We start from the raw sequence: 55,736 nt of genomic DNA, 5'->3' as shown, positions 1-55,736 counted from the left end.
GCCGCGTGTCCTCCTCCGGGATCCCGTACCCGCTCAGGATGGCCAGGTGGGATTCCACGACCCGCAGCCACGCGAGGTGGAGCGGGTCCTCGGGACCGGTCGCCGTGTTGTACAGGGTGGCCGCGAAGCGACCGGGGAATCCCCGGGCGTACCGCCGTGTCGCGTGGGCGGCGGCTTCGAGCGCCTGGCGCTCCGCCTTGCCCTGCATCGCGTCTCGCAGGGCGTCGCCGATCTCGGTGACCGCCAGCACGGCGATGCGGCGGCTGAGGTCCGCCTGCCCGGCGACGTGCTTGTAGAGGGACGGCGCCCGCACCCCGAGCCTGTCCGCGACCAGTCCCATCGTGAGGCCGGCGTAGCCGACCTCGTCGACGACCTCGGCTGCCGCGCGGGTGACGGTGGCGGCGTCGAGGCCCGCCCTAGGCACGGTGGGCCCGCGCTCGGCACCCTCGCGCGGCGGGGTACGTGCGGTTCAGGGGACTCATCATCGGAACCCGTCGCATCGGTGGGGCGGTCGCACCCGACGGCGGGTACGGGGATTAGCCGCAAACTAGCACGATTAGTCGCGCCGGTGCGGGGTGGGGCGAGCGCGGAGGGGACCCGGACGGTCCACGGCCGACCGGCCGGGCGTGCGGACGACCGTGCCCCCGGGCGACCGGGGTGGGCCCGGGTCCGTGCGACCGCTGCTACTTCACCTCGATCTCGGCCAGGGGCTGCTCGGCGGCGGCCAGGGCGTCGACGGCGTCCTGCCAGGCGGGGTCGTCGGCGAACAGGCGGCTGCGCAGGTACGCCCACACGAGGGCCCGGAGCGTGGCGACGCGCTCGGGGTCCTCGTCCGAGGTCTCGGCCGCGTCGTAGCCGGAGACGCCGCCGTAGATGTGCTCCGCCCCGAAGAGGGTCAGCAGCGTCTTGCCCGGGCCCGGGCTGAGGGTGAAGGCGTCGGAGCGGTAGCTGACCCGTCCGGAGAAGAACGGGTTGAGGTCGGCGTCGCCGGCGACGACGAGAGCCGCGCCCGTCATGGTGCTGAAGTCGACGTGCTGCAGGACGGGGTAGTTCTCGCGGGCCCAGTCCGCCAGGTCGTGACCGGCCCCGGGAGCGCCGATCAGCACGCCGGCCTTGATCCGGGGGTCGGAGAGGTCCCGGGGGCGCTGGTCGGCGGGGTCCAGGACCTGCATGCCCAGCAGGGAGGCGACGGTCATGCCCCCCAGGGAGTGGCCGACGGCGGCGACCCGGTCGGCGTCGAGCCCGCGGGCGGCGAGGCCGGGGACCTGCTCCTGGAGGTCGTCGAGGTGGTCGAGGACGTGGCGCACGTCGTTCGCCCGGTCGTACCAGAAGAGCGGCGCGTCGGGCAGGTCGGCCTCGCGCAGGCCGAGCTCGCCGGCGTCCAGGTGCGTGGGCTGGATGACGGCGAAGCCGTGGGCGGCCCAGAACTCGGCCAGCGGGGCGTAGCCCTTCATGGAGGCCAGGAAGTTGGACGCGCCGTGACCGTGGGAGAGGACGATGACCGGCAGGTCGCCGCCCGTGGCGGGCACGGAGACCTTGACCTGCAGGGGGCTGGGACGGCCCGGGGCGTCGACGGTGACGGGGTGGTAGGTGATGACGGGCTGCGACCCGTTGACGGGGACGACGCCGGCGTCGGTGTACGGCTTGCTCACGGGGAGTCCTTCGGTTCGGCGGGTGGGCACCGTCGCGCGGGTCTGGGCCGGCGGTGGCGGCTAGAGCTAGTAGCCGTACCTGGAGGCTATTTAGCGTAGCTAGAAGGTGTCAACCCTTCGCCGCGAACCGTTCCCCGTGCCCACCGCTCCGCCGCGCGCTCGGGCGGTCGAGCGGCGGCGCCGCCTCCACGGACGGCGACGACCGCGCCCGCGACTGGCTACGGTCGGACGGTGACCCCCGGAGCCGTCCTCGCCTTCTGCGCGCTGTGCCTGCTGCTGGAGCTGACCCCCGGCCCGAACACGTTCCTGGTGCTGCGCAACAGCCTGCACGGCGCCCGCTCGGGGGTGCTGACGGCGCTGGGCTCGGCGGTCGGGGCGCTGGTGTGGGCGAGCGCGGTGGCCGTCGGGCTGGCGGCGCTGCTGGAGCGGTCGGCGCAGGCGTACCAGGTGCTCAAGGTCGCCGGCGGCGCCTACCTGGTGTACCTGGGACTGCGCACGTTCCTCGCCCACCGCCGCACCGACGGCGCGACGCCCGTCGCGGCGGGCGCGGTGCCGGGACCGGTGGCGTTCCGGTCCGGGCTGGTCTCGTGCGTCCTGAACCCGAAGGTCGGGTTGTTCTTCCTGGCCGTCGTCCCGCAGTTCGTCCCGGCCGGGGCGGGGGTGGGCGCGACGCTGCTGCTGGGCGTGGTCGAGGCGGCGGTGGCGCTGACCTACCTGACGGTGCTCGCGCACGGCGCGGCCCGCGCGGTGGGGTGGTTGCGGCGCCCGCGGGTGACCCGGGCGCTGGACCGCGTGAGCGCGGCCGTGCTGACGGCCTTCGGGGTGGGGACGATCGCGTCGGCGCGCTAGCCGGCGGCGAGGACACCGCTCCCCTCGTCGCCGCGGACGACGTCCTCGCGGCGGTCGGCGCCGCGGTCCTGGACCCGCCCGGGCCCGGAGCGGCTCAGTTCGGCCGCCCCAGCGGGTTCGCGGTGAACGGACCCCCGACGAGGTCGGTGACCTCGTCGGGGTCGGCGGCGGCCAGCACCTGCGCCGCGAACCGCTCGGAGTCGTCCTGCGGGTGGTACCCGATGGCCTCGCCCTCGGCCAGCGACCACCAGCGGCGGGTGTTGCGGGAGATCCCCCACACCGAGTGCCACCCCGTCACGGCGGGGTCGACCGCCGCGCTGACCAGCCGGCGGCAGTCGTCGTACGACATCCACGTCGCCAGCCCCCGCACGTCGCCGGGACGCTCGAAGCACGACCCGATCCGCACCGACACGACGTCGAGCCCGGCGCGCTCGGCGAACAACCGGCACAACGACTCCCCGGCCGTCTTGCTCCAGCCGTAGTAGCTGTCCGGCCGGGGTTCGGCGTCGGCGGGCACGTGGGCACCGTCGGCCAGCCGGGGCGTCAGGCCGACCGCGTGGTTGCTGGAGGCGAACACGACCTTGCCCACCCCGAGCCGGGCGCACGCGTCCAGCAGCACCCACGTCCCGTGGACGTTCGTCTCCAGCACGTCCGCCCACGCCGCCTCCCGGCTGATCCCGCCCAGGTGGACGACGGCGTCGACGCCCTCCAGCGCGGTCTCCACGGCCCGCGGGTCCGTCACCGACCCCGCCACCGCGTCCGCCCCGGCGCCCCCGGGGTGCTGGAGGTCCAGGCAGCGGACGCGGTGGCCCGCCGCGCGCAACCGGGGCACGAGTTCACGGCCCAGGCCGCCGGCGGAACCCGTGACGAGCAGGGAGGGGAGACCGGTCATGATCAGGTCATAGCATGGGCCGGTGCCTGAGGGAACGGAGCAGCGCCGCTCGTACCGCAAGGGGGTCGAGCGCCGGCAGCAGATCCTCGACCACGCCATCGAGCTGTTCGCCGCCCGCGGCGTCGACGGTGCGTCGCTGCGGTCGGTCGGGGACGCGATCGGTGTTTCGCACGCCGCCCTACGGCACTACTTCCCCTCCCGCGACGAACTGCTCGTCGAGGCCTACCGCGAGCACGAGCGCCGGCTGCCGCCCGATCCCGGCGCCGACCACGGCGCCGTGGAGGGCATCGCGCGGTCGGCCGACCGCAACCGCGTCGTCCCCGGCCTGGTGCAGCTGTACTCGACGCTGATGGCCGACGCCCTGCAGGAGCAGCACCCGCTGACCCGGGAGTTCATCCGGGAGCGCTTCGCCCGCGTCCGCGCCGACCTCGCCGAGCGGATCGCCGAGGGGCAGCGCGCCGGCCGCATCGCCGCCGACCTCGACCCGGTCGACGCGGCCGCCCTGGTCGTCGCGGCCTCCGACGGCCTGCAGGTGCAGTGGTTGCTGGACCCGCAGGCCGTGGACGTCCGCCGGTCCCTGGAACTGCTCGAACGCCTCCTGCCCGGCCCGTCCGGGGCGTGACCGGCCGGGCCGGGCGGAGGTGCCCGGTCAGGCCGGGCGGGTCCAGTCCTGCCCGGGCACCCAGTCGGGGAACGCGTAGTCCTGGCGCGTGACCGCCGCACCCGCCCCGGCGGCCGTCGCGATGGCCGCGTCGAGGTCGGCGTCGAACCGCGCGTTGAGGTCCCGCAGCGCGGCGCGCAGGTCGCTGACGTCCCCGCCCAGGTACCCCTGGACGATGTCCCCCAGGTGCGGGCTGACGGGTTTCTGCGCGGCCTGCACCTGGGCGACGGCGGGGTTGCGGACGATCGGTTCCGGCGCCCGCCTGACCGACTCGGCGAACCAGACGGCCAGCTGCTTGTAGGGCTCGATGACGTCGGCCGACTCGACCACCGACAGGTCCGAGGGCGGCTGGTCCATGCCGCTGGCCAGGCCCTTCTGGTACTCCGTGGTCGTCATGGACTCGATGACGGCCGTCGCCTCCTCGGGGTGGGCCGTCGTCCCGGCGATGAAGAACTGCGCGGCGGGCGTCCCCCGGTAGGTGACCACGGGCCGGCCGTCGGGGGTCAGGATCGGGCCGACGCCCATCTTCTCGACGAACTCCGGCACGACGTTCTTCGCGCCACCGGCGCACCAGGGCCCGTCGGGGAAGTACGCGGCGACCCCCGAGGCCCACCGGGTCCGGGCGTCGGCGACGGTGAGGCTGCCCGAGCCGGGCAGGATCAGCCCGGAGTCGTTGAGCTCCTTCCAGAACTCGATCGCGTCGACGTAGGTGTCGTCGTCGTACGCGTACTCCCCCGTGGCGTACTTCATCCCCTGGAACCCGGGGAACCCGGCGGCCTGGGCCAGGTCGTCGATCTGCTCGCGCATGCGGGCCACCCCGCCCAGGGCCAGCACCATCGGCGCGGCATCCCCGCCGGACGCCTTCACCTTCTGCAGGTTCGCCCGGAAGTCGTCGTAGGACGCGGGCGGGTCGTCGGGGTCGAGACCGGCGGCGGTGACGAGGTCGACGTTGAACCAGTGCGCCGCGGCGTACTGCTGGTAGCTGAACAGCGGCAGGCCGTACAGCTTGCCGTCGATCGTCGTGATGCCCTCGGTGTAGGCACCCTCGGGCAGCGACGCCTTCGCCTCCTCGGACAGCACGATCTCGTGCAGCCACCCCTCGGCGACGAGCGCGGGCAGCGGCAGCCCGACGACGTTGCTGTAGACGTCGGGCAGCTGCTTGCTCTGGTTGGCCAGCTGCAGCGCCTCGGTGGACTTGCTGACGTCGTTGTACGTGTACTCGATCGAGACGCCGAGGTCGGCGGACTCGGTCGCGGCCCAGTCCCGGTGGAACTTCTGCAGGGCGCTGAAGTGGTCCCACCAGCGCAGGCTGACGGGCGCACCGGGGCCGGAGCCGGTGCCCCCGCTGTCGCCGCCGCAGGCGGTCAGCAGGGAGGTTCCGGCCAGGGCGCCGCCGCCGGCGAGGAGCGTGCGGCGGGAGATCTGGGGCATGACGGTTCTCCTCATCGAGAGTGGTCGTGCAGGACGGGTGCTTCAGGACTTGACGGCGCCGGCGATGCCTTCGACGAAGTACCGCTGGAGGAACAGGAAGAGCGCCACGATGGGCAGGATCGAGATGACCCCGGCCGCCGCCATGCCGGACCAGTCGGTGGCGTTCTCACCCACGAAGGCCTGCATGCCGACCGACAGCGTGCGCAGGTCGGGGTCGCTGAAGGAGAACACCAGGGGCAGGAAGAACGCGTTCCAGGTGGCCAGGAACGTCAGCAGCGCGACGGTCGCGGTGACGGGCATCGACAGCGGCAGCATGATCTGGAAGAACACCCGCAGGAAACCCGCGCCGTCGACGGTCGCGGCCTCCTCCAGCTCCTTCGGCAGCTGCCGGAAGTACCCGGCGTAGATGAGGATCGCGGACACGTTCGCCGCCCCCGACAGCGCCAGAACCATCCCGGTGAGGGAGTTCAGCAGCCCCAGCTCCATCGACAGCTTGACGATGGGGATGATCGTGTACCCGGTCGGCACGAAGAGGGTCGCGACCAGGACGCCGACGACGACCCGCTGCCCCCGGAACCGGAACCGGCCCAGGACGTACCCGGCCAGGGCGCACCGGACCACGACGATCACCACGGTCGACACCGTGAGGATCACGGTGTTGACCATGTAGCGACCGAAGTTGGCGTCCGTCCAGGCGCGGGAGTAGTTCTCCCAGGCGAACTCCTCCGGGACGATCCCCAGCCCGGCGGTGAACACCTCCAGGGAGCTCTTCAGCGACGCCGAGACCATCCACACGAACGGGTAGACCCACACCACCGCGAGGACGGCCAGCAGCAGGACGACACCCCACCACGGGGCCCGCTGCGCCAGGCGCCGGCCGCGGGGGACGGACGGGACGAGGGTGCTCACGACAGCTCCTTCCGGCTGCGCCGGGCCACGACGAGCGCCCACGCCTGCAGCGCCCCGACGACCATGACGAACAACCCGAACAGGACGGCGGCCGCGGAGGCGAAGCCGAGCTGCGGGATGGAGGCGCTGAACGCCCAGCGGTAGATGTAGATCTCGATGATCTCGGTGGAGAAGAACGGTCCCCCGCCGGTCATGGTCTGCATGAGGTCGAAGGCGTGGAAGGTGTCCTCGACCGTGAGCACCGTGATGATGAGCAGGAACGGCATCAGCAGCGGCAGCGTCACGTACCGGAAGAGCTGGAACGACCCGGCCCCGTCGATGCGCCCGGCCTCGTACAGCTCGGTCGGGACGGTCTGCAGCGCCGCGAGCCAGTAGACCATCGTGATGCCGAAGAACTTCCAGACGTACACGGCGGCCGCGGTGACCAGTGCCGTGCTGGAGCTGCCGAGGAAGTCGATCCCCACCTCGGCCCCGAACGCCTTGAGGAAGGCCGTGAACGGCCCGCTGGCCGGGTCGAAGACGAACTGCATGACGACCCCGACGATGGCGGTGGTCGTGACGACGGGCAGGAAGTACACGGTGCGGAACAGGTTGCGCAGCGGCAGCCGCGGGGAGTTCAGGACCATCGCCAGGAGCAGGCTCAGCAGGATCCGGGCCGGGGCGACGAGCAGCATGAACACCAGGGTGATCTTCACCGAGGCCCAGAACGCCGGGTCGGCCAGGACCGCCCGGTAGTTGTCGATCCCCACGAACCGCTGGCCCGAGGAGAACCCGTTCCACTCGACGAGGGAGTACCAGTAGCTGGCGACGATCGGGTACAGCGTGTACAGGCCGTACAGGACGACGGTCGGGGCGAGGAACGCCCAGATCCAGATCGTCTGACGTCTCGTGTCGATCCCGCGCCGGGTCGTCCGGGGCGCCCGGGCGAGGGCCGTGGGTGCCGCGGGGGGCGTGGGGGTGATCGTTCTCGCCATCGAGGGTGACCTCCCTACCGGATCTGGCTGAGCGAGAAGGTGGCGGGGTCACCGCCGGTGCGGTGCCCCCGTTCGAGCGCGGTGATCGAGGCGACCTCGTCGTCGGTGAGGCGGATCGAGGTGGCGGACAGGTTCTCCCGCAGGCGTTCGCGGCGCGCGGACTTCGGGATGACGACGTGACCGAGGTGCAGGTGCCAGGCCAGCACGACCTGCGCGCAGGTGGCGTCGTGCGCCCGGGCGACCTCCCGGACCGCGGGGTCGTCCAGGTCGGCGCCCTGCCCGAGCGGGGAGTACGCCTCGACGACGATCCCCCGCTCGCGGCAGGTGCGGACGAGGTCGCGCTGCTGGAACGTCGGGTGCAGCTCGACCTGGTTCACGGCCGGCACCCCCTCGAGCGCGTCGAGGTGCTCGGGCAGGAAGTTGGACACCCCGACCGCGCGGACCCGGCCCTCGTCGTGCAGCCGCCGCAGCGCCCGCCAGCTGTCGGCGAAGCGGCCGGCGGCCGGGTTGGGCCAGTGCACGAGGTACAGGTCGAGCGCCTCGACGCCCAGCCGGGCGCAGGAGTCGTCGTAGGCGCGCAGCGCCTGGTCGTACCCCTGGTCGCCGTTGCGCAGCTTGGAGGTCACGAACACGTCCGCGCGCGGCAGGCCGCACGCCCGCAGCGCCGCCCCTACGCCGGCCTCGTTGACGTACGCCGCGGCGGTGTCGACGTGCCGGTACCCCAGCTCCAGGGCGTCCTCGACGACCCGCTGGGCCTCCTGCGGCGGGACCTGGAAGACCCCGACACCGACCTGCGGCATCACCACGCCGCCCGCCCCGCCGTCCGCCCCGCCGTCCGCCCCGCCGTCCGCCAGGCGGACGGCGGGCGACAGCTCCGGGGCGCTCACCGGGGTTCCAGCACGAGCATCGAGACCGACGGCAGCGGCAGCTCCACCACCGCGCTGAACGTCCCGTCGACCTCGACCGCCCGGGCGGGTTCGAGCTCCTCCAGCCCCTGCCGCTGCTTCACGGCTGCGATCTGCTCGGGGGTCGGGTCCTGCGGACGGCCCTGCCCGGCCCAGACGGTGTGGGCGTTGCTGTGGGTGGCGTCGATGCGGTGGTGGGTCAGGGAGTAGGCCGTGCCGGTGAGACCCTCCACCCGCAGGTCGACGGCCAGGGGGGTGTCGGCGGTGCGGTACTGGTCGTCGGTGTGCCGCCACACCAGGACGGTCACCCGGCCCGCGGCGTCGGTGGAGGCCAGGACGTCGACCTCCTCGCGCATGCTGCGGCCGTCCCCGGCGTCGAGGTCCTCGACGGGGCTCATCGCGGTCGACGTGGCGTCCAGACGGCGCCCGCCGAGGCGGGACAGCATCCGGTAGGCGTTGAGCAGGGGCTTCTCGACGCCGCCGGCCGTGAGGAACGCGCGGGTGCCCTCGAAGTACCGCTCCCCCTCGAAGTAGAAGCTCCACGACGTGGCCTGCTCGACGGCGACGGTCTCCGACTCGTTGAGGTCGAGGATCTTCTTGAACAGCTTGACCTGGAACACCGGGTAGTACTCGGTGTTCTGGAACCCGAAGTTGGCGTTGTCGTAGACGCTGAAGTGGGCCGGCACCCCGGCGTCGCACTCGTCGACGATCGCGGGCAGCGAGTGGTACTGCGGGAACTCGGCGACGACCCGCTGCATGCGGCGGATCTCGTAGAGCATCTTGTGCGTCGAGGGGTTCTGCCGCTCCGGCGCGGCCGCCCCCGTCGGGCCGTACACGCGCCACGGGGTGAACGCGGAGCCCTTGGTGTGGAAGGAGACGAAGTCGAGGGGGACGTCGTTCGCGGAGGTGTGCTGGAGGAACCCGCGCAGGAACTCGACCCCGCCGCCGGTGACGGCCGGGCCGCCGACCTTCGCGTCGGGCAGGACGCTGCGGACGGCCTCGGCGGTGACGGTGTACAGGTCGTAGAACTGCTGCGGGGTCCCCTTCCAGTAGAAGATGTCCGGTTCGTTCCACAGCTCCCACAGCCACTCGCGCACCTCGTCGGCGCCGTAACGCTCCAGGCAGTGCCGGGCGTGCGCGGCGACCAGGCCGCCCCACTTCCCGTAGTCCTTCGGCGGGTAGGCCCAGGCCCCGGCCTCGTAGCTGCTGTAGACGGTGGGGCTGGGCACCACCGTCAGCTCGTCGGCCTCCGGCGGCAGCAGGTCGCGCGGGGTGAAGGCCAGTTCGACCAGGACGTGGTGCCCGGCGCCGACGATGGCGTCGTAGGTCTGGTCGGCGATGGTGAAGTCGTAGAACGGGTTCCCGTCGGCGTCCTCGTGGTAGACGTTCCCGTTGCCCCAGTGCGGGATCCCGAACCCGGTGCCCGAGCAGAACACGTAGTGCGGGCGGACGAGGAAGGGCCGGGGCGAGAACTCCCCGAAGGTGTTCAGCAACTGCCGGCCGGTCGGGGTGTAGGTCCAGTTGATCTCGTCGTAGCCGATGCTCTCCCACAGCCGGGTCAGCGGCCCGCGGTCGCTCGCGGCGTCGACGACGACGGACGCGCTCTCGACGTGCGGGGCGGTGGGGTCGCTGGGGGCCGAGCGGGGGAAGTGGTTGGTGTCCGAGGACAGACCCGGGTTGTGGGTGGGGGTGTGAGCAGTGCTGGTGCTCATGGTTCGCCTTCCGGGCGTGGAGGGACCGCAGCGGTGCGGTCGCGGGGGTCGGTGCGGTGTCCGGGTGGTGCGGTGTTCGGGTGGTGGGACGGTCAGGCGTGGGCGGCGTCGGGCGTGTCGTACGCCTCGAGCGCGCGGTCGCGCGCCTCGGTGATGTGCGCGGCCATGGCCTCGCGGGCCGTGACCGGGTCCCCGGTCCGCAGGCCGTGCAGGACGCGGGTGTGCTCGGCGACGCAGTGGTCGGAGTCGGTGACCCCGCCGCCGCCGAAGAGGCGGAACCGCTGGATCTGGCCGCCGAGGGCCTGGTAGGCGGAGATCAGGAACTCGTTCCCGGTCGCCTCGGCGATGATGCGGTGGAAGCGCTCGTCGGCTTCCCAGTACTGCCGGAACTCGTGGAAGGACGGTCCCAGCGGGGCCGTGGCGAGGTCGTGGACGGCCTGTTCGAGGTCGGCCAGGACGGTCGGGGTCAGGTGCTGCGCGGCCAGCTCGGCCAGCGCGGGTTCGAGCAGGAGCCGGGCCTGCATGAGGCGGACCAGCTCCTCGGGGGTGGCCACGGGGGCGACCCGGTAGCCCTTGAGGGCGGTGCGGCGGACGAGCCCGGTGGACTCCAGCCGGGCCAGCGCCTCGCGGACGGGGGTCTGGGATACCCCGAACTCCCGGGCGAGGGCGTCGATGCCCAGTGCCGCACCGGCTTTGAGCTCGCCGTCGATGAGCAGGTCGAGGACGGCGTCGTAGACGTGGTCGGCGAGCATCTGGCGGCTGGGCGCCAGGGAACGTCGCGTCGTCGTCCGGTCCACGAGCGTCATCGTAGACAGCCCTCCGGGTGCGGGTGGGGACGGTGAGTCGTCGGGCGGGGGACGTGGCACGGGGGGTTCACCTCCTCGGGCTCTGCGGTGAGCTCCTGTCGTCGACCGTAGATCGTGCACGATCGATGGTCAAGGGTTTCCCACCAGCAGAACGTCGACGACCCCGGACGACGAAGGGCACCGCACCGCGATCGCGGTGCGGTGCCCCGGCCGGACGGGTCACACCCGGAAGCGGCCCACCGCCTCGCTGAGCTCCCCCGACAGCGCCGCCAGCACCGAGGACGCCTCGCGGGTCTGCCCCGCGGCCCGCGTCGTCCCCGCGGCGCTGTCGGCGATGGCGGAGATGTTGCGGGCGATGTCCTCCGAGGACCCGGCCGCCTCGCTGACGTTGCCGTTCATCTCCGACGTCGTCGCGGTCTGCTCCTCCACCGCCGAGGCGATCGTCGTCTGGTAGTCGCTGATGCGGGCGATGACCTCGCGGATCTGCGCGATGGAGCTCACCGCCTGCCCGGTGTCGGTCTGGATGGTGTCGACGCGGCGGGTGATGTCCTCCGTCGCCCGCGCGGTCTGCTGCGCGAGCTCCTTCACCTCACCGGCCACCACGGCGAAGCCCTTGCCCATCTCCCCCGCCCGCGCGGCCTCGATCGTCGCGTTCAGCGCCAGCAGGTTCGTCTGCTCGGCGATGGCGGTGATCGCCTTGACGACGTCACCGATCTCGCGGGAGCTGTCCCCGAGCTTGCTGACCGTCTCGTCGGCCGCCGAGGCGGTCTGCACGGCCTGCTCGGCGACCCGCGCCGCGTCGGCGGCGCTGACGCTGATCTCGCGGATGCTGGCCCCCATCTGCTCGCTGCCGGCGGCCAGCGTGGCGACCGTGCGCGAGACCTCCTCGGCCGCCCCGGAGACCAGACCGGCCTGGGCGGCGGCCGAGTCGGCGCCGGCGGCCAGCTCGGCGCTGGTCGAGGACAGCTGCGCGCTGGCCCCGGCCAGCGCCGAGGAGGTCGTGGTGATGGACTGCACGACGGCGCGGACGCCGGTCGTCGCGCGGTGCAGGCTCTGCGCCATCCGGCCGATCTCGTCGCGGGAGTCGATGCCCGCGTCCTGGGTGAGGTCACCGGCCGCGACGGCATCCAGGACGGTGGAGACGCGCCCCAGGGGCCGGGTGATGCCGCGCACCACGACGACCGCGACCGCGAGCGCGAGCAGCAGCCCGGTGAGCAGGACGACGGGGACGGCGACCAGGGCGGAGCGCGCCGACCCGGTGGCGGCGTCCGTGCGCGCCTTGGCCCGCGCCTCCTCCGCCTGGCCGGCCGCCTCGATGGCGTCGGCGCCGGCGGAGACCACCGGCAGGACCTGCTCGCGGTAGGCCGTCGCGGCGCCGGCGACGTCACCGGCGTCCGCCAGGGGCACCAGGGTGTCGTGGAAGAGGGCGTCGATCTGCGCCTGGGCGTCGCGCACCGCCTGCACCTGGGCCGGGTCCGCGGCGTGGGGGGCGTAGGCGTCGAGCCCGGCGGCCAGGTCGGCGGACTTCTCGTCGAACTGGGTCAGCAGGTCGGCGCGGACCTCGGGGCTGGCCGCGGGGTACTCCACGACCCGGGCGCGGGCGGCCTGGAACCCGCGCTGGGCGGCGGACAGGTCCACCAGCGGCTGCACGCTCTGGGAGTAGGTGGCGGCGGTGGCGTCCCGCAGCTCCACCAGGCGGGCCGTGGCGACGCCGCCGACGGCGAGGGCGACGAGGGCGCCCACCGCGACGGCGGCACCGATGCGCGTCGCGACCGGGCGGTCGGAGATCCAGGACCGCTGGCGGCCGCTCTCGGGTGCTGCAGGCATCGTCGCTCCTCCTCGAGACGTGCCCGGGGGGCACGGGGACGCGCGTGCACCCCGCCCCCCATCGACGGTGCCGGGGAGCACCTGAGCCGCGACGATCACGCACCCCGGCGCAGGCCGGGCGGGTGTCCCCTCAGCAGCCGCAGGAGGCCCGCAGGACGAGCTCGGCGGGCAGCACCTGCCGGTCGTGCGTCTCGGCCGGCGCCAGGGCGCGGGCCACGGCGGCCGCGGCCATCGCGGCCACCGGCTGCCGCACCGTCGTCAGCTGCGGGGTGGTGAACTCCGTCTCGACCGTCCCGTCGAAGCTGATGACGGCGACGTCGTGCGGGACGCGCAACCCGAGCTCGAACAGCGCGCGCAGGACCCCGACGGCCTGCAGGTCCGAGGCGACGAACACGGCCCGCGGGTGGTCGGGCCGGCTGAACATGCGGGTCCCGGCGGCGTACCCGCCGGCCCGGGAGAACTCCCCGCGCTCGATCGGTCCCTCACCGGTCCCGGCGTCGCGCGCGGCGGCCCGCCAGCCCTGCTCGCGCAGTTCCCCCGCCTCGCCGCCGATGACGAGGCCGACCGGGCCGTACCCGTGGCCGAGCAGGTGCGCGGTGCCCTCGCGGGCCCCGCCGAGGGCGTCGACCCCCAGGCTGGGGAAACCCGGCACCTCGAAGAACGTGTTGAGCAGGACCAGCGGGACCCGCGGCCCGGAGCGGGCCACCAGGTCGGGGCGGGCCAGGACGCTGGTGACGATGAGCGCCTCGACGCCGCGGGCGGCGAGGGTGTCGATGCGCCGGTGCTCGGCCTCGGCCCCGCCCTCGGTGCTGGCCAGCAGGACGTCGTAGCCGCGGCCGGCGGCGACGTCCTCGACGGCGAGGGCGAACTGCGCCCACAGCGGGTTGCCGAGGTCGGGCACGACGTGCCCGAGGAGCCGGGACGACCCGCGCCGCAACGCCTGCGCGCTGGGGTTGGGCCGGTACCCCAGCAGCTCGACGGCTTCGCGGACCCGCGCCGCGGTCGCCTCGGCGACCGGGCGCGGACCGCCGTTGACGACGTAGCTGACGACCGCGGAACTCACGCCCGCGTACCGGGCGACGTCGGCTCGGGTGACGCGCGGGTTCACGCCGGCGGGTCACCGAGGTCGGGGACGGGCAGCCGCTGCCCGCCCTGCTGGGCCGAGCGGTGGGCGATGATCCCGGGCATCGTGTAGCGGGCCGCGACCCACGCGTTGACCGGGGCCAGGGTGCCGTCGACGACGGAGCGGACGAAGTCGTCGACGAGGAAGTGGTGGCTGCCCTCGTGACCGGTGGGGACGCCGGCGAACTCCTTCGGCAGCCGCGCGGTGTCGTGCACCTCGGCGTACCCGGAGACGAACGCGTCGCGCAGCTCGGGGGCGACGTGCGCGAGCCGCGGGTCGTCGTGGGCCATCGAGGGCCGGGTGTGGATGCGGTCGCTGACGTCGGTGACGCCCTGCTTGTCCTGCCACAGGCTGATCGTCGCGAGCTGCTCGAAGCTGCCCTCGGTCCCGAAGTACCGGAACCGGGACTCCCGCAGGTGCGAGGGGTACCCGACGCGGCGCATCTCGTTGATGCGCATCACGGCCCCGGTGTTCAGCTCGAACAGGGCGGTGGCGTTGGAGAAGTCGTTGCCGAACTGGCTGACGGCCTTGTCGAAGACGCCGTCGCCGCGGTCGTCGGTGACGCCGATGCAGCTGACGCTGACGGCGTGCCCGGGGATCGCGCCGAGGACCCCGCCGATGGAGTGCGTCGGGTAGAGCATGGGCGGGTAGCTGGCGGTCTTCTTCCAGTCCTCGCCGCCGGAGTACTGGTAGGCGGCGTAGAACCCGAGGTCCATGTCGTGGACGTAGTCGCCCTCGGCGTAGAACACGCGGCCGAAGGCGTCGCGGGCGACCTGCTGCCGCGCGAACACCGTGGCGGGGTTGTAGTGGCTCGTCTCGCCCATCATGTACGACAGGCCGGTGCGGCGGACCTCGGCGACGATCTCGGTGATCTCCTCCTCGGTGATCGCCATGGGCACCGCGGAGTAGGTGTGCTTGCCGGCACGCAGGGCCTGCACGACGAGCGGGCCGTGGGTCCAGCGCTGGGTGAAGATCGCGACGGCGTCGACCTCGGGCGAGTCGAGCATCGCCTCGAAGCTGTCGAAGGTGCCGGCGAGGTGCTCGCGCTCGGCGAGCTCCTTCGCGCGGTCGGGCAGGACGTCGGTGACGAAGACGCGGTCGACGTCGGGGTGGACGTTGAAGAGCTTGGCGAACTGACCGGCGAACTGGCCGGCGCCCACCATGCCGAGGGTGACCATGGAGAACTGCTCCGTTCTACGGGGACGCCCCGAGCCTCGCAGACGGATCTACACGTGACAACCCCCTCGCCGCACGAGTTGCGACGAGGGGGCGAGTGCCAGGTGACACGGGTAGATCAGAGGGTGGCGGCGGCGGGGTCCCAGTCCTCCGGCAGCGGCGCGACGGGCCCCACCGTCGAGGTGACCTCGACGGCCGAACCCGACGCGGCGGCGTCGCGGATCGCCAGCAGCACGTCCAGGACGTGGGCCGCGACGGCCCCCGAGGCGCGCTCGGTGCCGCCGGTGCGGATCGCGCGGGCCAGGTCCAGGACCCCCGAGCCGCGCCCGTAGGTCGAGCCCACGGCGGGGACGGTCGTCGGCTCGTCCTGCCCGTACCGCCACAGGGCCGAGTCGCCCTCGAAGGTGTTCGGGTCCGGCAGCACGATCGTGCCCTCGGTCCCGTTGATCTCCACGAAACCGTTGCGCGGCAGCGCGTGCTGGAACGAGAACGTCGACTGCGCGGACTGGCCGCCGTCGAACTCCAGCAGCGCGGCGTGGTGCGTGGGGACCTCGACCGGGAACGTCTCCCCCGCCCGCGGGCCGGAGGCGATGGTCCGGCGCTCCACCGACGTCGACGACACGGCCTGGACCCGGCGGGCGGAGCCGAAGGCGTGCACGAGGGTCGTCACGTAGTACGGCCCCATGTCGAACAGCGGCCCGGCCCCGTGGGCGAAGAGGAAGTCCGGGTTCGGGTGCCACGCCTCGGGCCCGGGCACGTGGAACATCGTGGTCGCCGACAGCGGCTGCCCGATGTCGCCGCGGGCGATGGCGCGCAGCGCGGTCTGGATCCCCGCGCCGAGCACCGTGTCCGGGGCGCAGGCCACGCGCAGGCCGAGCCGTTCGGCGTCGGCCAGCAGCGCCAGGCCGGACTCGGCGTCCAGGGCGAGGGGTTTCTCGCTCCAGACGTGCTTGCCGGCGGCCAGCACCTGCCGGCCGACCTCGGCGTGCGCGGCGGGGATGGTCAGGTTGACGACGATCTCCACGTCGTCGCGGGCGAGCAGTTCCTCGACCGTCCCGGACGCGGCGACGCCGAACGCCTCGGCCTGCGCCGCAGCGCGGTCCAGGGCGATGTCGGCGACGAACCGGACCTCCAGGTCGGGGAACCTCGTCAGGTTCTCCAGGTACTGGGTCGAGATGTTCCCGGCGCCGATGACGCCGATCCCCACGCGGCTCACGCGTCGCCCTCCCCGCCGTCGGCCGGGTCGTTCTGCTGGAGCCACTCCAGCGACGCGGCGATGCCGTCGAAGACGTCCCCGGCGTAGGCGTCGAACTCGATGACGCGCAGCGCCTGCGGGGCGGCGGCGAGGATCGCGCGGACGTCGATCTCGCCGCGGCCGGCGGGCTGCTGCGTGGAGGTGTCGGTGCTCTTCGCCCCGTCCTTGACGTGGATGAGCTTCACCCGGTCGCCCAGCGACCGCAGCAGCGCCGGGGTGTCGGCACCGCCGACGGTGGCCCAGAACGTGTCGACCTCCAGGACGACCCCGGGGGCGAGCCGGTCGGCGAACACCTCCAGGGCGGAGCGGCCCTCGATGGTGGTCTCCAGCTCCCAGTGGTGGTTGTGGTACCCGAACTCCAGGACGTACTCGTGCGCCAGCGCGCTGAGCTCGTTGACCCGGTCGGCGATGCGCGCGACGTCGTCGGCGGTCCGCCAGCGCTCGGCGGGGATGAACGGGTCGATGACGGTGGTGATCCCGAGGAGGTTCGCGGCCTCGAAGACCTCGCGCGGGTCCTGCGCGTCGATGACGGGGGCGTGCCCGGACGGGGCGGTGACCCCGGCCGCGGCGAGCGCGTCCTTGAGCTCGGCGGCGCGGGTGTGGAACGCGTACGGCTCCACCTGGGTCAGACCGGCAGCGGCCAGGCGGGCGACCGCGCCGGCCAGGTCCTGCTCGGCGGCGTCGCGCACCGAGTACAGCTGCACGGAGGGTTTCCGGGGCACCTCGAGACTCCTTCGTTCCGTGGACGGGGAGCGCCGGCGGCTCCGGCCACCACTGGTGGCGTCGACCGCGACGCGGCACCAGCCTACACGCGAACCTTCCACTGGAAGGTATTCGCGGGCGCCCGCTCCCCCGCCCGGCGGGTCAGTCCAGGCCGCGCGCGGCGAGGGCCTCGCCCAGCTGCTCGGCGTGCACGACGGTCCGCACGACCGTCGGCACCAGCAGGGCGCGCGGGTCGCCGGACAGCCCCCGCGCCGCGGCGGCCTCGCGCGACTCGGCGAGCAACCGCCCCACGACGGGGATGCTCGTCAGCGTGAGGGTGAACGCGAACCCCACCCGCTCGGGCTCGACCCCGACGCGCCGCAACGGGCCCAGCGCCCGGACGACGGCCTCCAGCAGGTCCGGGACGGGCGTCGTGGCCGTCACCAGCGTCGCGGCCCACAGGCAGCCCAGCAGACCCGTGACGACGGTCGCGGCGAGCGCCGGGCCGGCCAGCCACCACTGCAGCGCGGCGAGGGCGAGCAGCAGCCACCACGTCCGGCGGACCTGGGCGCGCAGCAGACCGCGCCGCAGCCGGGCCCCGCGCGCGGCGAGGGCGAGCAGCACGAGCAGGGCGGTGCAGCCGGCGGCGGCGGGCCAGCCGGGGGCGAACCCGCGGACGGCCCCGACGACCGCGCCGACGAGGACCAGGCCCAGCAGCTTCGCGCCCGGGCGGGCTCGGTGCAGGGCCGAGGTGCCGGGTTCGGCCAGGCCCAGCAGCGGGGGCGGCCCGGCCAGCCCCCTCCTCGCGCCCGCCCCGCGACGCTTCACGCCGAGGCCCGGTAGGCGCTCACGACCTCGGCGGGCGGCCCGTCGGCGCGGACCCGGCCCTCCTCGATCCACAGGGCGCGGTCGGCGCGCGCGGCGAGGTCGAGGTCGTGGGTGGCGACGACGACCTGGGCGACGTGCGGCGGCGGGTTCCGCAGGGCCTCGGCGACCCGCCGGCCGGTGCGCAGGTCCAGCAGGGTGGTGGGCTCGTCGGCCAGCAGGACCCGGGGCCCGGTGGCCAGGACCGTCGTCAGCGCCAGCAGCTGCCGCTGCCCCGAGGAGACGTCCCGCACGGAGCGGTCGGCCAGCTCCCCCAGCCCCGCCGCGGCGAGCAGCTCACGGGCCCGGCCGGTGCGGTCGCGGACCCGCGTGCGCCGCAGCGACAGCGCGACGTCCTCGACGGCCGTCGGCATGACGAGCTGGGCGTCGGGGTCGGTGAACACGAACCCGACGTGCCGGCGCAGCGCGCGCAGGGAGGTCTCCGGGTCGAGCCCGTCGACGAGGACCCGTCCCGCCGAGGGCAGCACGAGGCCGTCGAGGAGCCGCAGCAGGGTGGACTTGCCGGACCCGTTGGGGCCCACCAGCACCGTGAAGGGGTCGGTGAGCTCCAGGTCCAGCGGGTGCAGGACGACGCGGTCCTCGGCGTCGACCCGGACCCCCTCGCACCGGATCACCCGTTCAGCGGTTCAGGCGGGGGAACGCGCGGTGGACCGGGGAGGCGACGAGGACGGTCAGCACGACCTTGACGAGGTCGCCGGGCAGGTAGGCGGCGCAGACCACGGCGGCGCGGGCCAGGGTGAGGTTCCCGGCGATCGCCATGCCCGGGACGCCACCGAGGTAGACGACGCCGATCCCGCCGGCGACGGCGCCCAGGGCGGTGCCCAGCGCGGGCCGGCCGCGGCGGGTCCCGGCGCGGGTGAGCCAGCCGACGACGAACGCCGCGAAGGGGTAGGACAGCAGGAACCCGGCCCCGGGGCCGGCGAACGAGGCCAGGCCGGAGGCGCCGTTGGCGAAGACGGGGATGCCCAGGGCGCCGACGAGCAGGTACAGGGCGGCGGCGGCCCCGCCGCGCCAGGGGCCCAGGACGGCGCCGCAGAGCATGACGCCGAGCGTCTGCAGGGTGATGGGGATGGCCAGGACCCCGACCGGGATGCCCGGGGTGAGCGCCAGCGCGCAGACCAGGGCCGCGAACACCGCGACCAGCGCGAGGTCCCGGGACCGCTCGACCGGCCGGCGGATCCCGGACGGGGTGGACGCCGCGCGCGTGGAGGTCACCGGGGGAATGTAGCGGAACCGCACCCGGGCCCCGGTGCCGTCCACGGGGCCCGGGCGGGTGGTCCGGGCGGGCGGTTCAGGCGGGCGGTTCGGCGGGGTGCTCCTCGGGGTGCGGCGCCCCGGGGTGGCGCAGGTCCCCGAGCCGGCCGGGGTCGCGGCCCTGCAGCGGCCCGAGGCGGGGGTCGACCTCCTCGGGGTAGCCGTCGGGCTCGTGCCGGGCGCCGGGTTCACCGGCGCTGCGCGCCCGGCGCAGCTCCGCCACCTCGGCCTCGGCGTTGGGCGCGTCGTGCCCGGCCCTCTCGTAGTGGCCCTCGTCGTGCGTGCTCATCGGCCCATGATCGCCGCGGCGCGGGGGCGGCGCACGTCCACACCGCCATGCGTACGTACGTTCTGATAGCTTCCGCGCGTGACCCGCCGCTCCGACCCCGACCGCCGGGACCGCATCGTCGAGGCCGTCCTCGACGTCGTCGCCGAGCACGGCACCCAGGGCGCGACGTACCGCGCGGTCGCCGCGGCGGCCGACGTGCCGCTCGGCTCGATGACGTACCACTTCCCCAGCCGCGACGCCCTGCTGCTGGCCGCGTTCACCCGCCTCGCCGACACCGTGCACGCGCGCTTCGACCGCGTCCTGGCCGACCTCCCCCCGGGGTCGGACCCCCGCGAGGGCGTCGTGCGGATCATCGCCGGCGAGGGCGTCGAGCACCGGCGGGACATGGTGCTGCAGACGGAGCTGTGGGCCCTGGCCGTCCGGGACGAGCGGTACCGCGAGCTCGTCCAGCAGTGGATGCAGCGCTCGCGCGCCTCGCTGGCCCGCCACTTCCCGCCCGACCTGGCCCCCATGATCGACGCCCTCCTCGAAGGCCTGGTCCTGCACAGCTGGATCTCCCTGGAGGGTTTCGACCTCGACCGCGTCCGCGCCGCCGTCCGGCGCCTCACCACCACCCCCGGAGGACCCTCGTGACCGCCACCCCGCCGCGGGTCCGGGCCGCGCTGACCACGGCGTTCGCCTGCACCGGCCTGACGATGGCGACGTGGGTCTCGCGCACCCCCGCGATCCGCGACCTCACCGGCTCCAGCACGGCCGGGATGGGGCTGGTCATCGCCGGGCTGTCGGCCGGGTCGATGGTCGGCATCGCCGTCGGCGGGACGTACGTGGCCCGCTCCGGGGCGCGCGCGGTGATCCGGACCGGGATGGCCTGCATCGCCGCCGGGACGGTCGTCGTCGCCGTCGGCGCGCAGCTCGGGCTCGCCCCGGTCGTCGCGCTCGGCCTGGCCCTGCTGGGCCTGGGGATGGGGTCGGGCGAGATCGCGCTGAACGTCGACGGCGTCGCGCTGGAGCGGGCCGTGGGGCGGACCGTCGTGCCGAGCCTGCACGGCGCCTACAGCGCCGGGTTGTGCGGCGGCGCGCTGCTGGGGCTGGCGGCCAACGCCGCGGCCCTGCCCGTGGCGGTGCACCTGCTCGCCGTCGCCGCGGCCACCGCGGCCGCCACGGCGTGGCTGGTGCGGGACCTGCCCGCCGCCACCGGGCGCGAACCCCGCAGCACCGCGCGCACCCCCCTGGGGCGGACGGTCCGGGAGTTCCTGTCGGTGTGGCGCGAGACCCGCACGCTGGCCATCGGGGTCGTCGTCCTCGGCATGGCCCTGGCCGAGGGGTCGGCGGGCGACTGGCTGCCGCTCATCGTCGTCGACGGCTTCGGGCTCACCGCCACGACCGGTGCGCTGGTGTACGCGTTCTTCGGCGCGGCGATGGCCGCCGGACGCTTCGCGGGCGGCCCCGTGCTGGACCGCTGCGGCCGGGCCCCGGTGGTGGCGGTCTCCGCCGTGGCCGCCGTCGCCGGGATCGCCCTGGTCTCCTTCGCCCCCGGGATCACCCTGGCCGCCGTCGGGGTGCTGCTGTGGGGCCTGGGCGCGGCCCTGGGTTTCCCCGTCGCCCTGTCGGCGGCCGGTGACGACCCGGTCGGCGCCGCGCGCCGGGTCAGCGCCGTCGCGACCGCCGGGTACCTGGCGTTCCTCGTGGGGCCGCCGGTCCTGGGCCTGGTCGGTGAGCACGTCGGCCTGCGCGGTGCCATCCTGCTCGTGCTCGCCGTGGTCGTCGTCTCGGGCTGCTCGGCCCGGGCCGTGGCCCACCCCCGCCCGAACCCGACCCGAGAGGTGGTCTGAACCCCGTGAGCACCGGTGTCACCCTGCCGCGCGACCTGCCCGCCGCCGACGTCCTGCCCTTCGCCCGCCGGGCGGAGGAACTGGGTTTCGACAGCCTGTGGGTCATCGAGGACCTGGGTTTCCGCGGGGGTTTCGCCCAGGCCGCGGCCGTCCTCGCGGTGACCGGGCGGATCCACGTCGGGCTGGGCATCGCCCCCGCCGCGGCCCGGAACCCGGCGTTCACCGCGATGGAGGCCGCGACGCTGGCCGAGCAGTTCCCCGGCCGCTTCACCCTCGGCCTGGGCCACGGCGTCCCGCTGTGGATGCGGCAGGTCGGCTCCTGGGGGGCCAGCCCGCTGACGTCGCTGTCCGAGCACGTCGACGCCGTCCGCCGGCTGCTGCACGGGGAGACGGTGACCGTCGAGGGGCGCTACGTCCGGCTCGACGGGGTGCGCCTGGAGACCCCGCCGCGCACTCCCCCGCGCGTGGTCGCCGGCGTGCGCGGCCCGAAGTCGCTGGCCGTCTCCGGACGGGTCGCCGACGGCACGCTGCTGGCCGAACCCGTGACCCCCGAGTACGCCCGCGTCGCCCGCGAGCAGATCGGCGCCGGGCCGGACCACGTGCTCACCGGGTACGAGCTGGCCTCCGTCGGCGACGACCTCGCCCGCGCCCGCGCCGCCGTGCGCCCGGGGCTGGTGTGGGTCGGCCTGCCCGACGCCGCCGCGCACGTCGCCCCCTCGGCCTACGCCGCCGAACTGGCTGCGCTGCACGCCGAGTGCGCCGACGCCGAGGAGTTCACCCGCCGGATGCCCGACGCCTGGGTGGACGACCTGACCCTGGTGGGCCCGGCGGACCGGGTGCGGGCGCGGATCGGGGAACTGCGCGCCGCGGGCCTGGACGAGGTCGTGCTCTTCCCCGTCGGCGAGGACCGGCTGGGGGCGCTGGACGCCCTGGCCACCGTCCTGCCGGGGCGGTAGGCGCGCGGCCGCGTCCCGCCCTGGTGGCCGGGGCCCGCCCGGGGTCACGATGAGCGGGTGGACACCCCGCGCACCACCTGCGCCGTCGTCGGCGGCGGCCCGGCCGGCCTGGTCCTGGCCCTGCTGCTGGCCCGGGCCGGGGTGGCGGTGACCGTCCTGGAGAAGCACGCGGACTTCCTGCGCGACTTCCGCGGGGACACCGTGCACCCCTCGACCCTCACCGCGCTGGACGACCTGGGCCTGTTCGCGCGGTTCGACGCGCTGCCGCACTCGCGGGTGCGGCGGGTGGCGCTGCCGGACGGGGCGGGCGGCACCGCCGTCCTGGCCGACTTCGGGCGGCTGCGCGTCCGGCACCCGTACATCGCGATGGTGCCGCAGTGGGACCTGCTGGACCTGCTGGCCGGGCAGGGCGCGCGGGAACCGTCGTTCACGCTGCGGCGCGAGCACGAGGTGACCGGCCTGCTGCGCTCGGGCGGGCGCGTGCGCGGGGTGGAGTTCACCTCCCCCGCCGGTCCGGGCCGCCTCGAGGCCGACCTGGTGGTCGCCTGCGACGGCCGCGGGTCGGTCGTGCGCCGGGCCGCGGGCCTGCGGCCGCGCACCTTCGCCGTGGGTTTCGACGTGTGGTGGTTCCGGGTCCCGACCCGCGGGCCGGTCCCGGAGGCGCTGGTGCCGCGGGTCGGGCGGGGCGGGGCGCTCATCCCGATCCCGCGCGAGGGGTACGTGCAGGTCGCCTACCTGGGGCCCAAGGGCACCGACGCGGAGCTGCGCCGGCGCGGGCTGGAGGACCTGCGGGAACGGGTGGCGGGGTTGCTGCCGGAGCTGGCCGGGGAGCTGGACGGGCTGCGGTCGCTGGACGACGTGCGGGTCCTCGACGTCCGCCTGGACCGGCTGCGGCGCTGGTGGGCCCCGGGGGTCCTGTGCCTCGGCGACGCCGCGCACGCGATGTCCCCCGTGGGCGGGGTGGGGGTCAACCTGGCCGTGCAGGACGCGATCGCCGCCGCCCGCCTGCTGGCCGGGCCGCTGCGGGCGGGGGTGTTCGGCGGTGCGTCCCCGCACCGGCTTCCGCACCGCCTGCTGGCCCGGGTCCAGCGGCGCCGGCGGTCGCCCACCGTCGTCGTGCAGGGCGTGCAGCGGGTCCTGCACCGCCGTGTCGTCGCGCCCGCCCTCGACGGGCGCGGCGGTGCGGTCCCCGCCGGTGCGCTGCGCCTCCTGCGCCGGTTCCCGGTGCTGTCGGCGGTGCCCGCGGCGTTCATCGGGCTCGGCCCGCGCCCCGAGCGCGTCCCGGGGTGGGCGCGGGTCAGCTGAAGCCGAACTCCCCCGCGAGCACGAGGGCGGCGGCGCCCTGGAGCACGCCGTCCTCGCCGCGCTCGCCCATCCGGACCCGCACCGAGGGGCCGCTGGTCGGCAGCAGGGTCCCCTCGACGGTCGCCGCGGCCGCCTCGAGCAGGGGGCCGTCGAGCAGGTCGGCGGGGCCGATGAGCAGCACCTCCTCCAGGTCGAGGGCGGCGACGACGGGGGCGAGCACCGCTCCCAGGCGCCGGCCGGCGTCCCGCAGCGCCGCGCGGCGGCGGGCGGGCGAGCGGCCCTCCAGGGTCCGCGCCAGGTAGGTGGGGGCGACGATGGTCTCCAGGCAGCCGCGCCGGCCGCACTGGCACTCCTCGCCGCGCGGGTCGACCGTGAGGTGGCCGATCTCGCCCGCGGCGAGGCGGTGCCCGCGCACGAGGTGCCCGTCCAGGACGATCCCGGCCCCGACCCCCTGGCCGACGGCGACGGCCATGAACCCCGACGAGGACGCCTCGCCGTAGGTGAACTCGGCCAGCGCCGCCGCGTCGCCGTCGTTGGCGACGTGCACCCCCAGCCCGAGCGCCTCGGACAGCCGCTGCCCCAGCGGGAGGTCCTTCCAGGCCAGCCGGACCGACTCCACGATGCCGCCGGTGGCGTCGACGATGCCGGGGGTCCCGATCCCGACGCCCACGACCCGTCCGGGCGCGTCGGCGATCGTGCTGCGGCACAGGTCTTCCAGCGCGGTGAGCGCCTCCTCGCCGCGCAGGCCGGAGAAGTCGGCCGTCTGCTCGCTGACGACGGCGCCGGTGAGGTCCAGCAGCGCGACGCGGGCCGACGGCAGCCGCTGCAGGTCGACGGCGACGATGTGGTGCTCGGAGGTCCGCAGGCCGACCATCATGGCGGGCTTGCCGACCCGTCCCTCCGGGCGCAGCCCCAGCTCGGCCACCAGCTCGTCGGCGAGGAGGTCGGCGACGATCTCCGAGACCGTCACCCGGGTCAGCCCGGTGGCGCGGGCCAGGTCGGCCCGCGAGACCGGTCCCTCGTGGAAGAGCAGCCCGAGCACGACCGCGCGGTTGTGGGCCCGGGCCTGGGAGGGCAGGACCTTCGCGCTCGGCCGCAGCGCCCGGGTCGAGGTGCGCCACGGCGTCGGGTGCGGCCGCGGGCCGCGGACGGCGGGGGCGGTGGGGACGGTCACCTCATTAGTTTCCCCCACTGACGAATGGGTGGGCAAGCCCCCTTCCCCTGGATGGGCAGGGAGGGTTACATTCTCGTTAAGCAGGTGTCCTAACACTTGTCACCCGCACGTCGAGGCGCTGAGACTCAAGGCCGAGTCGAGAGCGTCCCGCACCGGAACGCCCGCACCTCCCACCCAGCCGCACCCCGACCCGCACCCTTGACCGAAAGGCTGCCGACCATGAACCTCACCCGGCGATCCCTGCTCGCCAGCGCCTCCGGCGCCGCCCTCGTCGGCGGCCTCAGCGCCTGCGGGGGCGACTCCTCCGGCAGCAGCGGCGGCAGCGGGGGCGGCGGTGCGGGCGAGCGCAAGGACCTGAAGATCTGGTTCATGGAGGACTCCATCCCCGAGGAGACCCGCGACTGGCTCAAGACCACGTTCGAGAGCCAGAACGAGGGCGCCACCCTCACCGTCGAGGTGCAGCAGTGGGACGGCATCGTCTCCAAGCTCCAGACCAGCCTGGCCAGCGAGGACGAGAGCCCCGACGTCGTCGAGTTCGGCAACACCCAGGTCGCGCTGTTCTCCTCCGTCGGGGCCCTGCTCGACATCTCCGACCAGGAGGAGGCCCTCGGCGGGAGCGACCTCATCCAGAGCTTCATCGACGCCGGCTCCTGGGAGGGCAAGCTCTACGCCACCCCGCTCTACGCCGGGGCCCGCGTCTACTACTACCGCAAGGACCTGTTCGCCGCCGCCGGCATCGCCGTCCCCACCAGCCTCGACGAGCTCGTCGCCGCCGCGAAGGCCCTCGACGCGGCCAACCCCGAGGGCACGCCGGAGTTCTCCGGCATCTACATGCCCGGCGCCGACCCGCACACCAACGAGGGCTGGCTGTTCACCCACGGCGGCCAGTACGCCGAGCAGGACGGCGACACGTGGAAGGGCACCCTGTCGACCCCGGAGTCGCAGGCGGCCCTGACCCAGGTGCAGGACCTCATGCTCACCGCCACCAAGTACGCGCTGGACTCCAACGACAACGTGCAGGCCGCCCACCAGCTGTTCAACCAGGGCAAGCTCGGCATCTACAGCGCGCTCAACGTGGCCGCCGCGAAGATCGACCAGGCCATGTGGGACGCCGACAAGGTGGGCGTCATGGCGCTGCCCGGCCTCACCCCCGGCAGCATCGGCAACACCTTCTCCGGCGGGTCGAGCATCGGGATCTCCGCCAACAACCACAACCTGGAGCTGTCGCAGGCCCTGCTGAAGCTCATCTACTCCGACGAGTTCATGACCGACATGGCCGCCGTCGGCGGCTGGATCCCGGGCCGCACCTCGTTCACGTCGGCCCTGGAGGGCCCGACGGGCTCCATCGCCCAGGAGATCATCGAGAACTCCGTCCTCACCCCGAACTCCCCGCAGTGGGGCGTGCTGGACGGCAACAACGTCCCGCGCGACTTCTGGACCCGCATCGCCCGCGGTGAGGACGTCAAGGCCGTGGCCGCCGAGCTGGACACCACGATCGCCGACGCGCTCAACCAGGCCTGACCCCGACCGCCGGCCAGCACCCGAAGACCGCAGGAGGAGAAGACGTGGTGTCCGAGCAGCTCACGACCGCACCGCCGGGAGTCGCCGCGGCGTCCCCACCGGCCCGGCCCCGCCGCCGCCGGGGTTCGCTCGCCGCGCCCTACCTCCTGCTGGTCCTGCCGGTGGGGCTGGTGTGCCTGGCCCTGGGTTACCCGCTGGTCCGGCAGTTCATCATGTCCTTCCAGGAGTTCGGGCTGGCCCAGCAGTTCGGCCGGCCCCCCGAGTGGGTCGGCCTGGCCAACTACCGCGAGGTGCTGGGCGACCCGTACTTCTGGGTCGTCACCGCCCGGTCGGTCGCCTTCTGCGCGGTCAGCGCCGGCCTCACCATGGTCATCGGCGTCGCCTTCGCGCTGCTGCTGCAGAAGGTGACCCCGCTGTTCCGGGTCGCCCTGCAGATCACCCTGGTGCTGGCCTGGGCGATGCCGCCGATCTCCGCCCTGACCTCCTACATCTGGCTCACCGAACCGCGCTACGGCTTCGTCAACTGGTTCCTCACCTCGATCGGCCTGGACGCCTTCGAGAACTTCTCCTGGCTGGCCGGCAACCAGTGGACGTTCTTCGCGATCGCGGCCACCACCGTGATCTGGACCTCGGTCCCGCTCGTCACGATGATGACCTACGCCGCCCTCAACCAGGTCGACGAGGAGGTCGTCGAGGCCTCCCAGCTCGACGGGGCCGGCTGGGCCGCACGGCTGCGCCACGTCGTGCTGCCGATGATCCGCCCGGTGATCCTGCTCGTCACGATGCTGGAGATCATCTGGGACCTGAAGGTGTTCACCCAGATCAACGTCCTGCAGGGCGTCGCCGGGAACAACCGGGCCACGAACCTGCTGGGCACCTACGTCTACGAGGTCGGCATCGGCGGCGGCCAGTACGGCATCGCGTCGGCGCTGGCGACCGTCATGCTGCTGCTGGTGCTGCTGCTGACCTGGCGGTACATGCGGACGCTCATGAAGCAGGGAGACCTCTGATGGCCACCACCGCCGCCACCGGCAGCACGACCGGCTCCACCGGGACCCCGCTGTTCGACACCCGCACCCGCTCGGCGAAGAACCGGCGGCGACCGGTGTGGAACGCCGTGGCCCTCGTCCTCGCCCTCGTCTGGGTCTTCCCGATCTACTGGATGGTCAACTCCGCGCTCATGCCGGAGGACCGGCTGCGGTCCAGCCCCCCGCTGCTGGCCCCGGTGGAGCCGACCTTCCGCGCCTTCGGTCAGGTCCTGACCTCCGATGCGTTCTGGACGTCCATGGGCTTCAGCCTCGCCGCCTCGCTGCTGTCGGTCGCCGTGTGCGTCGTGGCGGCCCTGTTCGGCGCCGTCGCGCTGAGCCGGTTCTCCTTCATCGGCCGCCGCGGCGTGCTCATCGCGGTGCTCATCGTGCAGATGATCCCGGCCGAGGCGCTGTTCATCTCCCAGTACCGGATGCTCGACGGCTGGGGCCTGCTGAACTCCGTCGCCGGGCTGTCGCTGCTCTACATGGGCATGATCGTCCCGTTCACCGTCTGGATGCTCAAGGGCTTCGTCGACGGGGTGCCGGTCGAGCTGGAGGAGGCGGCCACGGTCGACGGCTGCTCCCGCTTCACGGCCTTCTTCCGCGTCACCCTGCCGCTGCTGGGCCCCGGCCTGGTCGCCACCGGCGTGTTCGGCTTCCTGGTGGCCTGGAACGAGTACACGCTCGCGTTCGTCGTCCTCGCCTCCGGTGACCGCATGACCCTGCCGGTCTGGCTCCAGACGTTCTCCTCCAACCTGCAGGAGACCGACTGGGCCGGTGTCATGGCCGGATCCACCCTCATCGCCGTCCCCGTCCTCGTCGTCTTCGTCCTCGTGCAGAACGCCATGACCAAGGGCATGGTCGCCGGCGCCGTCAAGGGCTGAAACCCCCCTCCCCCACGATCAGGAGCACCCTCGTGCCTGTCACCCCGTTCCCCCGCCCGAAGTCGATGACGACGACGACCGGCAGCGGGCCCGCCCCCGACGCCCCCGTGCGCGTCGTGCTCGACGCCTCGGTCCCGCCCCAGGGCTACCGGCTCCAGACGTCCGCGGAGGGCACCACCGTCACCCACTCCGACGCCGCCGGCCTGCGCTACGGGCTGGCGACGCTGGACCAGCTGCGCGCCGACCGCGACTTCGCCACCACCAGCTACGACGTGAGCGACCACCCGGACTTCCCCGTCCGCGGGTTCATGCTCGACATCAGCCGCGACCGCGTCCCGACCCGCCGCACGCTGGCCCGCTGGGTCGAGGTCCTCGAACTGGCCCGGATCAACTCCTTCGAGCTGTACACCGAGCACACGTTCGCGTTCACCGGGGAGCAGGCCGTCTGGCAGGACGCCTCCCCGCTGACCGCCGACGACCTGCGCTGGCTCGACGGCCTGTGCGCCTCCCGCGGGATCGAGCTGGTCTGCAACCAGAACACCCTCGGGCACATGGAGCGCTTCCTCAAGCACCCCGAGCACGCCAAGCGCGCCGAGAACGAGGACGGGTTCTCGATGCGCGGCCAGCACCGGCCCCCGAGCACCGTGGAACCCACCCCGGAGAACGCGGCGTTCGTGCAGGGCCTGCTGGAGGACGTCGTCCCCCACTTCCGCACCAAGCGCGTCAACATCGGCGCCGACGAACCGTGGGAGCTCGGCACCGGCAAGAGCGCCCAGCGCGCCGAGGAGGTCGGGCTCGGCACCGTCTACTTCGAGTACGTCACCTCGATCATGCAGCCGTGGCTGGACCGCGGCTACACCGTGGAGTTCTGGGCCGACGTCTTCGGCGACCACCCCGAGCTGATGGACAAGGTGCCCGCCGGGGCCGTCCCCGTCGTGTGGCAGTACGACTCCCCCGCCCTGCTCGCCGAGGTCGTCGACGCCGCCTCCCCCGGGCAGGTGCAGGAGTGGCGCTCCCTCGGCGTCGACGTCACCGCGCTGCGCGACGGCTTCCGCGACCGCGCCAAGCTGCTGCTCGGCGCCGGCGTCCCGTTCTGGGTGGCCCCCGGCGCCAGCAACTGGAACTCCCTGCTGGGCCGGTGGGACAACGCCGTCGCGAACATGGTCGACGCCGCCGAGGTCGGCCTGGAGAACTCCGCGCAGGGCTACCTGAACACCTCCTGGGGCGACCACGGCCACTGGGACCCGCCCGTCGTCGCCTTCGGCCCCGCCCTCTTCGGCGGGGCGGTGTCCTGGTCGCTGGAGGACAACCGCGACGTCGACATCGCCGCGGTGCTCTCCCAGCGGCTCCTGCTGGACCCCACGGGCGTCACCGGCGACGTGCTGGTCCGGGCCGGGCAGGTGTGCCAGCAGCTCGGCACCCCGCTGCTGAACGCCTCCCCGCTGTGCCTGGTGCTGCGCGAGCCGGACCAGCTCAAGCCGTGGGCCGTGCCCGCCCCGCAGGCGCTGGCCGCGGTCGGGGAGTCGCTGCGGTCCTGCCTGGCCGACCTGCGCACCGCCGAGCCCGCGGCCGCCGACGGGGACGTCGTGGTGCGCGAGCTGACCCAGGCGCTGCGGCTGAGCGAACTGGCCGTGCGGGTGCTGCAGGCCCGCACCGAGGACGGCTCCTTCGCGGCCGGTGCCGCGCCCGGTCTGCTGACCGAGCTCGACGGGCTGCTGGAGGAGCAGCGCGCCTGCTGGCTGCTGCGCTCGCGCCCGGGCGGGCTCGCCGACAGCCTCGCCGAGTTCGGCCAGCTGCGGCACGCCCTGCTGCGCGCGGCGAGCTGACCGTGACCGTGCTCACGGGACTCGGTCTCACGCAGGTCGCGACCGTGCGCATCGGTCTGGACATCGGCGGCACGAAGATCGACGGGGTCGCCCTCGGGGCGGGGAACCAGGTGCTGGCCACCGGCCGGCGCCTGACCCCCGCCGGGGTCCAGAACGTCGTGACGACCGCCTCGGAGGTGGTGGCCGGGCTCCTGGAGGAGATCGGCGACCCGGCGCTGCTGGACGGCATCGGGATCGGCGTGCCCGGTCTGGTGGACCCCGCCGACGGCACCGTCCGCAGCGCCGTGAACCTGGGCTTCGGGCCCGAACCGGTCGACCTGGCCGGGCTCGTCAGCGTCGCCGTGGGCGGTGTCCCCGTCGTCGTGGAGAACGACGTCAACGTCGCCGCCCTGGGCGCGTACTCGCTGCTGGCGCCCGACGGCGACCTCGCCCTGCTGTCGCTGGGCACCGGGCTGGCCGCCGGGCTCGTGGTCGGCGGGGAACTCGTGCGCGGGTCCCGCTCGGCGGCCGGGGAGATCGGCCACCTGGCCCTCGACCCGGCCGGTCACCTGTGCAACTGCGGTCAGCGCGGGTGCCTGGAGACCGTGGCGGCGGGCTCGGCCCTCCAGCGGGACTGGCCGCACGGCGACGAGGGGCGCTCGGCCGACCACTTGTTCGCCGCGGCCGCCGCCGGGGACCGGGCCGCGGGGGCGGTGCTGGCCCGCTGGGCCGGCGGGGTCGCCCTGGCCGTGCGCACCCTGGCGCTGACGTTCGACCCGGCCGTCATCGTCCTCGCCGGCGGGGTCGCCGGGGTCGGGCAGCCCCTGCTGGACGCGGTCGCCGCGACGCTGCGGGAGCAGGCCCGCGGGTCGGTGTTCCTGCGCGGGCTGGCGCTGGAGGAGCGGCTGCGGCTGCTGCCGGCCGGGCGGCCGGTGGCCGCGATCGGGGCGGCGACCGCTCAGCCGTAGACCCGGTGCACCCCGCCGACCCGCTCGTCGGCCACCCACTGCCCGACCCGCAGGGCCGCCGTGAACGCGGCGGCGGTCGACTCCTGCGAGGAGACGAAGACCTCGTCACCGGCCACCGGCAGCGGGAACCACAGCGGGGCGCTGCCGCCGGTGTCCAGGACGTCGAGCCAGAACCCGGTCGCGTCGAACCGCACCACGGTCCCCTGGACGATCCGGTTGTCCAGGCTGAACCGGGACCCGTCGGACGCCGCGACGACGGTGTCCCCGGTGCTCAGGTCGGCGGAGAAGCCCGCCCGGTCGGCCGGTCGCCCGTCGACGGTGAACGTCGCCGTCGGCGCGACGTCGGCCGGCCCGACGCGACGCAGGACCAGGCCGGTGCGGGGTTCGACGAAGGCGAACTCCCCGGGGCCGGTGAGGTGGGCGAACGCGGTCGTCCAGTCCTGCGGTCGGGTGGTCAGCAGCTCGTCATCGGCGACGCTGAGGTCGGCCGAGCGGCCCCGTTTCACGACGCGGTCCCCCACCCGGGCGGCGGCCACGAACTCCGCGCGGCTCACCCGGCGGCCGTCGATCGCGAACCGGTCCCGCGGCTGCTGCCACTGCGCGACACCCTGGTAGGAGACGGCGCCGGTGGCGACGTCCACGCCGGTGACGGCGGCGACGAGACCGGGCCGGGCCCCGCCGAGGCCCCGTGCGCGCACCGCCAGGGCCTGCGGGACGCTGCGCTCGCTGCCGAGGACGACGCCGTTGCGCAGCAGGTCCGCCACCGCGGCGAGGTGCTCCTCGGTGCCGGTCCCGAGGCCGCCGGTCCCGTCCGTCAGCAGCAGCGGCGCGCCGAGGCGACCGGCCCACACCCCGCCGACGAGGGCGTCGACGGAGTACCCGTTGGCCAGCGCGACGGCCGTGGCGTTCCGCACGAACGACCCGCGGCCGTCGTGCTGGCGGGCCAGCAGCGTCGCCGTCGCCGTCCGGTCGGCGCCGGCGACCCGGATGATCCGCCGCTGCCCCGGCAGGACCGCGCGGACCTGCGCCACGACGTCCTCGGAGATCGCGCCCCCCAGGACGTAGACGGTGTACGGCTGCGCGTCCGCCAGCAGCTGCGCCACCTCCGCGGGCAGCTGCCCGGCGGGGGTCAGCAGGACGGGGCGGTGCCCGTCGAAGGAGTACGGTCCCGCGGCGAGCGCGTCGGCGGCGACCTGTCCCGCCGGCACGTCGCCGCGGGCCAGGAACACCGTGGACGGCGCGTCCTCGCCGAACTCGGCGATCCGCGCGGAGGTGTCGTAGCGGTCGCGCCCGGCGACCCGGTCCCGGACGGTCAGCCCCGCGTCGGCGAACTGCCGCAGGGCGCCGGGGCCCACGCTCACCTCGTCGCCGAGCACGAGGAGTTCCCGCACCCCCAGGTCGCGGGCCGCGGCGAGCGTGGCGGCCGGCACCGTGTCGCGGTCGGTGAGCAGGACGGGGGCGTCCTCCAGCCCGGCGAGGTAGGTGCCGGTGAGCGCGTCGACGGTGCGCCAGCCGTTGGCGACGACCGCGACGTCCGAACCGTCGGGGAACGCGTCCCGGGCGGTGATCGCGGCGGTCTCGAAGCGGTCGGCGCCGCCGAGCCGGAACATCGGCTCGTCGGGCGCGAAACCCGGTCCGGCCGCCGCCGGGGCCGCGAGGGCCACCGACAGCAGGGGGACGGCGAGCAGGGCGCGGAACGCGCGACGCAGGGGCACGGGGAACCAGCGTAGGTTCCCCGTGCTCCCCCTGTCAGCGGATGCCGAGGGTGAGCTGCTGGGACCCGGTGTGGACGTCGTCGGCGAGGTCGACGCGGTACAGACCCGACGCCGGCAGGGTGATGGTGACGTCGGACTGGTTGCGGCTGTGCGTGGTGTGCAGCGGGGTGCCGTCGGGGGCGATCAGCGTGAACGTCCCCGTGGAGGAACCGTCCAGCTGGATCCGGGCGCGCTGGCCGGCCTTGGCGGAGAACGTGTACGCCGCGCGGTCCTGCGGTCCGACCGTCGCGGTCACCGTGGCGCTGGTGCGCCCGGGGGCGAAGTCGATCTTCGTGGCCTCGGCCACCACCGGCAGGTTCCCGTGGACCCCACCACCGTTGCCCGTGGCGGGCTTGGCGGGCTTGGCGGGCTTGCCGGTGGCGGGGATGGACAGGTCCAGCCGGTAGCTGGAGGGCCGGGTGGAGACGATGTCGACGTAGTACCGCCCGCTCTCGGGCAGCCGGTACGTGAAGTCCGACTGGCGCGGGCTGTGCGCGTCGTGCACCGCCGGGCCCGAGGGACCGACCAGCGTCCAGGTCTGGGCGCTGGTGGAACGGGCCAGGTGGATGTGGGCGGTCTGCCCGGCCTTGGCGTCGAAGACGTACCGGTCGTCCTCCCCCGGCCCGACCTTCCCGCTGACCGAGGCGGAGGTCGCACCCTTGGCGAAGTGGATGACGGTCTGCGCCGGGACGCCGTTCGCGCCCGAGCCGGTGCCGGTGCCGGTGACCGGGCCGGCCGCGGCGGCGACCCCGGCCCCGCCGAGCAGGGCGGCGGCGGTCAGGACACCGGCGGTGAGGACCTTGGAGTGCTGGGAGTTCATGGTGCTCGTGCCTCTCGGACCAGGACGGTGGTTCGGGCCCGCTGACTGCGGTCCCGGCTCCGTCGGTGGGAGGACGCGACGGGGGACGCGGTTGTTACACCTCCCCCGCCGGGGGCGGACGGCAGTCCTCTCAGGCGGCGATCGCCCGGTAGTTCGCCAGCAGGTCCTGCCCCACCGAGTGCCAGTCGCGACCGGCGACGGAGGCGCGGGCACGGCCGGCCAGGGCGGCGCGGGCGGCGCCGTCGTCGCGGAAACCCTCCACGGCCTCCCGCAGCCCCCGCCGGTCGCCGGGGGTGAAGAACACCCCGTTCACGCCGGGGTCGACGATGTCGAGCAGTCCCCCCGCGGCGGGAGCCACGACGGGGACGCCGCTGGCCAGGGCCTCCTGGGCGGTCTGGCAGAACGTCTCGTGCCGGCCGGTGTGCACGAACACGTCGAGCGAGGCGAACACCCGGGACAGTTCCCGGCCGCCCACCATCCCGAGGAACCGCGCGCCGGGCAGGACCCGGCGCAGGTGCGCGCGCTGCGGGCCGTGGCCGGCGACGACGAGGCGGACCCCGGGCACGGCGTGCACCGACCGCAGCAGGTCGAGTTCCTTCTCCTTCGCCAGCCGTCCCACGTACCCGACGAGGAGTTCGCCGCGCGGGGCGAACCGTCGGTGCAGGTCGTCGTCGCGGAAGCGCGGGTGGAACCGCTCGACGTCGACGCCGCGGGGCCAGCGCGAGACGTCGGGGAAACCGTGCGCGACGAGTTCGGCGCAGGCGTGCCGGCTCGGGGCGAGGGTGCGGGCGGCCATCTCGTGGACGCGCCGCAGCCAGCCCCACACCGCCTGCGACGCGCCGTGCCAGCCGTACCGCCGGGCGTAGCCGGGCAGGTCGGTCTGGTAGACCGCGACCGCGGGGACGCCCGCCCGCTGGGCCAGGGTGGCGGCCTGCGCGCCGAGGACGGCGGGGGCGGCGAGGTGGACGACGTCGGGGCGGAAGTCGTGCAGGGCCTGGGCGAGGCGGAACCCGGGGACCGCGACCCGCTGCTCGGCGTAGCCCGGCAGCGGGGCGGAGGGGATGCGGACGACGCGGACGGGGCCGCCGGTGGAGGGGGCGTGGTGGGACGGGCCGGGGCCGGGGGCGACGACGAGCGCCTGGTGCCCCTGCGCCCGCAGGTGGTCGACGACCTTCAGGACGGAGCCGGTCACCCCGTTGACCTGAGGCAGGAAGGACTCGGTGACGATCGCTACTCGCACGGCCCCCAGGGTGGGGGGCGGGTGGGGGCCGCGGCAGGTCCCGCCGGGGGGAGACCGGCTGAACGCCGCGCGAACTCCCCGGGTCGGCCCGGTCCGGGGCGGATCGCGCGATCGCCTGAGATCGTTCCCAGACAGCCTCTACAGTGGCGCCGTGGACGAACTGCTGCCGACGGCGCTGGTGGACGACCTGACCGACCGGGTGACCCGGCGGGCGGGTGAGCGGGTGGGTGCGGTCTTCGCGCGCGCCCTGCGCGAGACCGTGGAGCGCACCCCCACCGTCCGCCCCGACGGCACCGTCTTCGTCGTCACCGGCGACATCCCGGCCATGTGGCTGCGCGACTCGACCGCGCAGTGGCAGACCTACCTGCTGCTGCTGGACCGGGCGCCCGCCCTGGTCGACGTCATCGCCGGCGTCCTGCGCACCCAGTTCGCCGCGATCCGGCACGACCCGTACGCCAACGCCTTCAACGACGGCCCCACCGGCCGCTGCCACGAACCGGGCGACTCCAGCGACGACCCGTGGCTGTGGGAGCGCAAGTACGAGGTGGACTCGCTGGCCTTCCCGGTGCTGCTGGCCCACCGGCTGCGCCGCGCCAGCGGCCGCGACGACCTGCTCGGGCCGGACGCGCACCCCGCGATGCGCGCGGTCGTCGACCTGTGGCGGCTGGAGCAGGACCACGAGAAGCGCTCCCCCTACCGCTTCGTGCGGCCCACGGACCTGCGCAGCGAGACCCTGGACCGCGACGGGCTGGGCACGCCGGTGGCCCGCACCGGCATGACGTGGTCCGGCTTCCGCCCCAGCGACGACGCGTGCGAGTACGGGTACAACGTCCCGGCGAACCTGTTCGCCGCGCGCGCCCTGGACCACGTGGCGACCTTCGCGCGGGAGGTCTTCGCCGACCCCGCCCTGGCGCGGGACGCCGAGGACCTGGCCGGGCAGCTGCGGGCCGGCGTCGCCGCGCACGGGGTCGTGGACCACCCCGACCACGGCCGGGTCTGGGCCTACGAGGTCGACGGACTGGGCCACCACCTGCTGGCCGACGACGCGAACGTGCCGAGCCTGCTGTCGCTGCCGCTGCTGGGGGCGTGCGCCGCGGACGACCCGCTCTACGTGGCGACGCGCGCGCTGGTGCTCTCGGACGCCAACCCGTGGTTCCACCGGGGCACGGCGGCGACCGGCATCGGCAGCCCGCACACCCCGGACCGCTACGTGTGGCCGATCGCGCTGTGCGTGCAGGCCCTGACGAGCGGGTCGCCGGAGGAGGCCGTGCGCACGCTGCGGCTGGTGGCCGACTGCGACGACGGCACCGGCCGCGTGCACGAGGGCTTCCACGTCGACGACCCCTCGCGGTGGACGCGGGAGTGGTTCTCCTGGGCCGACTCGACGTTCTGCGAGCTGGCCCTGTCGCTGCTGGGCCTGCGGGTCACCGACCTCGACCGGTCGCCGCGTCGATGACCTGCGTCAGCCCGTCCCGCAGCCGTTCGAGCTCGGCGACGTCCACGCCGAGCGCCTCGACGACGCGGCCGGGCACCTCCAGCGCCCGCTCCCGCAGGGCCCAGCCGGCGTCGGTGAGGGTCACCGCCAGCGTCCGCTGGTCCTCCGGCAGCCGCCGGCGCTCCAGCAGCCCGCCCGCCTCCAGGCGCTTGAGCAGCGGGGACAGGGTCGGCGGGTCGAGCTGGAGGGTCTCGCTCAGCTCGCGCACCGACATCGGCTCCCGGCCCCACAGGGCGAGCATCACGAGGTACTGCGGGTGGGTCAGGCCCAGCGGCTCCAGGACCGGCCGGTAGACGGACAGGACGGTGCGGGCCGCCACCACGAGGGCGAAGCAGACCTGCCGCTCGAGGGCGAGCGGGTCGGTGGTCTGCTCGGTCGTCATCCCCCCAGGTTACCCGTTCGTGCGCGAACGGTTCGCGCACCACTGGCACCCGGTCGCACCGGGTCGCACCGGGTCACACCGGGAGGGGGGCTCCGAGCATCCCGAAGAGGTCCTTGGGGTCCTCCGGGGTGGCGACGAGGTCGACGTCCTCGACGAACGGCGTGCCGCGGACGGCGTCGCGGGCGTGCACCAGGACGCAGAAGTCCTCGATCGCGAACCCCACCGAGTCGAAGACCGTCGTGCGGGTGGGGGACGTCCGGCCCGGCCGCTCCCCGCGCACCACCCGCCACAGCTCGGTGACGGGGAAGTCGGCCGGGCGCTGCTGGACCTCCCCCTCCACGCGCGTCTGCGGGGCGTGCTCCACCACGACGTCGGCGTGGTCGAGGATCCGCGGGTCGAGCTCGGTCTTGCCCGGGCAGTCGCCGCCGATGGCGTTGACGTGCGCCCCGGGCGTCAGGTCCTCCAGGTGCAGGACCGTGGCGTTCTGCTTGTCGGCCGTGCACGTCGTCACCAGCCCCGCCCCGCGCACGGCCTCGGCCACCGAGGCGCAGACCTCGACCTCGAACCCCAGCGGGGCCAGGTTGCGCACGAACTTCTCGACCGCCCGCGGGTCGACGTCGACGACGCGCAGCCGGCGCACGCCGAGCTGGGACCGCATCGCCAGGGCCTGGAACTCCGCCTGCGACCCGGTGCCCACCATCGCCATGACGTCGACCCCCGGCGGGGCCAGCCAGCGGGCGGCCAGGGCGGACGTGGCGGCCGTGCGCAGCGCCGTCAGCAGCGTCATCTCCGCCAGGAACGTCGGGTACCCGGTGCGGACGTCGGCCAGCACGCCGAACGCCGCGACGGTCGGCAACCCGTGGGCGGGGTTGCCCGGGTGGCCGTTGACGTACTTGAACGCGTACTGGTCGCCGTCGGTGGTGGGCATCAGCTCGATGACGCCGACGTCGCTGTGCGCGGCCAGCCGCGGGGTCCGCTCGAACTCCGGCCAGCGGCGGACGTCGCGCTCCAGCGCGTCGACGAGCCCGGCCAGGACGGTCTCGGGGCCGGTGGCCGTCACCCACCGGGCTGCGTTGCGCACGCTCAAGAACTGCATGCGCCGAGGCTAGGAACGGCCCGTGGGCCCGGACAACCTCCGAACCGGGCGATCCGCGGCCCACGATCGCCCGGATCGGGCACGGCGACCGAGCACATCGCCTAGATTCCGGTCATGGCCGACCTCGACGACCTGGACCGCCGGCTGCTGGCCGCGCTGCGCACCGACGCGCGCGAACCCGCCGCCTCGCTGGCCCGCCGCCTCGGCGTGACCCGGGCCACGGTGACGCACCGGATCGCCCGGCTCCAGGCGAACGGCACGATCCTGGGTTTCACCGCGCGGGTGCGCGAGGGGGCCGAGGGCGAGGTCCGGGCCGTGTCGTTCATCGAGCTGGAGGGCCGGGCGACCGACCGGGTGATCCAGCGGTTGCGCGGCCTGCCGGAGGTCGTGTCGCTGCACACGACCAACGGCGGGTGGGACCTGGTGGCGGAGATCCGCACGACGTCCCTGGCCGACTTCGACCGGACGCTGGGGCGCATCCGGTCGGTCGACGGCGTCGTGAACTCCGAGACGAGCCTGCTGCTGTCGTCGGTGCTCATGTGACCCCCGCCGCCGGCCACGTCAGATGCGGTCGCCCTCGCCGGTCGCGGCGGCGATGTTGTTGTGGTTGCTCTGCACGTCGCGCGCGGCGTCGAGCAGGGCCAGGTTCAGCTTGTCGAGGTTCTGCTTGTACTCCTGCCACGCCGTGCGGAACTGCTCGGAGTAGGTGCCGGTCCAGACCGCGGAGTTCACCCCCGACTCGACGGTGCTCTTGATGTCCAGGGCCTCCTGCGCCTTCTGGTTGAAGGTGCGGTGCAGGCTGGCGAGGGTGGACAGTTCAGCGCCGACGGTTGCCACGGCGGTTCTCCTTCGGGTCGGGGACGTTCGGGACGACGGTAGGGCCGGCCCGGCGGCCCGGGCGCCGGATCGGGGGACCACCACCCGCCTGCCACGCGCATCCGGGTGACCGTGGGAACATCCGGTGGTGAGACGCAAGTTCAGCGTGCGGGACATCGCCGTCCAGGCGGGGCTGTCCGAGGCGACCGTCGACCGGGTGCTCCACGAGCGGCCCGGGGTGCGGGCCGCGACGGTCGAGCAGGTGCGGCGCGCGGTCGAGGACCTCGAGCGGCAGCGGTCCCAGGTGCGGCTCACGGGGCGGACGGTGATGTTCGACGTCGTCATGGCGGCGCCGCGGCGCTTCGCCGACGCCGTGCGGCAGGCCCTGGAGGTCGAACTGCCCGCGCTGCACCCGGCCACCGTCCGCGCGCGGTTCCACACCTCCTCCGGCGCCGGGGGCGACTGGGTGGCCGCCGAGCTCGCGCGGGTCCTGCGGACGGGGTCCAACGGCGTCGTGCTCCAGTCCCCGGACCTGCCGGTGGTCCGCGAGGCCGTCCACGCGCTGGCGCAGGCCCGCATCCCGGTGGTGACCCTGGCCAGCGACCTGCCCGGCAGCAGCCGGCGCGGGTACGTCGGCGCCGACAACCGCGGCGCCGGGGCGACGGCGGCGTACCTGCTGACCCAGTGGGTGCCGGACCCGGCCGAGACGGTCCTGGTGGTGCGCAGCCTCCAGCCGCAGGACTCCGAGCGGGAGCGGTGGCGGGGTTTCGAGGCGGCCCTGGCGCAGCTGGAGGGGTCGGTCCGGCCGGTGGTCGACGTCGTCGACGACGACCGCGACCCGGTCGTCCTGGAGGACGCCGTGGTGGGGGTGCTCGGCGGGCGCCCCGAGCTGCGGGCCGTGTACTCGATGTGCGCCGGGGCCGGCGGCAACGCGGCGGGGGGGGGGGGGGGGGGGGGGGCGGGGGGGTGGGGGGGTGGTGGGGGGGGGGGGGGGGGGGGGGGGGGGGGGGGGGGGGGGGGGGGGGGGGGGCGGGGGGGCCCCCCCGGCCGGTCGCCTTCGTCGCGCACGACCTGGACGGGGAGAACGCCGACCTGCTGCGGCACGGCGAGCTGTCCGCCGTGCTGCACCACGACCTGCGCAGCGACTGCCGGCACGCGTGTCGGATGCTCCTGCAGGCCCCCTACACGCGCTCCGAGCTCGTCGGGACGGCGTCCCCCATCCAGATCGTCACGCCGTTCAACGTCCCTCTGGACGCCTGATCTCCTCCTCGGGGCCCTTCTCGCAGAGCAGGAGCGACATCCCGGCGTAGGGCGCCAGCCAGACCCCGAAGCTCTTCAGGTCGTCGACCCAGCCGATCTCGGAGCCGGTGGACAGGTCGACGACGGGGACCCGCGGGGTGAAGAACTCCGACCGCACCGACCCCTCGATGGTCTCGGCCCCGAAGTTCAGGACGGTGACCTGCAGGGCGGGCCGGCCGGCGTGGTCGGCGGGGTCCAGCTCGTGGACCATCACCAGCATGCTCGGGTGCGCGACGGGCGGGATGTCGATCTGCCGGGCCGTGGCGATGCGGTGGTCGCGGCGGACCTCGAGGATCTCCCGCAGCCGGTGCGCGAAGGAGTTCTCGTCCGCGAGCTGCTCGGGCACCGTCCCGTACAGCGACCGGCCGACGGGCATGCCGGAGGCGGACGTCGTGGCCTCGGGCGCGACGCCCATGAGGTCGTGCCCGGCGCGCTCGATCCACCGGGTGTCCCCGGAGCTGAGCAGGGGTTTCACGCTCTCGACCGGCAGCGGGAGCATGCCGAGCAGGTCCCAGCCGGACATCGCGAACACCCCGGGCTGCCAGGCGTTGAACATCGCCATGAGCAGGTGGGCCCGCTTGATCTGCTCCACGTCCTCCTCGCCGAGCTCGTCGAGGTCGCGGTGCCCCCGGCTGGCGGCGATGACGCTGGCGCTCGTGCAGGCGATCCCGTTGGTGGTGAAGACGAGGTTGTAGGGGCCGTTCTCCCCCGTCAGCTTCTCGACGAGGTCGGCGCGGATCCGCTCGGCCAGCGCCCCGCCCGTGATCTTGGCGCCGTGGTACTCGTACTCGTCCTCGGCGTGCCGGGTGGCCCAGTGCACGAGCTCGTAGGTGAGCTCGTCGTGGTTCTGCAGGGCGTGCACCAGGGAGGCGGGGTCGACGCCGAGCGCGAGGGCCTCGCGCAGGCACAGGCGCAGGAACTCGGTGTCCCCCGTCGCGACGGCGTGCTGGCACCCGGGCCGGGTGATGAAGTCGTAGGACAGGTCCGCGCCCACCTCGGAGGTGTCGCGGATGTCCTCGATGGTGAGGTTCAGCTCCTGGAACGTGAACCCGCCGACCTTGCGGACCATCCCGGCGATGAGGTGGTTGGCGGCCTCCGACAGGGGGTGCCCCTCGGACCAGGCCGGGCCCTCGACGCTCTTCTCGACGCCGAGGAAACCGTTGGCGTCCAGCCGCAGCGCGCTGGTGCCGAGGTCGCCCAGGGAGTGCAGCGCGTCGCCGATGACGAGCTTCATCCCGGCGAAGGAGGGGTCGAGCCAGTTCACCGACGGCTGCCCCTGCTTGAAGTAGTGCAGGTAGACCCAGCGGCGGGTCACGCCGTCGACGCCCTCGACGGCGCGGGTCGCCGACCAGTTCGTCTCCTTGATGCCGGGGGCGTAGAAGATGACGCGCTGCAGCTGCCCGATGATGAAGCCGAGTTCGGACAGGGCCGCCTCGGAGGTCGCGTCGAGGTTGGCCGCGTCGTGGCCCGGGGGGACCTCCGGCAGCAGGTCCCAGTGCTCGGCCGGGATCTCCACCATGTGGTAGATCCCGGGGTAGTCCTGGAACGCCATCTCGGCGAGCCGGAAGTCGGCGCCCTTGCCGGTGTGGCCGGGGACGATGTCGTCGATGACGCTGCCGTCGTGGGCGGCCGCGACCTCGCACAGGTGCCGGAACTCCCCCTCGGTGCCGAACATGGGGTCGATCTCGGTGGAGATGCGGTCGAAGTGGCCGTCGACGCTGGGGGTCTGCCGCCAGCCGTCGAGGCCGCCGGCGGCCTTGACCGGGCCGGTGTGGACGGCGTCGATGCCGATGCGCTGGAACGCCTCCCACAGCTCGGGGTCGCCCAGGGACCCGAGGAAGGACCGTCCCGGCCGGGTCACCAGCGAGATGGGGTACGCGGTGAACCAGACGGCCGCCGTGTCGACCGCGCGCCGGGGGTCGGGCTTGGCGTAGGGGTTCTGCCACATGATCGACTGGCCGGAGAACTGCCGGCTGATCTTGTGCGCGTCGGCCAGCATGGACTGGGCCAGGAGCCACCGGACGTACTCCGGGTTCGACCCGTCGGCCGCCCCCTCCCCCGCGGAGGGCCGCGGCGGGGCGTCGGTGCCGCGCAGGCGGGCCTGCGGGCGCGGGCGCCGCAACGACCGCGGCCTGGCGGGGTATCGCTGCTCGTCGTACGTGATCTCGCTCGGCTCGTGCTCGATCAGTTCGGCGATCTCAGCGGTCACGTCGGTCTCGTCCACGGACCTCACCCCACCACAGACCGGCCCGCTTCTCATCCGGAGACGATCAGCCGTCCGCGCGGCGCCCACCACGATGGTACTGGTAACGGTTCTCAGTCGTGTTACGGTACGCCTCGTTCACAGCTCCCGACCAGGTTGGACCCCCCGTGCGCCGCAGCCCGCTGCTCGTCCTGACCGCCCTCCCTCTCTCCCTGACCCTGCTCGCCGCCTGCGGCGGCAGCTCCGCGGAGACCCCCGCCGCCCCGGCCGCCACCGCCGGGGACGGCCACGCCGCCGAGACCGAGGCCACCGAGGTCGGCGCCGCCAAGGCCCGCGTCGCCGTCAGCTACGACGGTGGCGTCCAGGTCCTCGACGCCGCGACCTTCGAGGTGCTGGCCGACCTGCCGTTCGACGGCTTCGCCCGCCTCAACCCCGCCGGCGACGGCCGGCACGTCATGGTGTCCGCCGCCGGCGGCTTCCACGTCGTCGACGCCGGCGCCTGGAGCGAGCCGCACGGCGACCACGCGCACTACTACACCGGCGAGCCGCACGACACCGAGGTGGTGTACGACGCCGAGAAGCCCGGCCACGTCGTCCGGCACGCCGGCAAGACCACCCTCTTCGACGACGGCACCGGCGAGGTCGTGTCGTTCGACTCCGAGCACGTCGGCCACGACGCCGTGAAGGAGGGCGAGGCCCGCGAGTACAAGACCCCGGCCGCCCACCACGGCGTCGCCGTCGAGCGTTCCGACGGCTCGCTGGTCGTCACCGAGGGCACCGAGGAGGCCCGGACGGGCATCCGCGTCCTCGACGCGCAGGACCAGCAGATCGCCGCGAACGACCAGTGCCCCAACACCCACGGCGAGACCGTCGCCGCGGACGAGACCGTCGTCATCGGCTGCAGCGACGGCGTCCTCATCGTCAAGGGCACCGAGATCACCAAGGTCCAGAGCCCCGACGCCTACGGCCGCATCGGCAACCAGTGGGGCACCGACGAGTCCCCGATCGTCCTCGGCGACTACAAGTCGAACCCCGACGCCGAGATCGACCTCACCACGCGCGTCTCGCTCATCGACACCACCACCGCCACCCTGCGCCTCGTGGAACTGCCCGGCGGCACCTCCTACTGGTACCGGTCCCTGGGCCGCGGCGAGAACGGCGAGGGCGTCGTGCTCGGCACCGACGGGCAGCTGCACCTCATCGACACCGCCGCCGGCACCGTCGTGCGGTCCACCCCGGTCGTCGACCCGTGGGAGGTCCAGGAGGACTGGCAGGCCCCGCAGCCGCAGGTGTTCACCCTGGACGGCACCGCGTACGTCACCGAACCCGCCACGAAGGAGATCCACGCGGTCGACATCGAGACCGGCGAGGTCTACGCCAGCGGCACGCTGAAGGTGACCCCGAACGAGCTCACCGCCGTCCCCGGCGAGGTCACCGAGTGAGGTTCCCCCTCCTGGGGGCCGGCGCCGCCCTCGTCCTGCTCGCCGGCTGCGGGTCCCCCGCGGCCGGCGAGCCGGACGGGCGCCTGTCGGTCGTGACGACCTCGCACCCGCTGGAGTACGTCGCGGCCGCCGTGGCGGGCGAGCGCGCCGACGTCGGCAACATCGTCACCCCCGGCGCCGACAGCCACGACGCCGACGTGTCGACCCGGCAGCTGGCCGACCTCGTGGACGCCGACGTGGTGGTGCACCTGTCCTCGATGCAGCCCGCCGTCGACGCCGCCCTGTCCTCCCGGCCGCCCGAGCACCTCGTCGACGCCGCCACCTACGCCGACCTCGACCGGGACCCGCACTTCTGGCTCGACCCGACGCTGATGGCCGACCTCGGCGACGACGTCGCCGACGAGCTCACCGAGGTCGACCCCTCCGGCGAGCAGGCCTACCGGGCCGGTGCGGCGGCCCTGCGGCAGGAGATGACGGACCTCGACGCCGACTACGCCGCCGCCCTGGCCCCCTGCCGCGACGCCGCCCTCGTCACCTCGCACGAGGCGTTCGGGTACCTCGCCGACCGCTACGGCCTGCGCCAGATCGGGATCGCCGGGATCGACCCGTCCGTCGAGCCCTCCCCCGCCCGCGTCCGCGACGTCCTGGACGTGGCCCGGGAGAACTCCGTGCGGACCATCTTCTTCGAGGCGAGCGCCAACCCGGCCGTGGCCGAGAAGCTCGCCACCGAGCTGGGCGTGCGGACCTCCGTGCTGCACCCCGTCGAGCGGGTGGACCAGGGCGAGGACTACCTGAGCCTCATGCGGCAGAACCTGACGGCCCTGCAGGACGGGCTGACCTGCTGACGGAGGCCACCTCCAGCAGTTCACGGGCCGGGCCCGGCGGCATCCGCGCCGGGCCCGTCCACACCGCGCGCAACGTCCGGCGCAGGTCCAGCCCGGCGACCGCGACGACCCCGAGCCGCCCCGCGTCGAGGTCGTCGGCCACCGCCAGGCGGCTGAGCACCGCCACCCCGGCCCCGGCGCGGACGGCCTCGCGCACGCTCGTCGCGGTCGTCAGCTCCACCGCGGGGGGCACCGGGACGACACCGGCCACCGCGAACGCCCGCTCCAGGACGTCGCGGGTGCCGGACCCGGTCTCCCGCGAGACCAGCGCGGTGGCGGCCAGCTCGGCCGCCTCGACGGGCCGCCGGCGCCGGGTCCACGGGTGCGCCGGAGCGACCACCACGACGAGGTGGTCGTCCAGCAGCTCGCGGCTGCGCACCCCGCGCGGCACCGCCGGCCCCTCCACGAACCCCAGGTCGGCCTCGCCGTCGGCGACCGCGGCCAGCACCCGCACCGAGTTCGTCGCCACCAGCTCGACCGCGTGCGGTGGCGTCCCGGCCGCCTCGGCGCGCTGGCGCAGCACCAGCAGCCAGCGCGGGAGCAGGTGCTCGGCGATCGTCATGCTGGAGGCCACCCGCACCCGCGCCGCGCGGTCGGCGCGCAGCGTGCCGATGCCCTCGGCGACCTCCGTGGCGACCTCCAGCAGCCGCCGCGCCCAGCCGGCCAGGACCGTGCCCGCCGCCGTCGGCGCCGACCCCTGGCGGCTGCGGTGCAGCAGCGCCACCCCCACCTGGGACTCCATGGCCCGCAACCGGTCCGAGGCCGCCTGCTGCGTCAGGCCCACGGCCCGGGCCCCGCGCCCGATGGACCCGGCCTCCACGACCGCGACCAGCAGCCGCAGCGAGGTCAGGTCCGGGACGCGTTCCAGGGTCACCGGCGCAGGCTAACCGCGCCGGTGACCGCGGGTGATGATGTGCCGGTGCGCCCCACCGATCCCGCCCTGCTGCTCCGCCTGGTCACCCGCTCCGTCGAGGCCGTCGGGGACGCCGGGGCCTTCGCCGGGGCGAGCGCCGACCTGGCCCGCTTCGACGCCGAGCAGGCCCGGGTCGTCCTGGGCTGGGTCCTGCGCCGCGCCCTGGAGGAGCGCCACCCCGACGGCCTCGACGCCGACGACCTGCGGGACGCGGTCGCCGCGACCGCGCGGGGGGCGCAGTGGTTCGACGCGCTCGACCCGCGCATCCTCGTCGTCGTCCTGACCGCGGCCCTGGGTGAGCACCCCGACCCCGAGGAGGTCCCCCGGCTCGGTCACGCCCTCGTGCTGCAGCACTCGCTGCTGCTGGTGCACGACCTGGCGACCGGGCCGGGGCGCCCCCTGCGGCGCGCCCTCGACGCGGCCCTGGCGGAGGTCCGCCGGGCCGAGACGATGGAGATGCCCTGACGGCCCCGGCGGCCCGGCCGGCGGCTCAGCCGCTGAGCACCGGGTAGGACGACGACCGGCCGCGCTTGCGCAGCACGGCGGGCCGGCCGTCCTCGGCGGCCGCGTGGACGTCGCGGACCACGGCGGCGCTGCGGGCGTCCAGCGCCCGCTCGACCGCCGCCACGTCCACCTCCCCGTGCCACTCCCTGACCTCGGCGAGGTGCTCGTTGCGGCCCTCCTCGGGCGCGACGGGCAGGCCGTGGCGCGCGGCGAGGGCGTACAGCGCGAGCACCCCCTCCCCGTGGCGCGCGGCGTAGGAGTCCAGGTACGACGGCGTCAGCAGTCCCTGGTGGGCGGCGAACTCGAGGTCCCTCAGGACCTGGTGGAGCGCTCTCACGGATTCCTCCTCAGCACCGTTGCTCAGCGGTCCTCCGCCGGACCGTGCCGGACCATCGGCCGCCCACGCCGCGGGGTTGAGGGTCCGGGCGCAGGATCACCCGTCGGGAGCAACCCGCTCGACGTGCAGCGGCAGGCCGCCGCGGGGCCGCAGCGTCACCAGCGCGTCCACCGCCGGTTCCGGGCCCGCCGGGCGCACGGTGTGGGTGCGCAGCAGCGCCGCCAGGACCAGCACCTCCTCGACCAGCGCGAGGTCGCGGCCGATGCACAGCCGCGGGCCCGCCCCGAACGGCACGTAGTGGTCGTGCCGGCCGCCGTCGAGGAACCGCTCGGGGCGGAACTCCCCCGCCGCCTCCCACAGCTCGGGGTCGCGGTGCAGCGCCCACGTGCAGACGATGACGAGGGTGCCCGCCGGGACCCGCACCCCGGCGACCTCGTCGTCGGCGAGCGCGGCGCGGGTGATGACCCAGGCCGGGGGGAACAGCCGCAGCGCCTCGTCGACGACGGCGCGCAGGTACGGCAGCCGCGGCAGGTCGTCCCACGTCGGGACGCCGCCGAGCGCGGCGGCCTCGGCCCGCGCCCGGTCCAGGGCGCCGGCGTGGCGGGACAGCAGGTGCAGGGTCCAGGTCAGGGAGCTGGCGACGGTCTCGTGCCCGGCGACCACGAAGGTCACCAGCTCGTCGCGGACCTGCCGGTCGTCCATCCCGGCCGCCAGCATGAGGCCGACCAGGTCGCGGGGGTCGTCGAGGTCGCGCTCGGCCCGCCGCTGCACGATGCGGGCGCAGACCTCGTCGACGGTGGCGACCGCGCGGGCCAGGCGGCGGCGCGAGGGGGTGGGCCAGGTGGCGGGGACGGGGCTGGCGGCGCGCCGCACGACGACCTCCAGCGCGCGGCCCACGGCCTCGACCAGCAGCGGCGCGTCGGCCGACAGGTCGGCGGCGGCGAGGGTGTGGCCCACGACCTCCAGCCCGGCGCGGGAGGTGGCGTCCAGGACCTCCATCGGGGTCCCGGCGGGCAGGGCGTCGGCCTCGGCGGCCAGCCGCAGGCCGGCGTGCACGGCGTGCTGGGCGACGTCGCGCAGGCCGCCGTGGTGGAAGGCGGGCTGGACGACGCGGCGGTGGGCCCGCCACCGGGGGCCGTCCCCCGCGAGCAGCCCGGGCCCGGTGACGGTGGCCAGGGCCGAGTACTGGACCGTCGCCTTGCCGTAGCCGCGGGCGTTCTCGACGAGCACCCGGCGGACCCCGGCGGGGTCGGCCAGCACCAGCACGGGGGTGCGGGGCATCGGGATGGCCGCCGCGCGGCCGTGCCGGGCGGTGACGTCGGTGAGGAAGAGGTGCGGGGCCCGCACGATCCGCGGCACCGAGCGCACCATGTCCCAGGGCAGCGGGCCGGGGACGTCCAGCGGGGAGTACCGGTTCAGAGGTACAGCCCGGTCCCGCCGTCCGGGTCGCCCGGCGCGGCGACGGCGTGCAGGTCGCGCTCGCGCAGCAGCGTGTACCCCTTGCCGTGCAGCTCGACCTCGGCCTTGTCCTCGGGGTCGAACAGCACCTTGTCACCGGTGGCGACCTGCCGGACGTGCGGGCCGACGGCCACCACCGCGGCCCAGCTGAGCCGGCGGCCGACGGCGGCCGTGGCGGGGATGAGGATGCCCGCCGAGGACTTGCGCTCGGCGGCGTCGTCCGGGAGCACCAGCACGCGGTCGTGCAGCATCCGGACGGGCAGCTGGTCGGCGGCGGACACCGGTCAGCGGCGCTTGCGGACGGCGCGGACCACCAGGAACGTCGTGACGCCCAGGACGGCCACGCCGACGGCGGCGACGCGCTCGACGCGCAGACCACCGCGGTGGTCGAAGACGAACCCCTCGACGCGGCCGCGCGCGGTGGACAGCGACCGCTGGGCGATCGAGGCCGGGGCGAGCCGGGAGGTCAGCTCGTCGATGGTGCCCGCGAGCTGGGCACGACGCGCCTCGACCTCGCGCTCGAGGGCGCGCGGGTCGCTGGTCGTGATCTCGGCCTTGCCGTCGCTGGCCGCCACGGCCACCTCCTGAATCACCCTGACTGAATCACGCTGAGTTGCCCCGACTTGCTAGGACGTCCCGCGAACCGTACCCGAGACCGGCCCTCGCCTCCCGGTGGGGGCTCGGAGCCGGGCGCGGCGGGGCTATCGTCGCCGTCCATGACGCGTCTCGCCCCCGGTGACCGGGCCCCCGACTTCACGCTGACCGCCCACGACGGGTCCACGGTCGCGCTGGGCGACCTGCTGGCCGGCACCGGCCGGCACGTCGTCGTGTACTTCTACCCGGCCGCGATGACGCCGGGGTGCACCACGCAGGCCTGCGACTTCCGCGACTCCCTCGACGCGCTGAACGCCTCCGGGTACACCGTCGTGGGCGTCTCGAAGGACCCCGTCGACAAGCTCGCGCAGTTCGCCGAGCGGGACGGCCTGACCTTCAAGCTGCTGTCCGACCCCGACCACTCCGTGCTGGAGGCGTACGGCGCGTGGGGCGAGAAGACGAACTACGGCCGCACCTCGGTCGGGGTGGTCCGCTCGACCGTGGTCGTGGACCCGCAGGGGGTCGTGGAGCTGGCGCAGTACAACGTGAAGGCCACCGGGCACGTCGCGAAGCTGCGCCGGGACCTCGGGCTGGACGCCGCGGGCCAGTAGTCTGGCCCGCGAGCGGGAGTGGTGTAACTGGCAGCCACGCAGGATTTAGGTTCCTGTGCCTCCGGGCGTGAGGGTTCGAGTCCCTTCTCCCGCACCGCCTCCCGGCCGGGGCCGCCCTCAGGCGGTCAGCGGCGCGAGCAGCACCGGCGTCGTGGTCGGCTGCGGGGAACCGCCCGCCGGTTCGACGGTGATGCCGAGCGCGGTGGCCGGGCCGGGGTCCAGCACCATCGCGGTGCCGCCGTCCCCGGACAGGTCCATCATCCCCACCGAGTCGAAGTGGTCGCCGGTGCCCAGCCACACCTGGTAGCCCTTGCCGGCCCCCGCCGCGGGCAGACCGGCGGCCACGACCCCCAGCCGGCCGTCGGCGCGCACGAGGGTCGCGGTGCCCCCCGCGGTGGTCGTCAGCGTCGCGACCGTCGCCCCCGGCACGGCGAGCAGGTCGGTCACCTGCTGACGGGCGAGCTGCTCGGCGCTGAGGACCGGCGCCTGCTCGCGCTGGGCCAGGCCGATCCCCGTCCCCACGCCCACCGCGGCGACGGCGACGCCGGCCGCGGCGACCAGCACGCTCCAGCGGGAGGGCCCGCGACGGCGCTCCGCGCGACGGCCCGCCCGGCGGTCGCGGGCGGCGGCGAGGTCGACCACGGGGTCGACCACGGGCGCGGTCCCGTGCGGGCGTTCCTGCGCGGTGGCGGCGACGGCGGCCAGCACCGCGGCGCGCAGCCGCTCCGGCGGGGGCTCGCCGTCGGCCAGGTGCGAGGCCGCCTCGCGCAGCGCGTCGGCGTCCGCCCGCTCCTCGGGGTGCTCGCGCAGGCGGCGCTCGTAGGCGGCGCGCTCGTCGTCGTCCACGGCGTCCAGCGCCCAGGCGGCCGCCAGCAGCGGGTCGTCGCCGGCGCCGCGGCCGGGTTCGCGGCCGGTCACCGGGTCACCACGCCGAGGGTGTCGCGCAGCCGGGTGAGGCCGTCGCGCAGGCGCGTCTTGACCGTGCCCAGGGGCAGGTCGAGGTCGTCGGCGATCTGGCGGTGGGTTCGGCCGCCGTAGTAGGCCAGGGCGATGGCCTCGCGCTGCAGCGGGGTCAGCGAGTCCAGGGCGCGGCGCACCTCTTCACGTTCCACCAGCACCTGCACCTCCTCGCTCACGCTGTCGTACGGGGGGACCTCCTGGTACCCCACCACCTCGTCCCGCCGGGAGCTGGCCTCCGCGGCCCGCACCCGGTCCACCGCCCGCCGGTGCGCCATGGTGACGATCCAGCCGCGGGCGCTGCCGCGGGCCGGGTCGAAGCGCGCGGCGGTCCGCCACGCCTCCAGGTACACCTCCTGCACGACCTCCTCGGACTGGGCCCGGTCCCGCAGCACGCGCAGGACGGTGCCGTGCACGGCGGTCGAGGTCGCGTCGTAGAACGACGCGAAGGCGCCCTGGTCGCCGCCCGCAGCGGCGACCAGGGCATCCTCGGTCGTGGTCGTCATCGACGCCACTGTGTCACCTGGTCACATGGGCGGCATCAGGACGGAGTCCACGAGGTACACCGTGGCGTTCTGCGTGGACACGCCCCCGCAGACCACGTTCGTGGAGCCGTTGACGGTCAGCGCCTCCGGGGTGCCGGCGACGGTGAGGTCCTGGCCCTCCAGCGTCGTGTGCGTCCCGGCGACCTCCGAGGGCGACAGGCGGCCCTCGACGACGTGGTAGGTGAGGATCTTCTGAAGCGTGGCACTGTCGGTCTTCAGGCCCTCCAGCGTCGCCGCGGGCACCTTCGCGAAGGCGTCGTCCACGGGCGCGAAGACCGTGAACTCCCCGCCGTTGAGGTCGTTCACGAGGTTCACCTGCGGGTTCAGCTGGCCGGAGACCGCGGCGGTCAGCGTCTTCAGGAGCGGGTTCGCGGCGGCGGCGCTGGCCAGCGGCGCCTGCGCCATGCCGTCGACCGACGCGGGCCCGGAGGCGTTCGCGGCGGCGTAGTCGGCGCAGCCGGGACCCACGGGGCCCTCCATGGCGGCGGCCGAGCTGTCCGAACTGGTCATCGAGGGCGAGCTGGACGTGGTGGTGCTGCTGGAGCTCGTCGAACTGGCCGTGTCCGTGGATCCGCTGTCGCCGCCGCCGCAGGCGCCGAGGGCGAAGGTGGCGGTGGCCGCGATCGCGAGCAGGGTTCCGGTGCGCTTCACGAGTTTTCTCCCATCGCTTCCGGCCGGTGGTTCCGGGCCGGGGGTTCCGGTCGGTCGAACACCTGGGGTTCGTCGCCGGTGGGCGGGTGGATGGGTCGGACGGGAGTTTTTTTCCCGACGAGTTCCCCGGGGGTTCCCCGCGGGGGGGTCCCGAGGGGTTCCCGGGCCGGGTTCAGCGGACGGTGACCGTCACGGAGTCGTACCCGCTGGAACCGTCGGGGATGGGCGCGGCGACCGCCTCCGTCTGCGGCGCACCGGTTCCGTCGGTGGCGCGCACCTGGATCGAGTGGCTGCCCGGTTCGTCGGCGGCCCAGTCGTACACCCACTGGCACCAGGTGTCCGAGGACGCCGACGGCAGGATCCTCGCCGGCTGCCACTCCCCCTCGTCGACGCGGACCTCCACCTTCGACACCCCGCGGTGCTGGGCCCAGGCGACCCCGGCGACGGGCACGCGGCCGGCGCGCACCTGCGCGAAGGACTTCGGCACGTCGATGCGGGAGGCGGTCTTGATCGGCCCGCGCTCGGCCCAGCCCCGGTCGGTCCAGTACGCGGTCTTCTCCGCGAACGTGGTGACCTCCAGGTCGACGACCCACTTGCACGCCGAGACGTACCCGTACAGCCCGGGGATCACCATGCGGACCGGGAACCCGTGCTCACGGGGCAGGGGTTCGCCGTTCATCCCGACGGCGAGCAGGGCGTCGCGGCCGTCGGTCGTCTCGGCCAGCGGGGCGGACAGGGTGAAACCGTCGACGCTGGTGGCCAGCAGCATGTCGGCGCCGTCGCGGACGCCCGCCTCGGCCAGCAGGTCGCGCAGCGGGTACCCCAGCCAGCGGGCGTTGCCGACGTACGAGCCGCCGACCTCGTTGCTCACGCACGTCATCGTGATCCAGCGCTCGCGCAGGGGTTTGTCCAGCAGCGTCCGGAAGTCGAGGGTGAGCTCGCGCTCGACGAGCCCGTGCACGCGCAGCGACCAGTCCTCGGCCCGCACGTCGGGGACGACGAGGGCGGTGTCGATGCGGTAGAAGTCGGCCGTCCTCGTGGCGTAGGCGGTGAGCCCGGCGGCGACGGCGTCGGCCGGGTCGAGCCCGGCGGGCAGCGCGGGCGCCGGGTCGGCCGGGGCGGGCAGCACCACCCGGCCGCGGGACTGCTCGGCGCTGCGGGAGGCCACGAGGGCCTGCCCGCCGCCGCCGGTGACCAGCGCCGCCGCGGCGGTCCCGCCCAGCAGCAGCCCCCGCCGGGACCGGTCGGTGGCGCGGTCGGCGCGGGCGGTCCCGGTCAGGCGGCGGGTCAGCAGCACCAGGGCGTACGCCCCGGCCGCCGCACCCAGCGCCGAGGGCAGCGGGGACAGCGTGGTGGCGTCGGGGCGGGTGGCCGCCGCGGCGACGCCCACCACGCCCAGGGCCGCGACCACGCCCACGCCGGCGGCGAGCCGGCGCCGGGCCAGGACCCCGGCCGCGGCGGCCAGCAGCAGGACCAGCACCGTGATCGTGGCCAGCAGCACCGTCTTGTCGGCGGTGCCGAAGGCCCGGATCGCGGCGTCCTTGAGCCAGGCCGGGACCCGGTCCACCACCGCGTCGCCGACGACGACGACGGGCGCCGCCGACGGGGAGACGACCCCGGCGGCGAGCTGGCCCACGCCGAACGTCAGCGCCGCGGCGACCAGGCCGGTCAGCGCGCCCAGCGCCGGACCGGCCCACCTCCGGCCCCGTCCCGCGCCCGTACCGGTCCCTGCGTCCGTGGTGGTCCTCACCTGGTGGGTTCGGAGCCGGGTCAGTCCCGGATGGGTCGGCCGGCCAGGGCGTCGACCACGACGGGCGCCAGCGCCCGGAACGCCGCCCCCCGGTGGCTGATCGCGTTCTTCTCCTGCGCGGTGTGCTCGGCCAGGGTCCGGTCGGCCCCGGCGGGGGTGAAGACGGGGTCGTAGCCGAAGCCGCCGCCCCCGGCGGGGGCCGTGGTGACCGTGCCGCGCAGCTCCCCGTGCCGCACGGCGCTCGCCCCGCCGGGCAGCGCGAGCGCGGCCGCGCACACGAACGCCGCCCCGCGGTGCGCGGCGGGCACGTCGGCGATCTGGGCCAGCAGCAGCTGCAGGTTGGCGGCGTCGTCGCCGTGGCGGCCGCACCAGCGCGCCGAGAAGATCCCCGGCGCCCCGCCGAGGACGTCGACGCTGATCCCGGAGTCGTCGGCGATCGCGGGGACCCCGGTGGCCGCCGCGACGGCCCGCGCCTTCAGCAGCGCGTTGCCGGCGAACGTCACCTCGGTCTCGGCGACCTCGGGGACGCCGTCGAAGGCGTCGACGGTGAGGACCTCCACGTCGGGCAGCAGCGGGGCCAGGACGGCCTGCAGCTCGCCGACCTTGTGGGCGTTGCGGGTGGCCAGGACGATCCTCATCGGGCCAGCGCCTCCGCCTGGAGCGCGGCCAGCCGCGCGGTGCCCGCCAGGGCCAGGTCGAGGAGCGCGTCGAGCTCGGAGCGGTCGAAGGGCACGCCCTCGGCGGTGCCTTGGACCTCGACGAAGCGCCCGTCGCCGGTGACGACGACGTTCATGTCGGTCTCGGCCGCGACGTCCTCGACGTAGGGCAGGTCCAGCACGGGGACCCCCTTCACGACGCCGACGCTGATGGCGCTGACCGACCCGGTCAGCGGCTGCCGGGAGGCCTTGACGATGCCCTTGGCGCGGGCCCAGGAGATCGCGTCGGCGAGCGCCACGTAGGCGCCGGTGATGGCCGCGGTGCGGGTGCCGCCGTCGGCCTGCAGGACGTCGCAGTCCAGGACGATCGTGTTCTCGCCGAGCTGGGCGGTGTCGACGACGGCGCGCAGGCTGCGGCCGATGAGCCGGGAGATCTCGTGGGTGCGGCCGCCGATCTTGCCCTTGACGGACTCGCGGTCGCTGCGGGTGTTCGTGGAGCGGGGCAGCATGGCGTACTCGGCGGTGACCCAGCCCTGGCCGGAGCCCTTGCGCCAGCGGGGCACGCCCTCGGTGAAGGAGGCCGCGCACAGCACGCGGGTGCGGCCGAACTCGACGAGGACGCTGCCCTCGGCGTGGTCGAGCCAGTTGCGGGTGATGGTCACGGGGCGGAGCTCGTCGGCGGCTCGGCCGTCTGCGCGTTCGGTCACCCGCCAAGACTCCCAGATCACGGGGAGTGCACTGCGGGGCACGGTGAGTGCCGACGCAGGGTCCGTCCAGGGAATCCGCACCGAAAGCACACCGCCGACACGACGGAAGTGCCTGCGCGCGAGCGCGAACCGGGCCACCCTGGGGGCATGACTCGACGTCCCGCCGCGGCCCTCACCCCCGGTGACCGAGTGGTCACCGGCCTCGCCGATCACGAGGGCGTGGTGCTGCGGCCGTTGCGCTGGAGCCCGCGCCCGCTGCGGTCCACGGCCGTGCGGGAGGTGGCCGCCGTGCACCGCCGCCGCCGCCGGGTGGTGCTGGAGTTCACCGACGGCACCCGCAGCCAGCCGGTGGCCGCCTCGGCGCGCTGGACGGTCGCCCCGGCCGAGGAACCCCCGGTCGCGGCCGCCACCGGGATGGTCAGGGTGCGCCGAGGGGCAGCGGGCCCGTCTCGTCGAGCGCGCCGTCGGACCGCACGACCTGCGGTCCGAGCTGCGGCCCCAGGAAGCGCCGCGCCAGAGCCCGGAACGCGCGGGCGTCGCCCGTCGAGGTGAACCGGTGCCGGGGGCGGCCGGCGGGCAGCGGCAGGTCGTCCGGGCGCAGCAGCTCCCGGGCGGCGAGCTCGCGGTAGACGTCGAAGGCGGTCTCCTCGGCGCTGGACACCAGCGTCACGTCGTCGCCGACGACGCTGCGCAGCACCGCCATGAGCAGCGGGTAGTGCGTGCAGCCCAGGACCAGGGTGTCGACGTCCGCGGCGATCACCGGGGCCAGGTAGTTGCGCGCGGCGGTCAGCAGGTCCGGCCCGCTGGTGACGCCCCGCTCCACGAACTCCACGAACGCCGGGCACGCCGCCGTCGTCAGCGCCAGGTGCGGCGCCGCGGCGAAGGCGTCCTCGTAGGCGCGCGAGGAGATCGTGGCGCGCGTGCCGATGACCCCGACGCGGCCGTTGCGGGTCGCGCGCACCGCCCGGCGCACCGCCGGCTGGATGACCTCCACCACGGGCACGTCGTAGCGCTCGCGGGCGTCGCGCAGCATGGCCGCCGAGGCGGAGTTGCAGGCGATGACGAGCATCTTCACGCCCGACTCCACGACCCGGTCGAGCACGTCGAGCGCCAGCCGGCGGACCTCGGCGATGGGCTTGGGCCCGTACGGGGAGTGCGCGGTGTCGCCCACGTAGTGGATCGACTCGTGCGGGAGCTGGTCCAGCACGGCGCGCGCCACGGTCAGCCCGCCCACCCCCGAGTCGAAGATCCCGATGGGCAGCTCGCGTTCCCTCACAGCGGGTCCCTCCCCGCCGAGCTCGCGGCGGACGTCACAGCAGGGACCTCACGAGGGTCTCCTGCAGGTGGGTGGTGAAGTCGTAGACGGCCCACGCCCAGCGGGCCGGGTCGTCCTCGGCCAGCTCGGCGTACGGGTCGGCGTCGTCGCTGACGCCCAGCCGGGTCCCCAGGGCCAGCCGGATGTCGTTCAGCGCGGCCAGCCAGGTCCGGGCGCCGTCGGCGTCCAGCTGCACCCGCCCGCCCTGCCCGACGACGGGGTCGAGGGTGGCGAGCATCCCGCGGGCGGCGGCGGCCTTCTTCTCCCGCAGGCCCCGCTCGGTGAAGCGGCGGAAGTCGGCGGACGCCTGCGGGTCCGCGTCGGCGCCGTAGGCGTCGGGGAACAGCCGCCGCAGGACCTCGTCCTCGGGCGCGGCGGTGGGGCCGTCCGCGCCGAGGTCGGGCAGCTCGTCGAAGGCGGGCAGGTCGGCCAGCCCGAGCTGCGCGGCGAGCGGGTCGACGCTGCGGGCCGGCGGTTCGCCGACCTCCAGGAGCTCGACGACCTCGCGCGCCAGCGAGGCCAGCAGGTCGGC

58 protein-coding genes, 1 tRNA gene and 1 pseudogene (2 of these 60 only partly in view) are annotated in these 55,736 nt (G+C 74.8%); 20 read left to right on the top strand and 40 right to left on the bottom strand.

From position 1 onward, the window contains the following. Together ACRYM6_RS08435 and ACRYM6_RS08430 are read right to left on the bottom strand one after the other, a co-directional pair. Positions 1-424, bottom strand: the 5' portion of a protein-coding gene (locus ACRYM6_RS08435) for a TetR/AcrR family transcriptional regulator (protein ID WP_432542404.1). 215 nt of this gene lie to the left of the window's left edge; the window shows 424 of its 639 coding nt (coding positions 1-424); it begins with the start codon at positions 422-424; its stop codon lies beyond the left edge, outside the window. 259 nt (positions 425-683) lie between these two features. Beyond that, entirely contained in the window at positions 684-1,652 is a 969-nt protein-coding gene (locus ACRYM6_RS08430; RefSeq protein WP_432542403.1) for an alpha/beta hydrolase family protein, read from the bottom strand. A gap of 231 nt (positions 1,653-1,883) precedes the next feature. Between ACRYM6_RS08430 and ACRYM6_RS08425 the strand changes: the two genes are divergently transcribed. Then, a complete protein-coding gene (locus tag ACRYM6_RS08425) occupies positions 1,884-2,501 on the top strand; it encodes a LysE family translocator (protein ID WP_432542402.1) in 618 nt (205 codons plus the stop codon). A 94-nt stretch (positions 2,502-2,595) separates the two neighbouring features. On the opposite strand, the gene ACRYM6_RS08420 is transcribed toward ACRYM6_RS08425, so the two are convergent. Further along, positions 2,596-3,393, bottom strand: a complete 798-nt coding sequence (locus tag ACRYM6_RS08420; RefSeq protein ID WP_432542401.1) for an NAD-dependent epimerase/dehydratase family protein — start codon at positions 3,391-3,393, stop codon at positions 2,596-2,598. 22 nt (positions 3,394-3,415) lie between these two features. Here ACRYM6_RS08420 and ACRYM6_RS08415 point away from each other — a divergent pair, with 22 nt between their 5' ends. Continuing rightward, positions 3,416-4,015: a TetR/AcrR family transcriptional regulator gene (locus ACRYM6_RS08415; protein ID WP_432542400.1), complete on the top strand. Its 600-nt coding sequence runs from the start codon at positions 3,416-3,418 to the stop codon at positions 4,013-4,015. A 27-nt stretch (positions 4,016-4,042) separates the two neighbouring features. Here ACRYM6_RS08415 and ACRYM6_RS08410 read toward each other — a convergent pair whose 3' ends face one another. The 15 genes from ACRYM6_RS08410 to ACRYM6_RS08340 all read right to left on the bottom strand — a co-directional run bounded on the left by ACRYM6_RS08410 (position 4,043) and on the right by ACRYM6_RS08340 (position 19,302). Beyond that, positions 4,043-5,485: an ABC transporter substrate-binding protein gene (locus ACRYM6_RS08410; protein ID WP_432542399.1), complete on the bottom strand. Its 1,443-nt coding sequence runs from the start codon at positions 5,483-5,485 to the stop codon at positions 4,043-4,045. Positions 5,486-5,527: 42 nt separating this feature from the next. After that, positions 5,528-6,394, bottom strand: a complete 867-nt coding sequence (locus ACRYM6_RS08405; RefSeq protein WP_432542398.1) for a carbohydrate ABC transporter permease — start codon at positions 6,392-6,394, stop codon at positions 5,528-5,530. Further along, positions 6,391-7,368 carry a carbohydrate ABC transporter permease gene (locus ACRYM6_RS08400; protein WP_432542397.1) on the bottom strand — a complete coding sequence of 326 codons (978 nt, stop codon included), beginning with the start codon at positions 7,366-7,368 and terminating at the stop codon, positions 6,391-6,393. The genes ACRYM6_RS08405 and ACRYM6_RS08400 overlap by 4 nt, the downstream gene beginning before the upstream one ends. Before the next feature lie 14 nt (positions 7,369-7,382). Next, positions 7,383-8,168, bottom strand: coding sequence for an aldo/keto reductase (locus ACRYM6_RS08395; protein ID WP_432542422.1), 786 nt, complete (start codon positions 8,166-8,168; stop codon positions 7,383-7,385). An 83-nt stretch (positions 8,169-8,251) separates the two neighbouring features. After that, entirely contained in the window at positions 8,252-9,985 is a 1,734-nt protein-coding gene (locus ACRYM6_RS08390; RefSeq protein WP_432542396.1) for a GH39 family glycosyl hydrolase, read from the bottom strand. A 92-nt stretch (positions 9,986-10,077) separates the two neighbouring features. Next, positions 10,078-10,791: a GntR family transcriptional regulator gene (locus ACRYM6_RS08385; protein WP_432542395.1), complete on the bottom strand. Its 714-nt coding sequence runs from the start codon at positions 10,789-10,791 to the stop codon at positions 10,078-10,080. A gap of 219 nt (positions 10,792-11,010) precedes the next feature. Next, positions 11,011-12,618: a methyl-accepting chemotaxis protein gene (locus ACRYM6_RS08380; protein WP_432542394.1), complete on the bottom strand. Its 1,608-nt coding sequence runs from the start codon at positions 12,616-12,618 to the stop codon at positions 11,011-11,013. A 130-nt stretch (positions 12,619-12,748) separates the two neighbouring features. Continuing rightward, complete coding sequence (locus ACRYM6_RS08375; protein WP_432542393.1) at positions 12,749-13,726, bottom strand: LacI family DNA-binding transcriptional regulator; 978 nt, start codon at positions 13,724-13,726, stop codon at positions 12,749-12,751. Then, complete coding sequence (locus tag ACRYM6_RS08370) at positions 13,723-14,919, bottom strand: Gfo/Idh/MocA family protein (protein WP_432542392.1); 1,197 nt, start codon at positions 14,917-14,919, stop codon at positions 13,723-13,725. Before ACRYM6_RS08370 ends, ACRYM6_RS08375 begins: the two co-directional genes overlap by 4 nt. A gap of 116 nt (positions 14,920-15,035) precedes the next feature. Beyond that, positions 15,036-16,133 (bottom strand): Gfo/Idh/MocA family protein, encoded by a 1,098-nt coding sequence (locus tag ACRYM6_RS08365; RefSeq protein ID WP_432542391.1) that lies wholly within the window; start codon positions 16,131-16,133, stop codon positions 15,036-15,038. Further along, positions 16,130-16,894, bottom strand: coding sequence for a sugar phosphate isomerase/epimerase family protein (locus tag ACRYM6_RS08360; RefSeq protein ID WP_432542390.1), 765 nt, complete (start codon positions 16,892-16,894; stop codon positions 16,130-16,132). Before ACRYM6_RS08360 ends, ACRYM6_RS08365 begins: the two co-directional genes overlap by 4 nt. Positions 16,895-17,036: 142 nt before the next feature. Further along, complete coding sequence (locus ACRYM6_RS08355; RefSeq protein WP_432542389.1) at positions 17,037-17,702, bottom strand: energy-coupling factor transporter transmembrane component T; 666 nt, start codon at positions 17,700-17,702, stop codon at positions 17,037-17,039. Beyond that, the gene (locus tag ACRYM6_RS08350; protein WP_432542388.1) at positions 17,699-18,373 is read right to left on the bottom strand and encodes an energy-coupling factor ABC transporter ATP-binding protein; all 675 of its coding nucleotides are present in this window, start codon (positions 18,371-18,373) and stop codon (positions 17,699-17,701) included. The genes ACRYM6_RS08355 and ACRYM6_RS08350 overlap by 4 nt, the downstream gene beginning before the upstream one ends. Before the next feature lie 4 nt (positions 18,374-18,377). Continuing rightward, the gene (locus ACRYM6_RS08345) at positions 18,378-18,974 is read right to left on the bottom strand and encodes a biotin transporter BioY (protein WP_432542387.1); all 597 of its coding nucleotides are present in this window, start codon (positions 18,972-18,974) and stop codon (positions 18,378-18,380) included. 76 nt (positions 18,975-19,050) lie between these two features. Continuing rightward, positions 19,051-19,302, bottom strand: a complete 252-nt coding sequence (locus ACRYM6_RS08340; protein ID WP_432542386.1) for a hypothetical protein — start codon at positions 19,300-19,302, stop codon at positions 19,051-19,053. 78 nt (positions 19,303-19,380) lie between these two features. Between ACRYM6_RS08340 and ACRYM6_RS08335 the strand changes: the two genes are divergently transcribed. Genes ACRYM6_RS08335 through ACRYM6_RS08320 form a run of 4 tightly spaced genes read left to right on the top strand, consistent with a single transcriptional unit; the run spans position 19,381 to position 23,395 of the window. Then, the gene (locus ACRYM6_RS08335; protein WP_432542385.1) at positions 19,381-19,935 is read left to right on the top strand and encodes a TetR/AcrR family transcriptional regulator; all 555 of its coding nucleotides are present in this window, start codon (positions 19,381-19,383) and stop codon (positions 19,933-19,935) included. Next, a complete protein-coding gene (locus tag ACRYM6_RS08330; protein WP_432542384.1) occupies positions 19,932-21,134 on the top strand; it encodes an MFS transporter in 1,203 nt (400 codons plus the stop codon). The genes ACRYM6_RS08335 and ACRYM6_RS08330 overlap by 4 nt, the downstream gene beginning before the upstream one ends. After that, entirely contained in the window at positions 21,131-22,090 is a 960-nt protein-coding gene (locus ACRYM6_RS08325; RefSeq protein WP_432542421.1) for an LLM class flavin-dependent oxidoreductase, read from the top strand. Before ACRYM6_RS08330 ends, ACRYM6_RS08325 begins: the two co-directional genes overlap by 4 nt. Positions 22,091-22,147: 57 nt before the next feature. Then, positions 22,148-23,395: an FAD-dependent oxidoreductase gene (locus ACRYM6_RS08320; protein WP_432542383.1), complete on the top strand. Its 1,248-nt coding sequence runs from the start codon at positions 22,148-22,150 to the stop codon at positions 23,393-23,395. Here ACRYM6_RS08320 and ACRYM6_RS08315 read toward each other — a convergent pair. Further along, entirely contained in the window at positions 23,388-24,569 is a 1,182-nt protein-coding gene (locus tag ACRYM6_RS08315; protein WP_432542382.1) for an ROK family transcriptional regulator, read from the bottom strand. The two genes, ACRYM6_RS08320 and ACRYM6_RS08315, sit on opposite strands and share 8 nt — an antisense overlap. Positions 24,570-24,788: 219 nt before the next feature. Between ACRYM6_RS08315 and ACRYM6_RS08310 the strand changes: the two genes are divergently transcribed. From ACRYM6_RS08310 to ACRYM6_RS08290, 5 genes are read left to right on the top strand one after another with little or no spacing between them, the layout of a single operon-like run. Then, a complete protein-coding gene (locus ACRYM6_RS08310; protein WP_432542381.1) occupies positions 24,789-26,090 on the top strand; it encodes an extracellular solute-binding protein in 1,302 nt (433 codons plus the stop codon). 47 nt (positions 26,091-26,137) lie between these two features. Further along, entirely contained in the window at positions 26,138-27,100 is a 963-nt protein-coding gene (locus ACRYM6_RS08305; protein WP_432542380.1) for a carbohydrate ABC transporter permease, read from the top strand. Beyond that, complete coding sequence (locus tag ACRYM6_RS08300; protein ID WP_432542379.1) at positions 27,100-28,002, top strand: carbohydrate ABC transporter permease; 903 nt, start codon at positions 27,100-27,102, stop codon at positions 28,000-28,002. The genes ACRYM6_RS08305 and ACRYM6_RS08300 overlap by 1 nt, the downstream gene beginning before the upstream one ends. A gap of 32 nt (positions 28,003-28,034) precedes the next feature. Further along, positions 28,035-29,828, top strand: coding sequence for a family 20 glycosylhydrolase (locus ACRYM6_RS08295; protein WP_432542378.1), 1,794 nt, complete (start codon positions 28,035-28,037; stop codon positions 29,826-29,828). Between the two features lie 44 nt (positions 29,829-29,872). Beyond that, positions 29,873-30,775: an ROK family protein gene (locus ACRYM6_RS08290; protein WP_432542377.1), complete on the top strand. Its 903-nt coding sequence runs from the start codon at positions 29,873-29,875 to the stop codon at positions 30,773-30,775. Here ACRYM6_RS08290 and ACRYM6_RS08285 read toward each other — a convergent pair. The 3 genes from ACRYM6_RS08285 to ACRYM6_RS08275 all read right to left on the bottom strand — a co-directional run bounded on the left by ACRYM6_RS08285 (position 30,766) and on the right by ACRYM6_RS08275 (position 34,589). Continuing rightward, on the bottom strand, positions 30,766-32,490 hold the full coding sequence (locus ACRYM6_RS08285) for a cell wall-binding repeat-containing protein (RefSeq protein WP_432542376.1): 1,725 nt from the start codon (positions 32,488-32,490) through the stop codon (positions 30,766-30,768). The two genes, ACRYM6_RS08290 and ACRYM6_RS08285, sit on opposite strands and share 10 nt — an antisense overlap. Positions 32,491-32,524: 34 nt before the next feature. Next, on the bottom strand, positions 32,525-33,349 hold the full coding sequence (locus ACRYM6_RS08280; RefSeq protein ID WP_432542375.1) for a peptidase: 825 nt from the start codon (positions 33,347-33,349) through the stop codon (positions 32,525-32,527). 130 nt (positions 33,350-33,479) lie between these two features. Beyond that, the gene (locus ACRYM6_RS08275; RefSeq protein WP_432542374.1) at positions 33,480-34,589 is read right to left on the bottom strand and encodes a glycosyltransferase family 4 protein; all 1,110 of its coding nucleotides are present in this window, start codon (positions 34,587-34,589) and stop codon (positions 33,480-33,482) included. A gap of 151 nt (positions 34,590-34,740) precedes the next feature. Between ACRYM6_RS08275 and ACRYM6_RS08270 the strand changes: the two genes are divergently transcribed. Next, complete coding sequence (locus ACRYM6_RS08270) at positions 34,741-36,045, top strand: glycoside hydrolase family 125 protein (RefSeq protein ID WP_432542373.1); 1,305 nt, start codon at positions 34,741-34,743, stop codon at positions 36,043-36,045. Here ACRYM6_RS08270 and ACRYM6_RS08265 read toward each other — a convergent pair. Together ACRYM6_RS08265 and ACRYM6_RS08260 are read right to left on the bottom strand one after the other, a co-directional pair. Continuing rightward, the gene (locus ACRYM6_RS08265; RefSeq protein WP_432542372.1) at positions 36,014-36,466 is read right to left on the bottom strand and encodes a MarR family winged helix-turn-helix transcriptional regulator; all 453 of its coding nucleotides are present in this window, start codon (positions 36,464-36,466) and stop codon (positions 36,014-36,016) included. The two genes, ACRYM6_RS08270 and ACRYM6_RS08265, sit on opposite strands and share 32 nt — an antisense overlap. A gap of 73 nt (positions 36,467-36,539) precedes the next feature. After that, positions 36,540-37,562, bottom strand: a complete 1,023-nt coding sequence (locus ACRYM6_RS08260) for an ornithine cyclodeaminase (RefSeq protein WP_432542371.1) — start codon at positions 37,560-37,562, stop codon at positions 36,540-36,542. A 114-nt stretch (positions 37,563-37,676) separates the two neighbouring features. On the opposite strand from ACRYM6_RS08260, the gene ACRYM6_RS08255 reads away from it, so the two are divergent. Beyond that, positions 37,677-38,105 carry an Lrp/AsnC family transcriptional regulator gene (locus tag ACRYM6_RS08255; protein ID WP_432542370.1) on the top strand — a complete coding sequence of 143 codons (429 nt, stop codon included), beginning with the start codon at positions 37,677-37,679 and terminating at the stop codon, positions 38,103-38,105. A gap of 18 nt (positions 38,106-38,123) precedes the next feature. Here ACRYM6_RS08255 and ACRYM6_RS08250 read toward each other — a convergent pair whose 3' ends face one another. After that, entirely contained in the window at positions 38,124-38,399 is a 276-nt protein-coding gene (locus tag ACRYM6_RS08250; RefSeq protein WP_432513769.1) for a WXG100 family type VII secretion target, read from the bottom strand. 124 nt (positions 38,400-38,523) lie between these two features. Between ACRYM6_RS08250 and ACRYM6_RS08245 the strand changes: the two are divergent. Together ACRYM6_RS08245 and ACRYM6_RS08240 are read left to right on the top strand one after the other, a co-directional pair. Next, positions 38,524-39,252, top strand: a pseudogene (locus tag ACRYM6_RS08245) (LacI family DNA-binding transcriptional regulator); the annotation flags it as partial. Positions 39,253-39,497: 245 nt separating this feature from the next. Beyond that, positions 39,498-39,638, top strand: coding sequence for a hypothetical protein (locus tag ACRYM6_RS08240; RefSeq protein ID WP_432542369.1), 141 nt, complete (start codon positions 39,498-39,500; stop codon positions 39,636-39,638). Here the strand turns inward: ACRYM6_RS08240 and treS are convergent. Further along, positions 39,616-41,937, bottom strand: coding sequence for a maltose alpha-D-glucosyltransferase (gene treS / locus ACRYM6_RS08235; protein ID WP_432542368.1), 2,322 nt, complete (start codon positions 41,935-41,937; stop codon positions 39,616-39,618). The genes ACRYM6_RS08240 and treS overlap by 23 nt on opposite strands. Positions 41,938-42,047: 110 nt before the next feature. On the opposite strand from treS, the gene aztD reads away from it, so the two are divergent. Together aztD and ACRYM6_RS08225 are read left to right on the top strand one after the other, a co-directional pair. Continuing rightward, a complete protein-coding gene (gene aztD / locus ACRYM6_RS08230; RefSeq protein ID WP_432542367.1) occupies positions 42,048-43,322 on the top strand; it encodes a zinc metallochaperone AztD in 1,275 nt (424 codons plus the stop codon). Then, the gene (locus ACRYM6_RS08225; protein ID WP_432542366.1) at positions 43,319-44,167 is read left to right on the top strand and encodes a metal ABC transporter substrate-binding protein; all 849 of its coding nucleotides are present in this window, start codon (positions 43,319-43,321) and stop codon (positions 44,165-44,167) included. The genes aztD and ACRYM6_RS08225 overlap by 4 nt, the downstream gene beginning before the upstream one ends. On the opposite strand, the gene ACRYM6_RS08220 is transcribed toward ACRYM6_RS08225, so the two are convergent. After that, positions 44,121-45,080, bottom strand: coding sequence for a LysR family transcriptional regulator (locus tag ACRYM6_RS08220; RefSeq protein ID WP_432542365.1), 960 nt, complete (start codon positions 45,078-45,080; stop codon positions 44,121-44,123). The genes ACRYM6_RS08225 and ACRYM6_RS08220 overlap by 47 nt on opposite strands. 45 nt (positions 45,081-45,125) lie before the next feature. Here ACRYM6_RS08220 and ACRYM6_RS08215 point away from each other — a divergent pair, with 45 nt between their 5' ends. Continuing rightward, positions 45,126-45,584, top strand: a complete 459-nt coding sequence (locus ACRYM6_RS08215; protein WP_432542364.1) for a hypothetical protein — start codon at positions 45,126-45,128, stop codon at positions 45,582-45,584. 25 nt (positions 45,585-45,609) lie between these two features. Here the strand turns inward: ACRYM6_RS08215 and ACRYM6_RS08210 are convergent, their stop codons facing one another. The 4 genes from ACRYM6_RS08210 to ACRYM6_RS08195 form a co-directional block, all read right to left on the bottom strand. After that, positions 45,610-45,960: a hypothetical protein gene (locus ACRYM6_RS08210; RefSeq protein ID WP_432542363.1), complete on the bottom strand. Its 351-nt coding sequence runs from the start codon at positions 45,958-45,960 to the stop codon at positions 45,610-45,612. Positions 45,961-46,056: 96 nt separating this feature from the next. After that, positions 46,057-47,343: a cytochrome P450 gene (locus tag ACRYM6_RS08205; protein ID WP_432542420.1), complete on the bottom strand. Its 1,287-nt coding sequence runs from the start codon at positions 47,341-47,343 to the stop codon at positions 46,057-46,059. Between the two features lie 32 nt (positions 47,344-47,375). After that, entirely contained in the window at positions 47,376-47,669 is a 294-nt protein-coding gene (locus tag ACRYM6_RS08200; RefSeq protein ID WP_432542419.1) for a GroES family chaperonin, read from the bottom strand. Positions 47,670-47,702: 33 nt separating this feature from the next. Further along, on the bottom strand, positions 47,703-47,993 hold the full coding sequence (locus ACRYM6_RS08195; RefSeq protein ID WP_432542362.1) for a DUF3618 domain-containing protein: 291 nt from the start codon (positions 47,991-47,993) through the stop codon (positions 47,703-47,705). A gap of 141 nt (positions 47,994-48,134) precedes the next feature. On the opposite strand from ACRYM6_RS08195, the gene bcp reads away from it, so the two are divergent. Both bcp and ACRYM6_RS08185 read left to right on the top strand, forming a co-directional pair. Then, positions 48,135-48,623, top strand: a complete 489-nt coding sequence (gene bcp / locus ACRYM6_RS08190) for a thioredoxin-dependent thiol peroxidase (protein ID WP_432542361.1) — start codon at positions 48,135-48,137, stop codon at positions 48,621-48,623. 12 nt (positions 48,624-48,635) lie between these two features. Next, positions 48,636-48,717 (top strand) — tRNA-Leu (locus ACRYM6_RS08185). A 23-nt stretch (positions 48,718-48,740) separates the two neighbouring features. On the opposite strand, the gene ACRYM6_RS08180 is transcribed toward ACRYM6_RS08185, so the two are convergent. The 9 genes from ACRYM6_RS08180 to ACRYM6_RS08140 all read right to left on the bottom strand — a co-directional run. Then, entirely contained in the window at positions 48,741-49,541 is an 801-nt protein-coding gene (locus ACRYM6_RS08180; protein ID WP_432542360.1) for an anti-sigma factor, read from the bottom strand. Beyond that, a complete protein-coding gene (gene sigK, locus ACRYM6_RS08175) occupies positions 49,538-50,086 on the bottom strand; it encodes an ECF RNA polymerase sigma factor SigK (RefSeq protein ID WP_432542359.1) in 549 nt (182 codons plus the stop codon). The genes ACRYM6_RS08180 and sigK overlap by 4 nt, the downstream gene beginning before the upstream one ends. Positions 50,087-50,107: 21 nt before the next feature. Further along, entirely contained in the window at positions 50,108-50,776 is a 669-nt protein-coding gene (locus ACRYM6_RS08170) for a fasciclin domain-containing protein (protein WP_432542358.1), read from the bottom strand. A gap of 172 nt (positions 50,777-50,948) precedes the next feature. After that, positions 50,949-52,526 (bottom strand): molybdopterin-dependent oxidoreductase, encoded by a 1,578-nt coding sequence (locus tag ACRYM6_RS08165; protein ID WP_432542357.1) that lies wholly within the window; start codon positions 52,524-52,526, stop codon positions 50,949-50,951. 20 nt (positions 52,527-52,546) lie between these two features. Next, a complete protein-coding gene (rdgB, locus tag ACRYM6_RS08160; RefSeq protein ID WP_432542356.1) occupies positions 52,547-53,164 on the bottom strand; it encodes an RdgB/HAM1 family non-canonical purine NTP pyrophosphatase in 618 nt (205 codons plus the stop codon). Beyond that, a complete protein-coding gene (gene rph, locus ACRYM6_RS08155) occupies positions 53,161-53,889 on the bottom strand; it encodes a ribonuclease PH (protein ID WP_432542355.1) in 729 nt (242 codons plus the stop codon). Before rph ends, rdgB begins: the two co-directional genes overlap by 4 nt. Positions 53,890-54,098: 209 nt before the next feature. Then, a complete protein-coding gene (locus ACRYM6_RS08150; RefSeq protein ID WP_432542354.1) occupies positions 54,099-54,299 on the bottom strand; it encodes a hypothetical protein in 201 nt (66 codons plus the stop codon). An 8-nt stretch (positions 54,300-54,307) separates the two neighbouring features. Further along, complete coding sequence (murI, locus tag ACRYM6_RS08145; RefSeq protein WP_432542353.1) at positions 54,308-55,165, bottom strand: glutamate racemase; 858 nt, start codon at positions 55,163-55,165, stop codon at positions 54,308-54,310. 34 nt (positions 55,166-55,199) lie between these two features. Then, positions 55,200-55,736, bottom strand: the 3' portion of a protein-coding gene (locus ACRYM6_RS08140; protein WP_432542352.1) for a DUF2017 domain-containing protein. Its footprint extends 60 nt past the window's final position; the window shows 537 of its 597 coding nt (coding positions 61-597); its start codon lies off the right edge, out of view; the stop codon is at positions 55,200-55,202.

Source organism: Kineococcus rugosus (assembly GCF_050871975.1).
Lineage (GTDB): Bacteria > Actinomycetota > Actinomycetes > Actinomycetales > Kineococcaceae > Kineococcus.
This window is presented reverse-complemented; position numbering and strand designations above follow the sequence as displayed.

Coding starts and splice junctions, on each gene's coding strand:
- ACRYM6_RS08340 (WP_432542386.1), bottom strand. CDS start 19,302: ATGAGCACGCACGACGAGGGCCACTACGAGAGGGCCGGGCACGACGCG.
- sigK (WP_432542359.1), bottom strand. CDS start 50,086: ATGACGACCACGACCGAGGATGCCCTGGTCGCCGCTGCGGGCGGCGAC.
- ACRYM6_RS08395 (WP_432542422.1), bottom strand. CDS start 8,168: ATGCCGCAGGTCGGTGTCGGGGTCTTCCAGGTCCCGCCGCAGGAGGCC.
- ACRYM6_RS08410 (WP_432542399.1), bottom strand. CDS start 5,485: ATGCCCCAGATCTCCCGCCGCACGCTCCTCGCCGGCGGCGGCGCCCTG.
- ACRYM6_RS08255 (WP_432542370.1), top strand. CDS start 37,677: ATGGCCGACCTCGACGACCTGGACCGCCGGCTGCTGGCCGCGCTGCGC.
- ACRYM6_RS08280 (WP_432542375.1), bottom strand. CDS start 33,349: ATGAACTCCCAGCACTCCAAGGTCCTCACCGCCGGTGTCCTGACCGCC.
- rdgB (WP_432542356.1), bottom strand. CDS start 53,164: ATGAGGATCGTCCTGGCCACCCGCAACGCCCACAAGGTCGGCGAGCTG.
- ACRYM6_RS08390 (WP_432542396.1), bottom strand. CDS start 9,985: ATGAGCACCAGCACTGCTCACACCCCCACCCACAACCCGGGTCTGTCC.
- treS (WP_432542368.1), bottom strand. CDS start 41,937: ATGAGAAGCGGGCCGGTCTGTGGTGGGGTGAGGTCCGTGGACGAGACC.
- ACRYM6_RS08380 (WP_432542394.1), bottom strand. CDS start 12,618: ATGCCTGCAGCACCCGAGAGCGGCCGCCAGCGGTCCTGGATCTCCGAC.
- ACRYM6_RS08300 (WP_432542379.1), top strand. CDS start 27,100: ATGGCCACCACCGCCGCCACCGGCAGCACGACCGGCTCCACCGGGACC.
- ACRYM6_RS08420 (WP_432542401.1), bottom strand. CDS start 3,393: ATGACCGGTCTCCCCTCCCTGCTCGTCACGGGTTCCGCCGGCGGCCTG.
- ACRYM6_RS08370 (WP_432542392.1), bottom strand. CDS start 14,919: ATGGTCACCCTCGGCATGGTGGGCGCCGGCCAGTTCGCCGGTCAGTTC.
- ACRYM6_RS08265 (WP_432542372.1), bottom strand. CDS start 36,466: ATGACGACCGAGCAGACCACCGACCCGCTCGCCCTCGAGCGGCAGGTC.
- ACRYM6_RS08200 (WP_432542419.1), bottom strand. CDS start 47,669: ATGCTGCACGACCGCGTGCTGGTGCTCCCGGACGACGCCGCCGAGCGC.
- ACRYM6_RS08310 (WP_432542381.1), top strand. CDS start 24,789: ATGAACCTCACCCGGCGATCCCTGCTCGCCAGCGCCTCCGGCGCCGCC.
- bcp (WP_432542361.1), top strand. CDS start 48,135: ATGACGCGTCTCGCCCCCGGTGACCGGGCCCCCGACTTCACGCTGACC.
- ACRYM6_RS08400 (WP_432542397.1), bottom strand. CDS start 7,368: ATGGCGAGAACGATCACCCCCACGCCCCCCGCGGCACCCACGGCCCTC.
- ACRYM6_RS08260 (WP_432542371.1), bottom strand. CDS start 37,562: ATGCAGTTCTTGAGCGTGCGCAACGCAGCCCGGTGGGTGACGGCCACC.
- ACRYM6_RS08385 (WP_432542395.1), bottom strand. CDS start 10,791: ATGACGCTCGTGGACCGGACGACGACGCGACGTTCCCTGGCGCCCAGC.